The sequence below is a fragment of the Arthrobacter bambusae genome, from assembly GCF_030812595.1.
GTDB lineage: Bacteria > Actinomycetota > Actinomycetes > Actinomycetales > Micrococcaceae > Arthrobacter > Arthrobacter bambusae_B.
On the sequence record NZ_JAUSSZ010000002.1, the window covers coordinates 113,485 to 171,155 of the forward strand.

At 64.8% G+C, this 57,671-nt stretch carries 54 protein-coding genes and 4 riboswitches (2 of these 58 only partly in view); of the genes, 42 read left to right on the top strand and 12 right to left on the bottom strand.

The window, feature by feature from the left end; translation table 11 throughout:
• From J2S96_RS04000 to J2S96_RS04050, 11 genes are all read left to right on the top strand, one after another.
• On the top strand, window positions 1-90 hold the 3' portion of the coding sequence (locus J2S96_RS04000) for a VOC family protein (RefSeq protein WP_306860140.1). The gene continues 321 nt to the left of window position 1, outside the view; 90 of the gene's 411 nt are visible here — the last part of the coding sequence; its start codon lies beyond the left edge, outside the window; the stop codon is at window positions 88-90.
• A gap of 99 nt (window positions 91-189) precedes the next feature.
• Complete coding sequence (locus J2S96_RS04005; RefSeq protein WP_306860141.1) at window positions 190-1,086, top strand: flagellar motor switch protein FliM; 897 nt, start codon at window positions 190-192, stop codon at window positions 1,084-1,086.
• Window positions 1,083-1,859 carry a flagellar motor switch protein FliN gene (gene fliN / locus J2S96_RS04010; protein ID WP_306860143.1) on the top strand — a complete coding sequence of 259 codons (777 nt, stop codon included), beginning with the start codon at window positions 1,083-1,085 and terminating at the stop codon, window positions 1,857-1,859. Before J2S96_RS04005 ends, fliN begins: the two co-directional genes overlap by 4 nt.
• Window positions 1,860-2,363 (top strand): flagellar biosynthetic protein FliO, encoded by a 504-nt coding sequence (fliO, locus tag J2S96_RS04015; protein WP_306860144.1) that lies wholly within the window; start codon window positions 1,860-1,862, stop codon window positions 2,361-2,363.
• Window positions 2,364-2,365: 2 nt separating this feature from the next.
• A complete protein-coding gene (fliP, locus tag J2S96_RS04020) occupies window positions 2,366-3,235 on the top strand; it encodes a flagellar type III secretion system pore protein FliP (RefSeq protein WP_370872998.1) in 870 nt (289 codons plus the stop codon).
• Complete coding sequence (gene fliQ, locus J2S96_RS04025) at window positions 3,235-3,510, top strand: flagellar biosynthesis protein FliQ (RefSeq protein ID WP_306860145.1); 276 nt, start codon at window positions 3,235-3,237, stop codon at window positions 3,508-3,510. Before fliP ends, fliQ begins: the two co-directional genes overlap by 1 nt.
• A gap of 1 nt (window position 3,511) precedes the next feature.
• Complete coding sequence (locus J2S96_RS04030; protein ID WP_306860146.1) at window positions 3,512-4,270, top strand: flagellar biosynthetic protein FliR; 759 nt, start codon at window positions 3,512-3,514, stop codon at window positions 4,268-4,270.
• Window positions 4,271-5,374, top strand: a complete 1,104-nt coding sequence (locus J2S96_RS04035) for an EscU/YscU/HrcU family type III secretion system export apparatus switch protein (protein ID WP_306860147.1) — start codon at window positions 4,271-4,273, stop codon at window positions 5,372-5,374.
• Window positions 5,375-5,453: 79 nt separating this feature from the next.
• Window positions 5,454-7,502, top strand: coding sequence for a flagellar biosynthesis protein FlhA (locus J2S96_RS04040; RefSeq protein ID WP_306860148.1), 2,049 nt, complete (start codon window positions 5,454-5,456; stop codon window positions 7,500-7,502).
• A complete protein-coding gene (locus J2S96_RS04045; RefSeq protein ID WP_306860149.1) occupies window positions 7,480-8,406 on the top strand; it encodes a hypothetical protein in 927 nt (308 codons plus the stop codon). Before J2S96_RS04040 ends, J2S96_RS04045 begins: the two co-directional genes overlap by 23 nt.
• Window positions 8,407-8,410: 4 nt before the next feature.
• A complete protein-coding gene (locus tag J2S96_RS04050) occupies window positions 8,411-8,659 on the top strand; it encodes a carbon storage regulator (RefSeq protein WP_306860150.1) in 249 nt (82 codons plus the stop codon).
• A 9-nt stretch (window positions 8,660-8,668) separates the two neighbouring features.
• Here J2S96_RS04050 and J2S96_RS04055 read toward each other — a convergent pair whose 3' ends face one another.
• Complete coding sequence (locus tag J2S96_RS04055; RefSeq protein WP_306860154.1) at window positions 8,669-9,271, bottom strand: hypothetical protein; 603 nt, start codon at window positions 9,269-9,271, stop codon at window positions 8,669-8,671.
• Window positions 9,272-9,461: 190 nt separating this feature from the next.
• On the opposite strand from J2S96_RS04055, the gene J2S96_RS04060 reads away from it, so the two are divergent.
• The gene (locus J2S96_RS04060; RefSeq protein ID WP_306860156.1) at window positions 9,462-10,280 is read left to right on the top strand and encodes a sigma-70 family RNA polymerase sigma factor; all 819 of its coding nucleotides are present in this window, start codon (window positions 9,462-9,464) and stop codon (window positions 10,278-10,280) included.
• A gap of 36 nt (window positions 10,281-10,316) precedes the next feature.
• Here J2S96_RS04060 and J2S96_RS04065 read toward each other — a convergent pair whose 3' ends face one another.
• Window positions 10,317-11,858, bottom strand: a complete 1,542-nt coding sequence (locus tag J2S96_RS04065; protein WP_306860158.1) for an MFS transporter — start codon at window positions 11,856-11,858, stop codon at window positions 10,317-10,319.
• A gap of 80 nt (window positions 11,859-11,938) precedes the next feature.
• Between J2S96_RS04065 and J2S96_RS04070 the strand changes: the two genes are divergently transcribed.
• From J2S96_RS04070 to J2S96_RS04105, 8 genes are all read left to right on the top strand, one after another.
• On the top strand, window positions 11,939-12,487 hold the full coding sequence (locus J2S96_RS04070; RefSeq protein WP_306860160.1) for a TetR/AcrR family transcriptional regulator: 549 nt from the start codon (window positions 11,939-11,941) through the stop codon (window positions 12,485-12,487).
• Window positions 12,488-12,609: 122 nt separating this feature from the next.
• A riboswitch (glycine riboswitch) is annotated at window positions 12,610-12,707 on the top strand.
• 1 nt (window position 12,708) lies between these two features.
• Window positions 12,709-12,816, top strand: a riboswitch (glycine riboswitch).
• A gap of 52 nt (window positions 12,817-12,868) precedes the next feature.
• Window positions 12,869-15,736: an aminomethyl-transferring glycine dehydrogenase gene (gene gcvP / locus J2S96_RS04075; RefSeq protein WP_306860162.1), complete on the top strand. Its 2,868-nt coding sequence runs from the start codon at window positions 12,869-12,871 to the stop codon at window positions 15,734-15,736.
• 12 nt (window positions 15,737-15,748) lie between these two features.
• Window positions 15,749-16,882 (top strand): glycine cleavage system aminomethyltransferase GcvT, encoded by a 1,134-nt coding sequence (gene gcvT / locus J2S96_RS04080; RefSeq protein ID WP_306860164.1) that lies wholly within the window; start codon window positions 15,749-15,751, stop codon window positions 16,880-16,882.
• Window positions 16,883-17,318: 436 nt separating this feature from the next.
• The gene (gene gcvH, locus J2S96_RS04085) at window positions 17,319-17,702 is read left to right on the top strand and encodes a glycine cleavage system protein GcvH (RefSeq protein WP_059388212.1); all 384 of its coding nucleotides are present in this window, start codon (window positions 17,319-17,321) and stop codon (window positions 17,700-17,702) included.
• Window positions 17,699-19,036, top strand: a complete 1,338-nt coding sequence (gene glyA, locus J2S96_RS04090) for a serine hydroxymethyltransferase (RefSeq protein WP_306860167.1) — start codon at window positions 17,699-17,701, stop codon at window positions 19,034-19,036. The genes gcvH and glyA overlap by 4 nt, the downstream gene beginning before the upstream one ends.
• A 238-nt stretch (window positions 19,037-19,274) precedes the next feature.
• Window positions 19,275-20,705, top strand: a complete 1,431-nt coding sequence (locus J2S96_RS04095; protein ID WP_306860169.1) for an L-serine ammonia-lyase — start codon at window positions 19,275-19,277, stop codon at window positions 20,703-20,705.
• A 130-nt stretch (window positions 20,706-20,835) separates the two neighbouring features.
• Window positions 20,836-21,909 (top strand): lipid II:glycine glycyltransferase FemX, encoded by a 1,074-nt coding sequence (locus tag J2S96_RS04100; RefSeq protein ID WP_306860171.1) that lies wholly within the window; start codon window positions 20,836-20,838, stop codon window positions 21,907-21,909.
• 15 nt (window positions 21,910-21,924) lie between these two features.
• Entirely contained in the window at window positions 21,925-23,403 is a 1,479-nt protein-coding gene (locus tag J2S96_RS04105) for a threonine/serine ThrE exporter family protein (RefSeq protein WP_306860174.1), read from the top strand.
• A 41-nt stretch (window positions 23,404-23,444) separates the two neighbouring features.
• Here J2S96_RS04105 and J2S96_RS04110 read toward each other — a convergent pair whose 3' ends face one another.
• The gene (locus J2S96_RS04110; RefSeq protein WP_306860177.1) at window positions 23,445-24,284 is read right to left on the bottom strand and encodes a siderophore-interacting protein; all 840 of its coding nucleotides are present in this window, start codon (window positions 24,282-24,284) and stop codon (window positions 23,445-23,447) included.
• A gap of 15 nt (window positions 24,285-24,299) precedes the next feature.
• Entirely contained in the window at window positions 24,300-25,067 is a 768-nt protein-coding gene (locus J2S96_RS04115; protein ID WP_306860179.1) for a uracil-DNA glycosylase, read from the bottom strand.
• A 135-nt stretch (window positions 25,068-25,202) separates the two neighbouring features.
• Here J2S96_RS04115 and J2S96_RS04120 point away from each other — a divergent pair, with 135 nt between their 5' ends.
• The 6 genes from J2S96_RS04120 (at window position 25,203) to J2S96_RS04145 (ending at window position 31,181) form a co-directional block, all read left to right on the top strand.
• Window positions 25,203-25,538: a DUF3263 domain-containing protein gene (locus J2S96_RS04120; RefSeq protein WP_059388211.1), complete on the top strand. Its 336-nt coding sequence runs from the start codon at window positions 25,203-25,205 to the stop codon at window positions 25,536-25,538.
• Between the two features lie 50 nt (window positions 25,539-25,588).
• Window positions 25,589-26,209 (top strand): LytR C-terminal domain-containing protein, encoded by a 621-nt coding sequence (locus tag J2S96_RS04125; protein ID WP_306860183.1) that lies wholly within the window; start codon window positions 25,589-25,591, stop codon window positions 26,207-26,209.
• A gap of 139 nt (window positions 26,210-26,348) precedes the next feature.
• Entirely contained in the window at window positions 26,349-26,552 is a 204-nt protein-coding gene (locus J2S96_RS04130; protein WP_306860185.1) for a cold-shock protein, read from the top strand.
• A gap of 95 nt (window positions 26,553-26,647) precedes the next feature.
• A complete protein-coding gene (locus tag J2S96_RS04135; protein ID WP_306860187.1) occupies window positions 26,648-27,898 on the top strand; it encodes an ABC transporter substrate-binding protein in 1,251 nt (416 codons plus the stop codon).
• Between the two features lie 255 nt (window positions 27,899-28,153).
• Window positions 28,154-29,782, top strand: a complete 1,629-nt coding sequence (gene groL, locus J2S96_RS04140) for a chaperonin GroEL (protein WP_306860189.1) — start codon at window positions 28,154-28,156, stop codon at window positions 29,780-29,782.
• A 316-nt stretch (window positions 29,783-30,098) separates the two neighbouring features.
• Window positions 30,099-31,181 carry a ribonuclease HI family protein gene (locus tag J2S96_RS04145; RefSeq protein WP_306860191.1) on the top strand — a complete coding sequence of 361 codons (1,083 nt, stop codon included), beginning with the start codon at window positions 30,099-30,101 and terminating at the stop codon, window positions 31,179-31,181.
• 102 nt (window positions 31,182-31,283) lie between these two features.
• Here J2S96_RS04145 and J2S96_RS04150 read toward each other — a convergent pair whose 3' ends face one another.
• From J2S96_RS04150 to J2S96_RS04165, 4 genes are all read right to left on the bottom strand, one after another.
• Window positions 31,284-31,574, bottom strand: coding sequence for a WXG100 family type VII secretion target (locus tag J2S96_RS04150; protein WP_306860193.1), 291 nt, complete (start codon window positions 31,572-31,574; stop codon window positions 31,284-31,286).
• 151 nt (window positions 31,575-31,725) lie between these two features.
• Window positions 31,726-33,207 carry a sensor histidine kinase gene (locus tag J2S96_RS04155; RefSeq protein WP_306860195.1) on the bottom strand — a complete coding sequence of 494 codons (1,482 nt, stop codon included), beginning with the start codon at window positions 33,205-33,207 and terminating at the stop codon, window positions 31,726-31,728.
• Window positions 33,208-33,209: 2 nt separating this feature from the next.
• The gene (locus J2S96_RS04160) at window positions 33,210-33,920 is read right to left on the bottom strand and encodes a response regulator transcription factor (protein ID WP_059388206.1); all 711 of its coding nucleotides are present in this window, start codon (window positions 33,918-33,920) and stop codon (window positions 33,210-33,212) included.
• 84 nt (window positions 33,921-34,004) lie between these two features.
• Window positions 34,005-34,634 carry a LysE/ArgO family amino acid transporter gene (locus tag J2S96_RS04165; RefSeq protein WP_306860200.1) on the bottom strand — a complete coding sequence of 210 codons (630 nt, stop codon included), beginning with the start codon at window positions 34,632-34,634 and terminating at the stop codon, window positions 34,005-34,007.
• A gap of 69 nt (window positions 34,635-34,703) precedes the next feature.
• Between J2S96_RS04165 and J2S96_RS04170 the strand changes: the two genes are divergently transcribed.
• Entirely contained in the window at window positions 34,704-35,612 is a 909-nt protein-coding gene (locus J2S96_RS04170; RefSeq protein ID WP_306860202.1) for a LysR family transcriptional regulator ArgP, read from the top strand.
• Window positions 35,613-35,683: 71 nt separating this feature from the next.
• Entirely contained in the window at window positions 35,684-35,911 is a 228-nt protein-coding gene (locus J2S96_RS04175) for a hypothetical protein (protein ID WP_306860204.1), read from the top strand.
• Between the two features lie 35 nt (window positions 35,912-35,946).
• On the opposite strand, the gene J2S96_RS04180 is transcribed toward J2S96_RS04175, so the two are convergent.
• The 3 genes from J2S96_RS04180 to J2S96_RS04190 are packed head-to-tail and all read right to left on the bottom strand — an operon-like array spanning window position 35,947 to window position 40,328.
• On the bottom strand, window positions 35,947-37,590 hold the full coding sequence (locus J2S96_RS04180; protein WP_306860206.1) for a DNA repair helicase XPB: 1,644 nt from the start codon (window positions 37,588-37,590) through the stop codon (window positions 35,947-35,949).
• 10 nt (window positions 37,591-37,600) lie between these two features.
• Window positions 37,601-40,063, bottom strand: coding sequence for a helicase-associated domain-containing protein (locus J2S96_RS04185; protein ID WP_306860208.1), 2,463 nt, complete (start codon window positions 40,061-40,063; stop codon window positions 37,601-37,603).
• A 49-nt stretch (window positions 40,064-40,112) separates the two neighbouring features.
• Window positions 40,113-40,328 carry a hypothetical protein gene (locus J2S96_RS04190; RefSeq protein ID WP_306860210.1) on the bottom strand — a complete coding sequence of 72 codons (216 nt, stop codon included), beginning with the start codon at window positions 40,326-40,328 and terminating at the stop codon, window positions 40,113-40,115.
• 219 nt (window positions 40,329-40,547) lie between these two features.
• Here J2S96_RS04190 and J2S96_RS04195 point away from each other — a divergent pair, with 219 nt between their 5' ends.
• From J2S96_RS04195 to J2S96_RS04205, 3 genes are read left to right on the top strand one after another with little or no spacing between them, the layout of a single operon-like run.
• Complete coding sequence (locus J2S96_RS04195) at window positions 40,548-40,931, top strand: cold-shock protein (protein WP_059388199.1); 384 nt, start codon at window positions 40,548-40,550, stop codon at window positions 40,929-40,931.
• Window positions 40,932-40,938: 7 nt separating this feature from the next.
• Window positions 40,939-41,514 carry a DUF3027 domain-containing protein gene (locus J2S96_RS04200; protein ID WP_306860212.1) on the top strand — a complete coding sequence of 192 codons (576 nt, stop codon included), beginning with the start codon at window positions 40,939-40,941 and terminating at the stop codon, window positions 41,512-41,514.
• 44 nt (window positions 41,515-41,558) lie between these two features.
• On the top strand, window positions 41,559-42,917 hold the full coding sequence (locus J2S96_RS04205) for an MFS transporter (protein ID WP_306860214.1): 1,359 nt from the start codon (window positions 41,559-41,561) through the stop codon (window positions 42,915-42,917).
• 20 nt (window positions 42,918-42,937) lie between these two features.
• On the opposite strand, the gene serC is transcribed toward J2S96_RS04205, so the two are convergent.
• Window positions 42,938-44,068, bottom strand: coding sequence for a phosphoserine transaminase (gene serC, locus J2S96_RS04210; RefSeq protein WP_306860216.1), 1,131 nt, complete (start codon window positions 44,066-44,068; stop codon window positions 42,938-42,940).
• A 350-nt stretch (window positions 44,069-44,418) separates the two neighbouring features.
• On the opposite strand from serC, the gene J2S96_RS04215 reads away from it, so the two are divergent.
• From J2S96_RS04215 to J2S96_RS04265, 11 genes are all read left to right on the top strand, one after another.
• Window positions 44,419-45,114, top strand: a complete 696-nt coding sequence (locus J2S96_RS04215; RefSeq protein ID WP_306860218.1) for a metal-dependent transcriptional regulator — start codon at window positions 44,419-44,421, stop codon at window positions 45,112-45,114.
• A gap of 128 nt (window positions 45,115-45,242) precedes the next feature.
• Window positions 45,243-45,451, top strand: a riboswitch (cyclic di-AMP (ydaO/yuaA leader).
• A 3-nt stretch (window positions 45,452-45,454) separates the two neighbouring features.
• Window positions 45,455-46,273 carry a M23 family metallopeptidase gene (locus J2S96_RS04220; protein WP_306860220.1) on the top strand — a complete coding sequence of 273 codons (819 nt, stop codon included), beginning with the start codon at window positions 45,455-45,457 and terminating at the stop codon, window positions 46,271-46,273.
• A gap of 145 nt (window positions 46,274-46,418) precedes the next feature.
• Window positions 46,419-46,586: riboswitch (cyclic di-AMP (ydaO/yuaA leader) on the top strand.
• A 5-nt stretch (window positions 46,587-46,591) separates the two neighbouring features.
• Window positions 46,592-47,368 (top strand): NlpC/P60 family protein, encoded by a 777-nt coding sequence (locus J2S96_RS04225; RefSeq protein ID WP_306860222.1) that lies wholly within the window; start codon window positions 46,592-46,594, stop codon window positions 47,366-47,368.
• A 243-nt stretch (window positions 47,369-47,611) separates the two neighbouring features.
• Window positions 47,612-48,112: an HNH endonuclease gene (locus J2S96_RS04230; RefSeq protein WP_306860224.1), complete on the top strand. Its 501-nt coding sequence runs from the start codon at window positions 47,612-47,614 to the stop codon at window positions 48,110-48,112.
• A 37-nt stretch (window positions 48,113-48,149) separates the two neighbouring features.
• A complete protein-coding gene (mobA, locus tag J2S96_RS04235) occupies window positions 48,150-48,779 on the top strand; it encodes a molybdenum cofactor guanylyltransferase (protein ID WP_306860228.1) in 630 nt (209 codons plus the stop codon).
• Window positions 48,780-48,810: 31 nt separating this feature from the next.
• Window positions 48,811-49,098 (top strand): DUF6457 domain-containing protein, encoded by a 288-nt coding sequence (locus J2S96_RS04240; protein ID WP_306860230.1) that lies wholly within the window; start codon window positions 48,811-48,813, stop codon window positions 49,096-49,098.
• Window positions 49,095-50,420: a molybdopterin molybdotransferase MoeA gene (locus J2S96_RS04245; protein WP_306860233.1), complete on the top strand. Its 1,326-nt coding sequence runs from the start codon at window positions 49,095-49,097 to the stop codon at window positions 50,418-50,420. The genes J2S96_RS04240 and J2S96_RS04245 overlap by 4 nt, the downstream gene beginning before the upstream one ends.
• 61 nt (window positions 50,421-50,481) lie before the next feature.
• Window positions 50,482-52,836 (top strand): FdhF/YdeP family oxidoreductase, encoded by a 2,355-nt coding sequence (locus tag J2S96_RS04250; RefSeq protein ID WP_306860235.1) that lies wholly within the window; start codon window positions 50,482-50,484, stop codon window positions 52,834-52,836.
• A 1-nt stretch (window position 52,837) separates the two neighbouring features.
• Complete coding sequence (gene fdhD / locus J2S96_RS04255; protein ID WP_306860237.1) at window positions 52,838-53,704, top strand: formate dehydrogenase accessory sulfurtransferase FdhD; 867 nt, start codon at window positions 52,838-52,840, stop codon at window positions 53,702-53,704.
• Between the two features lie 178 nt (window positions 53,705-53,882).
• Window positions 53,883-56,906: an alpha-mannosidase gene (locus J2S96_RS04260; RefSeq protein WP_306860238.1), complete on the top strand. Its 3,024-nt coding sequence runs from the start codon at window positions 53,883-53,885 to the stop codon at window positions 56,904-56,906.
• Window positions 56,907-56,995: 89 nt separating this feature from the next.
• Window positions 56,996-57,671: the 5' portion of a bifunctional glycosyltransferase family 2/GtrA family protein gene (locus tag J2S96_RS04265; protein ID WP_306860240.1), read on the top strand. 593 nt of this gene lie beyond the right edge of the window; the window shows 676 of its 1,269 coding nt (coding positions 1-676); its start codon is at window positions 56,996-56,998; the stop codon falls past the right edge of the window.

Sequence of the window (57,671 nt, forward strand, 5' to 3'; positions counted from 1 at the left end):
CCGATCGACCAGCCATGGGGTCCCCGCGACTGCGCCTTCCGCGATCCTTCGGGAAACATGGTGAGGATCAACCAGGCGCCGGCCGCGTAGCTTGCGCCCGGGCCGGTGGGTGTGGCCCCGGGCCACACGCACCGGCCGCCCGGAAACTCGTCCCTTACGCCCGCACTTTCGTTGCCGATAGTGGCAACCGTGAGTGAACAGGAAGATCAATCGGCGGGACGGCAGCGGACCGTGGACGTCTACGACTTCCGCAGGCCTACGACCCTGCCGCGCCAGCACAGCCGCGTCCTGGAAGTGGCTTTCGAGACGTTCGCCCGCCAATGGGGAACGCAGCTCACAGCCAAGGTCCGCGTGAAATCCACCGCGACCCTTGAGCAGCTCATCATGCAGAGCTACGACGAATATGCCGCGTCACTCCCTTCGGTCACCTCGATGGTGCTGTGCCGCATTGAGGGCACCGAATCGCGGCTGGTCATGCAGTTTCCTGCCACGGCCGCATTGTCCTGGGTCACCCGCATGCTGGGCGGGGCCAGCGAGTCGGCCGTCCCGGATCGGAAGTTCACCCAGATCGAGCAGGCCCTCATCAGCCGCATGGTGGAAGACGGACTGGAGGACCTGAGCTATTCGCTTGGCGCCCTGCTGACCACCCCTGTGCGCATGGACGTCATCCAGTACAACTCCCAGTTCGCCCAGGCTGCGGCTCCGGCGGAACTCATGATCGTGGCCTCATTCACCGTGAAGGTGGGCGAAAGCCTTGCGACGGCCAGTCTCGCGATTCCCGCGGACATCCTCCTTTCCGGGCTCGGCGACGTGAATCCCACTGTTCACAGCGGCGACGCCGAGGCGCTGGTCCGCGCCCAGGTCACCCAGGTGCCGGTAGACATAGCCATCCAGTTGAGCCCCACTCCGGTCACGCCGGCGCAGATCCTGGGCCTCGCCGTCGGGGACGTCATTCCGCTGCCACACCTGGAGAACAGGCCCTTCGACGTCGCCATCAACGGCACGCGCCTGGCCACCGCAGCACCGGCCCGCAACGGCTCCCGTGCAGCCGCCGTCATCGTCACAATCGAGGAGAACCAGCGATGAGCATCACCCTGACCCTGCACGAGTCCGCGGCGGAACGTCTCGCAATGCAACTGCCGACTCCTGCCACGCTGCAGGTCTCCGGGATTGTCCCGCCCCAGGCCGCCGCGTCGTACGCGCCGCTCGCGGTCACGGCCACTTTCGTGGGTGCCGTGACCGCGGACTTCGCACTCATCCTCACGGACCGTTCATTCCTGGCCGCCGCCGGTGGCGGGTTGACCGGCGCCGCATCCCAAGGCGGCCTGCCCGCCGGAGTGGGGTCCGGCAGCGTCGTGTCGGGCGTCGACATCTTGCGTCCGGCGATGGAACACGCAGCTGAGGCGTTCGATGCCGGCGTGCTGGGGGAGTTGCGCGAGGAAGACGGCTCCGGGCTGCTGTCCGATCCGGAAACCGCGGTTTTTGAACTGCGCCAGCCGCACGCGATGGACGGCGGGCAGGCGTTCGGCTGGTTCGCCGTCCGGGTCCGCGAACACGGGACCGTGCAGGACACCACTGCCCCGCGGCGGCCCCAGCCCGAGGCGGCTTCGTCCCGCCTTGGACTGATCAGCAACGTCGAAATGGCCCTCACCGTGGAAATCGGCCGCACCCGCATGTCCGTGCGCGACGCCCTCGCCCTGGAACCGGGCAAAGTGATCGAACTGGACCGTTCGGCCGGTGCGCCCGCGGATGTCCTCCTCAACGGCCGCCTGATCGCGCACGGCGAAGTCGTCGTCGTGGACCAGGACTACGCGGTGCGCATCACCCGCATCCTGGACGTCGCCGAGGGAATTTACTAGATGGATTCGCTCATCCTCGGGCTGCGCGTGCTGGTGGCCCTGGGTGCGGTGCTGGGACTCATTTGGGTACTGCAGCGCCGTCTTCTCAAAGGCAAAGCCAAAGGCCGACGCCGGGCCAACACGACCCTGACGGTGGTCAGCCGGCAGGCTGTCGGCCAAAAGGCCTCTGTGGTGGTGGTCGACGCCGGTGACAAGCGCTTCCTGCTGGGCGTCACCGAGCACGCCATCAACGTCCTGCACAGCGGGGACGTGCCGATGGAACTTCCGGAAAGCACGACGGCGGAGGCACCTGAGAGCTTCGCGGACATCTTCCGCGACGCCGGTGGCACGCCGCTTCCCGACAACATGCCCCCAGCCGCCGCACTCCAAGGCAGCGGACTCACCCGCCGCAGCGAGATCCACCGACGCAGCGGGCTGGACAAAGCCCAGCCCATGCACGGTTCCATCCTTGCCGGTTCCACTTGGCGGCAGGCTGCCGAGGCCATCAGGGGACGCCGGAATTGATCCTGACTCTTGGGCCTGCCGATGCCCTCCGCACCGGCAGGAGATCGCTCGCCGTGCGCAGGACGCTTCCAGCGGTGCTCTGCGTCGTGTTGCTGACGGCCCTGTTCCTGTGGCTGGGCGCATCCGCAGGGCATGCGGCACCGGTCAGCCCGACGCCACCTACCGCGCCCGCGGTCCCCACCGCGCCGGCCCAACCCTCCAGCGGCAACGTCAGCATCAACATCAACGGGCTGGACGGAAAGCCGTCCACCGCGGTGGTGACTTTGATCGGGATCACGCTGCTCTCCGTCGCTCCTGCCCTGCTGCTCATGATGACCTCGTTCACCAAGATCTTCGTGGTGCTGGCCATGACCCGCAACGCCTTGTCCCTACCGTCCATCCCGCCCAACCAAGTGCTGGCCGGGCTGGCGCTCTTCCTGTCCCTGTTCGTGATGTGGCCCGTGATTTCGGAGATCAACAACGTCGGCATCCAGCCCTACCTGAACGGGACGCTGGACTTCAATGGAGCCGTTTCCGCCGGATCCGCGCCACTCCAGCACTTCATGGTGGCGCACACCCGCCAAGAAGACATTGCCCTCATGACCAGGGCTGCCAAGCTCGATAACCCGGCAAACCCGCAATCGGTCCCGTTACAGACCCTCATCCCGGCGTTCATGATCTCCGAACTCCGGGCGGCGTTCATCATCGGTTTCGTCATTTTCATCCCGTTCCTGGTGATCGACCTCGTTGTCTCGGCCGCGCTCATGTCCATGGGCATGATGATGCTTCCGCCCGTGATGATCTCCCTGCCCTTCAAGATCCTGCTGTTCATCCTGGTGGACGGCTGGGGACTGGTGATCACCGCCTTGATCCAGAGTTATTCGAGCGGCTGATGGATACGAACGCAGTCCTGGACATTTGCCTCCAGGCCCTGATTCTTGCGGCCAAGCTTGCCGCGCCTGCCTTGATCACCGCGCTGGTGGTGGGCCTCGCTATTTCCCTGCTGCAGTCCATCACCCAGCTGCAGGAAGCCACCCTCTCCTTCGTGCCCAAGGCAGTTGCCGTGGCTGTGGCCCTGGTGGTGTGCGGGCATTGGATGATCACCGAGGCGGTCTCCTTCACCAGCGAGCTCTTTGCCCGGATACCCGGCCTGATCGGCGGAGCGTGAAGTGGAGCTTCCCTTCAACCAGTCCTGGCTTGAAGTCCTGTTGTTGGCTTCCGTCCGGATGACGGCCTTCTTGGTGGTGGCCCCGCCGTTCGCGCACCAAGCAATCCCGCTGCGCGTCAAAGCGATGCTTGGGATCGGTTTGGGGCTGGCAGTCTCCCAACGGCTCTCCGTGGGCTACACCTCCAAGGACACCGCAGGGTTCATCACGGCCGTGGTCCTTGAGCTCGTGACAGGCGTGGTCCTCGGCTTCCTCGTTCTCCTCGTCTTCGCGGCCGTCCAATCCGCCGGCAGCCTGATAGACCTCTTCAGCGGATTCCAGATGGCCCAGGGCTTCGATCCCCAGATGATGATCAACGGCGCCCAATTCACCCGTCTGATGCAGATGGCCGCCATGGCGCTGCTTTTCGCGTCGGACGGCTACCAGCTGGTGATCGGCGGCCTGACCGGGAGTTTCACCGCCTTGCCACTGGCCGGAGGGCTGGACATGGCACAGCCCGTGCACGCCATGATTTCGGCTGTCACGGGGATGTTCCTATCCGCGGTGCAAATCGCCGGGCCTTTGCTGGTGGTGCTGGTACTCGCCGACATCGGGCTGGGGCTCCTCACCCGCGTGGCGCCGGCCCTGAACGCCTTCGCCATGGGCTTTCCCCTTAAGGTCTTCATCACCCTCGCGCTCGCGGGGTTCCTGTTCCTCGCACTGCCCCGTCTCGTTGCCATGTTCGCCGAGCAGGCGGCGAACACCCTGATGGGGGTGGGCTGAGTGTCGGATTCACAGGAGAAAACCGAGCAAGCCACCGACAAACGGATGCGGGAAGTCAGGTCCAAAGGGCAGCTTTCCCGCTCGCAGGACCTCACCGCCTGGCTCGCTGTCGGATCCGCGGCGGCCATGATCCCGTCCACCATCGAGCGTGCCTCGAACGCGGCAGCGGACCAGCTGTTCACCGTCCGCGGCGTGATCGCGGACCCCGAACCCGCCAAGGCCGTGGCAGCACTTGAAGCCGGGTTCGGTTCTTTGGCCCAGGTACTGGGACCTCTGTTCGTGGTGGTCATGGTGGTGGTGCTGGCCGGATCCGCGGTGCAAGGCGGTATCCACTTCAAGAAGTTCCGCGCCGAGTTCGAACACTTCAACCTTGTCAGCGGACTCAAACGCGTCTTCGGCGGCCAAGCACTGTGGGGTGGGCTGAAGGCTCTACTGAAGACCGCCGTCGTCGGGCTGGTCCTCTACGCGGTAGTGCAGGGCCTCATCCCGGTGCTCCTCACTGCCGGGGGACTGCCCGTGTCAGGCATCCTCGCGGCAGCGGCAGGGGGCATCGGCTCGTTGATCCAGTTCGCCGTGCTCGCGGGCCTGGTCCTGGCTTCCGCGGACATCTTCGTGGTCATGCGCCGCAACCGCAAGAAGACGCGCATGTCCAAAAAGGAAATCAAGGACGAAAGCAAGAACAGCGACGGCGATCCCCTCATCAAGTCCCAGCGCCGCTCGCGCCAATTGAGCATGAGCCGGAACCGCATGATCGGCGCGATCGCGGACGCCGACGTCGTGATCGTCAACCCGACGCATGTCGCCGTTGCACTGAAGTACGACGCCGGCAAAGCGGCACCGCGCGTGGTGGCCAAGGGAGCCGGGGTGATCGCTGCCCGTATCAGGGAGGAGGCGGAGGCGAGATCCGTCCCGATGGTCCAGGACATCCCGCTGGCCAGGGCACTGCACTCGGCCTGCGATCTGGGCCAGGAGATCCCCGTGGAGCTGTACCGGGCCGTGGCCGGAGTCCTGGCGTTCGTGATGTCGCTCAAGGCCAGGGGAGCGGCACGCGGAATGCGCCGCCTGCCTGGCCTGGCCGGAACCGTCGCCGGAGCGCCCGCATGAGCCGGCTCCCTGGCCTCCGCACGAACGGCACCCCTCAAACTGCACCCCCCAACCACGCCACCCCGGACAGGACATCGCTATGAACAACAGATCCGCCAGGCTCACCGTGCCGGTGGGAATCGTGGGCATCGTGCTGCTGCTGGTGGTTCCCGTTCCGGCGCCGCTGCTGGACTTCCTGATCGTCTGCAACATCCTGCTCGCCCTGTTGGTCCTGCTCACCAGCATGTTCGTCAAGAAGCCCCTGGATTTCTCCGTCTTCCCGTCCTTGCTCCTCGTGGCTACGCTGTTCCGCCTGGGGCTCAACGTCGCATCCACCCGACTGGTGCTGGGGCAAGGATTCGCCGGCCAAGTGATCGACGCGTTCGGCAAGGTCACTGTGGGCGGCTCCATGATCATCGGGGCCGTGGTGTTCCTGATCCTGGTGGTCATCCAGTTCGTCGTGGTCACCAAAGGCGCCGAACGCGTGGCCGAGGTGGGGGCACGGTTCACCCTGGATGCCATGCCCGGCAAGCAAATGGCCATCGACGCAGACCTCAACGCCGGCCTCATCACGGACGCCCAGGCCCGCAAGCGCCGCGCGGAAGTGTCCGCCGAGGCGGACTTTTACGGCGCCATGGACGGTGCCTCGAAGTTCGTCAAGGGCGATGCGATCGCGGGCATCATCATTATCATCATCAACTTCGTTGGCGGCATTGCCATCGGCGTGCTGCAGCGCGGCATGAATGTTGGCGATGCCCTGAACTCCTTTGGCCTGCTGACGATGGGCGATGGGCTCGTCACCCAGATCCCGGCCCTCCTCATGGCCGTGTCCACGGGTATGATCGTCACCCGGTCCAACGCCGAGGAAGACATGGGCCGCACGGCCTCGTCGCAGCTCATGCAGTCGCCCAATGCCTTGCTGATTGCGGGAGTAGCCGCGGCGGCCATGGCCCTCATCCCCGGCATGCCCATCCTGCCGTTCCTGCTGGTAGGCGCCCTTTTGCTGATCGCTTCCAGGCGACTCGCGGCGCAGCAGAAGAAGCAGCTCGAGATTGAGGACGCCGAGGAAGCTGCCACCCAACGGTCCGAAGAAGACCCCAACGAGCGGCTCATGCAGGACATGCGCGTCCACCCCGTCGAGATCCTGTTGGCGCCGGACCTGGTGGACATGGTCTCCGGCGCCTCGGACGACCTGCTGGCCCGTGTCCGTTCCCTGCGCCACAAGATCGCCATGGAGCTGGGGATCGTGATTCCGCCCGTCCGCACCCGCGACAACGTCGAGCTGCCCCCGGCCACCTATGCCATCCGGATTGCCGGTGTGGAAGCGGGACGCGGCACGGCGCCGTCGGGCAGGCTGCTTGCCCTCGGTGATTACCTCGACGCGCTGCCCGGTACGTCCACGGTGGAACCGGTCTTCGGGCTTGCCGGAAAATGGATTCCAGCCGAGATGCGCCACAGTGCGGAAATGACCGGGGCAACCGTGATCGACCGGGTTTCGGTGCTGGTGACCCACTTGTCGTCGATTGTCACCGCCAACGCCGCAAGGCTCCTCACCCGCGAGGACGTCAGGGTTCTGACGGAAGGCTTGCGCAAGCAGAGCCCTGCCGCCGTCGAGGAACTCATCCCCGGGCTGATGTCCCTTGCCGAGGTGCAGCGCGTGCTACAGGGCCTCCTTGAAGAACAGGTCCCCATCAACGATCTTCCGCGCATTTACGAAGCACTCGCCCTGAGGGCCAAGGTTTCCACCGAGCCCGAGGGCCTGATCGAAACCGCCCGGCAGTCCCTGGGACCAGCGCTCGCAGCCAAGTTCCTGGACGGCACGGTGCTCAACGTGGTCATGATCGATCCGCTCCTGGAACAGTCCATGCTCGAGGACATGCGACCGGCCGAAGGGGGTACCCAGATCGTCATGAACCAAGCTCGCTTGGACGCCGTCCTGGCCTCCGTACAGACGTCGGTGGAGGCCGCAGCCAATGCAGGACGGCAAGCCGTCCTGGTCTGCGCTCCGGCGCTCCGGCCGGCGGTCCGGCGTCTCGTGGCAGCTGCCGACGGCGGTGTTCCCGTGTTGTCCTACCGCGAAGTGACGTCCGCAAACATCCAGATCGAAACCGTGGGGGTGGTCCGCCATGCCGAAGCAATACAGTCCTAGATACCAGCTCAAAGGCGCATCCCTGGAGGCCATCCGGGTGAAGGCCGAGCAGCAGTACGGTCCCGGGGCGCGCATCGTCTCGGCCGAGAAAGTCACCAATCCGGGGATCGCCGGGCTCTTCGCGGCAAACCGCTACGAGGCCACCATCGAGGTCCCGGCAGGTGGCACAAGCCTCATCCCAGGCGGCCCTGCGCACGCTTTGCAGGGACCCGCCATCGCCGCGCTCCTGGAGCAAGCCGACGCGGCCGAGATGGACCTGCACCGGCCCTCCGAAGGTGTGTCCGCCGCAGTTGTTTCAACTGCCTCCCCGGATTTCGCCGGGATGTTGGAGCAGCTAGGAAAGGAGTTCGAAGCGCCGGGCTCCGCCGTCGGGCACGCTGTTCCAGTGCCGGTACCTGTTCCGCTAGCCGGCAGCGGCAACCTCATCATCGTGGTTGGCCTGGGCGACGCCGCTTTGGGACCGGCACTGGACATGTCCATCGCTGAGGGCGGTTCCGACGTGCGGACAGCCGGAGCGTTGACCGCTTTCGGGCACCTTCACGTGGCGGGGCGCCAGGGCGCGACTGCGGCGCGAGCCCAAGCCGTGCTCACCGGCCAAACCGTGCTGGTGGCCTATGGGCTCGGCAGGCCGGGCGAAGCCGCGACGCATGCGGCGGCCATCGCGGCCCTGGCCCCGGACCAGTTGTGGCTCGCTGCTGACGCCGGACGGAAGGCCGAAGACACTGCGGCATGGGTACGGGCGCTGACTACCGCGCTGGCCGCCGAGCGTGTCCTCGTTGATGCCCTTGCTGTTTTCGGCGCGTCGGAGACCGGAAGTCCCGAGACGGTCAACGGACTCGGCCTCCCCATCGGGTGGGTGGACGGCAAGCCAGCCCGCGTTGCAGTGCTCGGAAAGGTAGATTGAGGGGATGCTGGTACTGACACGCAAGCCGGGCGAACAGATCATGATTGGTGAGGACATAGTCATCACCGTCATGGAAGGCCGCGGCGACGGCGTGCGGATCGGGATCGAGGCGCCCCGCGGCGTGTCCATCCAGCGTCGCGAAGTCGTTGAGGCGATCGCCGCGGCCAACCTCGCTGCTGCCCAGGCCGGCCCCGATGCCGAGGAGCTCGTTGCCGGGCTGCGCCCGCCTGTCCGGCAGCCACGCAAGGAGTAGGCCCGGCTTCTAAGCCAGGCCCAGGAACTCCGCGAGGAGAGGCAGGGAGCAATCCCTCGTCACGGCCAGGGCCCGCTCAATATTGGCGTTTTCCGTCAGGAACGCAACGTCATCCACCGCGCCGGCACGCGCGAGCGTTCCCGGTGACGCCGTGGCGATATTGTCGCTCGGCTGCACTGGGCCGGGCTCCGGGTTCCCGGCGTCTTGAGGCGCCAGCTGGAGAGCGTTGACGTTGGCGGCCGCTGCCGTTTCGACCTGCTTGAACAACAGGACGAGTTCACGGTGGTGTTCCTGGAGCAATTCCGGCCAGACTCCGGGAGGGGCCACTGAGGCGATCTTCGGCAAGGTGGCGTTCGCGGACAGGCACCATTCGATGGCCAAGGCCGAGGACTCGATGTTCCGGGCGAGCGTGTCGAACCGCAGGTTCTCCAGTGCCTTTTCCACGTCGGCGGCGGTGAATTTGAGCCAATGCCAATTGCCTGCCCGAACGTGCAGCAGCTGTGTTTCGAGCCGGTACAACAGCAGTTCCAGCTGTCTCCGCTCGCGCCACAGCGTCGCCGATAGCTCGTCCGCCCCCACGGTTCCCCATTCCCCGCGTGGCCTGCGGAACATGGTTCCGAGGCCTGTTTTGGATCTTTTTCATGAGCGTACACGCATTGTTATTTTTCAGGTGGTATGTTCACTGAATACATGTCTGTTCCGTGTAATCTTCGGCACGTTGCATCGTCTCAGCAGCTCGCCCATGAAGCCCTAGGAATCAGGCTTTTGTAACTCAATAAACGGGTCTCATGGGGGGACTAACTTGAATCGCGAAGAACGCAACGAGCTTGTGCTGCAGCACCTGCCGCTCGTTGGCTATTTGGTATCGGAGCTCTGCGCGAGAGCTTCTCATTTGTCACGCGACGATTTCGCATCGGTAGGGTCCTTGGCGTTGATAACGTCCGCAGACTCCTTCGATCCGGCCCTCGGAGTCCCCTTTGGCGCATTTGCGCGTCGGCGGATCGTCGGAGCCTTTGCGGACGAGATGCGGGCCAGCGACTGGGCCACACGATCTGCCCGCAAACGCATCAAAGAAACCATGTCGGTCCAGGAAACGCTCTCCGGTGTCCTTGGCCGTACTCCTTCGGTCGCCGAAACCGCGTCAGCCTTGGGCGTCGAACGCAGTGTGGTGGAAGCCGCCCTGGCCGATGCGGCACGGACGCTCTCACCGCTGGACGACGTCGTCGTGGACACCGTCGCCGCCGATACGATCTCTCCGGAGCACTCAGTCCTGGCTGATGAGCGGCTCAAGTACCTCCGCGCCGCGGTCGAGGCCCTGCCCGAGAAGATGCGTTACGTCGTCGAGGAGGTCTATTTCGCGGGGCGGACCGTCAAGGAGCTCGCCGAGGAACTCGGTTCCACGCACGCGGCGGTCTCCCAGCAGCGTGCCGAGGGCATCCGCCTCATGCGGGACGGACTGTCCGCCCATTACGCGGACGATCCCGAGCAATCCTTCGAGCCCCAGTCGCGCATTACTGCCCGACGCCGGCACGACTACCTTTCGACGCTTGCCACAGCGACTTTGGGCGGAATCACCCGTACTTTCAGCTCCCCGGATGCTGCCTTGAACCGCGCTGTCTAGGCTCCACGCCTAGAAGCGCGGTGGTGCAGCTTTTGCCTACTTTGCGGTCGGCACGCGGCGGAGCACGACGGCGGCAAGGACTGCCGCTCCGGCCATCAGTACCAGCCCGATCGCTGCCGTGACGTGGACGCCCGATTCAAAGGCGGCACGTGCTGCGGCGGTCAGGGCGTCCCCCAATGGCTGGGGCAGTGTGGCCGCGGCCTCCATGGCTCCGGCGAGCGTCTCCCGCGAGCGTTCGGCCGCGTGGCCGGCCAGTTCGCCCGGAAGCAACAAGTGGTGTTGGTAGGACGATGTCAGGATGGAGCCAAGCACGGCTGTGCCCAGCAACGATCCCAGTTCGTAACCCGTTTCGGAGACAGCCGAGGCCGCGCCCGCCTTGTCCGCAGGAACCGCCCCGAGGATCAGGTCGTTGGAGATGGTCTCCGCTGAGCCAACCCCGATGGCGAGTAGTAGGAGCGCCGTCAAAAGGTATCCCGGACCCTGGCTGTGGTTGCCCAGGGCGGCCACGAGGTATCCCGCCGCGCTCAAGGCCAGCCCCGATGCCACCACCAGGCCAGGGCGGATCCGCTTGACCAGTGGAACCACCACGAGGCCCGCCACGATGGTGGCCAGCAGTGCCGGAACCATCGTGATCCCCGCCTGCATGGGGGATTGGCCTTCGACGAGTTGCACATGCTGCGCGAAGAAGTAGATGAAGCCCGTCATGGAGAACAGGGACAGGACGTTGGCGGTGATAGCCGTGCTGAAGACCTTGTTCCCGAAAAGTTTCACGTCCAACATGGGTGACGCCAGTGAGCGCTGCCGGCGGACGAAGACGATTCCCATGGCGAGGCCGAACGCCACGCAGGCCGCGGGTCCAGGACCCAAGCCGTGCACGGCCGTCTCCTTGATCCCGTAGACGACGGGCGCCATGGTCAAGATGGACAGCGCAACGCTGGGTACGTCCGGCCTGCCCGGGTTGCGGTCCTTGGACTCGGGGATGAGGAACGGACCGAAAGCAAGGAGGGGGAGCAGGAGCGGCACTACGACCAGGAACACGGCTCCCCACCAGAAGTGCTCCACGAGCCAGCCGCCGAAGATCGGCCCGAGCGCGGCACCGCCGGAGAATCCCGCGGCCCATACGGCCACGGCGAGCCGGCGGCGGTTCGGATCCGGGAAGATGTTGCGGATCAGGGACAGGGTGGACGGCATGATCATGGCTCCGAAGATGCCCATGCCGGCACGCCCTCCAATGATCCACTCAGGGGACGGCGCAAAAGCGGTCACCGCGGAAACCGCGGCGAAGCCCGTGCTGCCGATCAACAGCAAGCGGCGGCGGCCGATCCTGTCTCCCAGGTTTCCCATGGACACCAGCAGGGCCGCGAGAACCAGCGCATAGGCATCAACGATCCACAGCAGCTGCACGCCCCCGACATCCAGCGACCTGGCGATTTCCGGCAACGCGAACGTCAGCGCCGTATTGTCCACAGCGACCAGCAGCACGGGGAACATCAGGAGTGCCAAGGCGGCCCAATCACGCCACGGGGCGGATTGGATCGACGGGGTGCGGGGGTGCTGGGTTGTGGACGGGCTGAACATGTCGATAACTGTACCGTCTGGACGGTATAGTTTCAACTCGAGAATCGGACTGCGCATCGAACTAAGGAATGATGGACACCATGCCGCGAAAACCTGTTGCCCGGGACGCTGTCCTGGATGCCTTTGAAGCCCTGCTGATCGAGGTGGGGGAGCGGGCTGCCACTTTGGACGCTGTCGCAAAGCGTGCGGGGGTCTCCAAGGGGGGATTGCTCTACCATTTTCCAAACAAGGAAGCCATGATCAGCTCGTTGCTCGAACGCATGGACCGCCTCGCCGCGCTGGACATCGAGGCAATGAAGGCGGCCCCTGAAGGCGCGGCCGCGTTCTTCATCAAGACCTCACTGTGGGCGGACAGCCCCTTGGACAGGGTGTTCGTGGCGGCCACGCGGCTGGCGGAAGTAGCCCACGAGGAAACCCGCAGGCGTTTTGCGGGGATCCAGGAACAATGGCTTGACGTGCTCGCCAAGGAAGTGGGACCCGAGATGGCCAAGGCGGTCCGGTACATGGGCGATGGGCTTTACTTCAACGCAATGCTTGAAGGCGGCGTCGGGGAGACGGAAGTCAAGGCCAGTGCGAGGAGCGCCGACGTCGATGCGCTGCTGGCCGCCGTCGAACGCCTCCGTAGCTGAGTGCCAGGAAAGCCGAGCGGCTCGCGGACGTATTTGCGGACCCGGGCGGTCCATAGGACAATTAACAGTTGTGGTGACCGTCACCGGCACCGCACACCGATTCACACAACTAAATACGCCTCTGATCTGCGGCGGGAGAGTCCTGCAGTCATGTGATGCAGGCGCCGTAGGAGCAAATCCTCCCCAGGAATCTCTCAGGCCCATGCACCGCCGCGGCAAGGCAACTCTGGAAAGCAGCATGCTGACGCGTGCTCACCGACGGTGCAAGCGGAGCAGTGCCACAAGCACGGTTCCGCGGAAACTCTCAGGTCCAATACAGAGCGGGGAGGGACCCGATTAGCTGTGGCGCACCATGCGCCGCCTTATTTATGGAGTTCCCTCGTGACGGTTAGTTCAACCTCCACTACGTTCGTTGACCGGCATATCGGCGCCCGCCGCCAGGCAGACATTGACGTCATGCTCAAGTCTGTTGGCTATGACAGTGTCGATTCGCTCGTGGACACCGCGGTACCCAAAGACATCCGCCAGGACGTCGCGCTGACGCTCCAAAACGCCCTCAGCGAGGTGGAGGTTCTGGCCGAGCTGCGCAAGCTCGCGGCAAAGAACAAGACGGCCGTGCAGATGATCGGCCAAGGCTATTACGACACCGTCACTCCGCCGGTGATCCGCCGCAACATCCTCGAATCCCCGGCCTGGTACACGGCCTACACCCCGTACCAGCCTGAAATTTCCCAAGGCCGCCTCGAGGCACTGCTGAACTTCCAGACCATGGTCCAGGACCTCGTGGGCCTCCCCATCGCCAACGCCTCCCTGCTGGACGAAGCCACCGCCGTCGCCGAAGCAGTGCTGATGATGCGCCGTGCGAACAAGAACAAGACCGCGCATGATGGCAAGACCGTCCTCGACGCCGACTGCCTGCCGCAGACCATCGCCATCGTGAAGGGCCGCGCCGAGGCGCTGGGCTTTGAGGTGGAGATCGCGGACCTGTCCCAAGGCCTGCCCGACGGCGAGATCAACGGGATTGTGCTGCAGCAGCCCGGCGTTTCCGGCCGGGTGTTCGACCACTCCGCCGTGATCACCGCCGCCAAGGAGCGCGGAGCGCTCGTCACGGTTGCTGCGGACCTTCTCGCCCTTACCCTGATCACGCCTCCGGGCGAGCAAGGTGCCGACATCGCCGTCGGCTCGACCCAGCGCTTCGGCGTCCCGCTGTTCTTCGGCGGCCCGCACGCGGCCTACATGGCCGTACAGAAGGGCCTCGAGCGTTCGATGCCGGGCCGCCTCGTGGGAGTTTCCAAGGACGACGCCGGAACCCCCGCCTACCGCCTCGCCCTCCAGACCCGCGAGCAGCACATCCGCCGTGAGAAGGCGACATCCAACATCTGCACGGCGCAGGCATTGCTGGCCATCGTGTCCTCGATGTACGCCGTCTACCACGGCCCCGATGGCCTGAAGGCGATCGCCGAAACCGCCCACAACCATGCCCGCACCCTGGCGGCGTCCTTGAAGGCCGCCGGCCTTGAGGTCCTGCACGGCAGCTTCTTCGACACCGTGACCGTCCGCGTGCCCGGCAAGGCTGCCGGGATCGTCGCCGCCGCCGAAGCCAAGGGCATCAACCTGCGCGGCATCGACGCTGACACCGTAGGCATCTCCGTTGACGAGACCACCACAACGGCAGTTGTCGCAGACGTCGCCGCCGCGTTTGGTGCCACTGTTTCCGGTGACGCCGAGGGCTTCGCCCTGGAGGCCGCCGTCGAGCGTTCGTCCGACTATCTCCAGCACCCGGTGTTCAACACCCACCGTTCCGAAACCCAGCTGCTTCGTTACATCCGCAAGCTTTCGGACCGCGACCTGGCGCTGGACCGCACCATGATCCCGCTGGGATCGTGCACCATGAAGCTGAACGCCACCGCCGAGATGGAAGCCATCTCCTGGCCGGAATTCGCCTCGATCCACCCGTTCGCCCCGGATTCCCAGACCGAGGGCTGGCGTGAACTGATTACCGACCTGGAATCCCAGCTGACCGAGATCACCGGTTACGACCAGGTCTCCATCCAGCCCAACGCCGGTTCCCAGGGCGAGCTCGCGGGCCTTCTGGCCATCCGCGGCTACCACCGCTCCCGCGGTGACCTCCAGCGCAACGTCTGCCTTATCCCGGCTTCGGCCCACGGCACCAACGCTGCCTCCGCAGTGCTGGCCGGCATGAAGGTGGTTGTCGTCGCGACCGCTGCCGACGGCACGATCGACCACGCGGACCTGCAGGCCAAGATCGAGGCCAACAAGGACGTCCTCTCGGCCATCATGATCACGTATCCATCCACGCACGGCGTATACGACGCCGACGTACGCGAGGTCTGCGACTCCGTGCACGCGGCCGGCGGCCAGGTGTACATCGACGGCGCCAACCTGAACGCCCTGGTCGGGCTGGCGCAGCCGGGCAAGTTCGGTGGCGACGTGTCCCACCTGAACCTGCACAAGACCTTCTGCATCCCGCACGGCGGCGGTGGCCCGGGCGTCGGCCCGGTTGCAGCCAAGGCGCACCTGGCCCCGTTCATGCCCGGCAATGCCGCGGCCTGGGCAGAAGGCGACGACGTGCCCATCTCGGCTTCGCGCTTCGGTTCGGCCGGCGTCCTGCCGATTTCCTGGGCCTACGTGAAGCTCATGGGCGGCGAAGGCCTCACCGAGGCGACGAAGTCCGCCCTGCTTGCCGCGAACTACATCGCCTCGCGCCTCAACGAGTACTTCCCCGTCCTCTACACCGGTGAAGGCGGACTCGTAGCCCACGAGTGCATCCTTGACCTGCGCGAACTGACGGCCAAGACCGGGGTCACCGCCGAGGACGTGGCCAAGCGCCTCATCGACTACGGTTTCCACGCCCCCACCCTGGCGTTCCCGGTCGCGGGCACGCTCATGGTGGAGCCCACCGAATCAGAGGACCTCGGGGAGATCGACCGGTTCATCGAAGCCATGATCACCATCCGCAAGGAAATCGACCAGGTTGCCCACGGTGACTTCACGGTGGAGAACAGCCCGCTGCGCCGCGCACCGCACACCGCGGCGGCCGTCGTCTCCTCGGACTGGAACCGCGAGTACTCCCGCGAGCAGGCCGTCTTCCCGGTCCACCACCTCAAGCAGGACAAGTACTTCCCACCCGTGGGCCGCATCGACGGCGCCGCAGGCGACCGTAATCTGGTCTGCTCCTGCCCGCCTCTCGAAGCGTTCGAGGACCACACAGAAGCCTTCGAGAACTAAAGGACTCCCACGATGACTGAGAACTACACTGCGCTCTACGAAGAGCACAAGAAGCTCGGCGCTTCCTTCACCGATTTCGGTGGCTGGCAGATGCCCCTGAAGTACTCTTCCGAACTGGCCGAACACCACGCCGTCCGCCAGTCGGCAGGCCTGTTCGACCTTTCCCATATGGGCGAAGTCTGGGTCACGGGCCCGGAAGCCGCGGCATTCCTTGACTACGCCTTGGTGGGCAAGATTTCCGCCATGTCGGTCGGCAAGGCCAAGTACTCCCTGATCTGCCAGGAAGACGGCGGCATCATCGACGACCTCATCACGTACCGTCGTGGCGAGGCCAAGTTCCTGGTGGTTCCGAACGCCGGCAACGCCAAGGTTGTTGCCGAGGCGCTGGCTCAACGGGCAGCCAACTTTGACGTCGTCGTCGAGGATGCCTCGGCGGCAACCTCGCTGATCGCCGTCCAGGGCCCGAGAGCGGAAGAAATCCTCCTCCGTTTGGTCCCGGCCGAGCAGCACTCCCTCGTCACCGGACTCAAGTACTACGCCGCCGTCGACGTGCCTTTCACGTTTGCCGGGACCACTACGGAACTGCTGCTCGCCCGCACCGGCTACACAGGCGAGGACGGCTTCGAAATCTTCGTGGACAACGACGCTGCTGCCGCCCTGTGGCAAGCAATCGCAGCAGTGGCCGAGGACGGCGAGCTGGTCCCCGCCGGCCTGGCCTCGCGCGACTCCCTGCGCCTGGAAGCCGGCATGCCGCTCTACGGCAACGAGCTCTCCCGCGAAGGCAACCCCTTCTCGGCAGGCCTGGGTCCCGTTGTCTCGCTCGCCAAGGAAAGCGACTTCGTGGGCCGCGCCGCCCTGGAAGCCCTGAAGGCCGAGGGCGCCGGTTCCACCGGCGGCCGCAAGCTCGTAGGCCTCAAGGGCCTCGGCCGCCGCGCCGGACGCAGCCACTACCCGGTCCTCAAGGACGGCGTAGTTGTCGGCGAAGTAACCTCCGGCCAGCCGAGCCCGACCCTCGGCTACCCTGTTGCGCTGGCATACGTCGACGTCGAACACGCCGAAGTAGGGACTGGCTTGGACGTGGACCTGCGTGGAAAGTCCGAGCCGTTCGAAGTCGTGGCACTGCCTTTCTACAAGCGGGCCAAGTAAGCGCTCGGGCTCGAGCCGGCTCCCGTTGGGTGGTTGGGAGCCGCGGGCCGGAAGAATCCTCCGCGTGCTCGGTCGCGAAAACGCCCGCTGCGCGGAGGTGACGCTCCCTTAGACGCACGCTTCCGGATCCTCCCGACCGGCGGCGGCTCTCAGCTCACCTGGGTTCGGCTTCAGTCCGGTGCCTTTGGCTCGCTTTCGAAAGCCAAAGGTGCTGGATGATGGGCCACCTGCCCCAGCTTGGCCCATAACTAAACCCGAGAGGGCCAGCGTTCTTTTCCGGAACACGGGCGGCCCCGAAAACTGAACATGCGGACGGCGGGTGGCGGGGTTCCGGCAGCGTGCGTCTAAGCGAGGAACGAGCGAGCACGCCGAGGAATTCTGCCACCCGCCACCCAACCGACCACAATTAGATTTAGACCAACGCAAAGGAAAAAACATGGCAAAAGTTGCACCTGAACTGCAGTACTCCGACGAGCACGAGTGGGTTGCCCGGGAGGCCGGCAACCTTGTTTCTGTCGGCATCTCCGCCGTGGCCACCGATGCCCTCGGCGACATCGTCTACGTTGACCTGCCCGAGGTCGGTGCTGCTGTGACCGCGGGGGAGACCTGCGGCGAGGTTGAGTCCACCAAGTCCGTTTCGGACCTGTACTCCCCGGTGACCGGCGAGGTCACGGAAGTGAACTCCGCCGTCGTCGACGATCCTGCGCTGATCAACAACGATCCGTACGGTGCGGGCTGGCTCTTCAAGGTGGCCGCCGAGTCCGACGGTCCGCTGCTTTCCGCGGAGGAATACGCTTCCAAGAACGGTGGCGAGCTGTGAGCGCGGCAACCGGGACCGCAGGCACCGGAACCGCAGCGTTCGAGCAGGTCGTTTCGCCGTCGCTGGACGCGGTGCTGTCCGAACTGGATCCGGAAATCGCGGCGAAGATCGACGACGAGCTGAACCGCCAGCGTTCGGGCCTGGAAATGATCGCCTCTGAGAACCACACCGCCGTGGCTGTCATGCAGGCGCAGGGCTCGGTGCTGACCAACAAGTACGCCGAGGGCTACCCGGGCAAGCGCTACTACGGTGGTTGCGAGCACGTGGACGTGATCGAGCAACTCGCAATCGACCGGGTCAAGACTCTGTTTGGTGCCGAGTACGCGAACGTCCAGTCGCACTCCGGCGCCCAGGCCAACGCTTCGGTGATGCACGCGCTGATCAAGCCGGGCGACACCATCATGGGCCTGAACCTGGCCCACGGCGGCCACTTGACCCACGGCATGCGGATCAACTTCTCCGGCCGCCTGTACAACGTCATTCCGTACCAGGTCCGCGAAGAGGACCACCGGATCGACATGGCCGAGGTTGAGCGACTGGCGCTGGAGCACAAGCCGGCACTGATCGTGGCCGGCTGGTCCGCATATGCGCGCCAGCTGGACTTTGCCGAGTTCCGCCGGATCGCGGACTTGGTGGGCGCATACCTCATGGTGGACATGGCGCACTTCGCCGGGCTCGTGGCCGCTGGGCTGCACCCGTCCCCGGTCCCGCACGCCCACGTGACGACGTCGACGACGCACAAGACGCTTGCCGGTCCCCGCGGCGGCATCATCCTCTCCAACGACGCCGACATCGCCAAGAAGATCAACTCCGCGGTTTTCCCGGGGCAGCAGGGCGGCCCGTTGGAGCACGTGATCGCAGGCAAGGCCGTGGCCTTCAAGATCGCGGGTTCGGAAGAGTTCAAGGAGCGCCAGGAGCGTGTCCTGGCCGGCGCCCGGATCCTGGCCGAACGCCTGGTCCAGGAGGATGTCACTGCCAAGGGGATCTCGGTGATTTCCGGCGGCACGGACGTGCACCTGGTGCTCGTGGACCTGCGCAATTGCGAACTCGACGGCCAGCAGGCCGAGGACCGCCTCGCTGCGATCGACATCACCGTCAACCGCAACGCGGTTCCGTTCGACCCGCGCCCGCCCATGGTGACCTCCGGTCTGCGGATCGGAACCCCGGCGCTGGCCACCCGCGGTTTCAGTGAGGCTGCGTTCCGTGAGGTTGCGGACATCATCGCCGAGGCACTGATCGCCGACGCCGGCGCCGACCTCTCCGGACTGCGTCACCGCGTGGAGGCACTCGCCGCCGCGCACCCGCTGTACCCGGGCGTGGCGAACCTGGGGTAATTTCCGCTCCGCACCTTGGCCCGTCGGGCCGGGTCCGACGGGCTTTTGGTCGCCTCGGCCCGTCGGACCCGGCATCCTCTGCGGGCTCGGTCGCGAAGACGCCCGCTGGGCGGACGTGACGCTCCCTTAGACGCCCGCTGCCGGATGTCGGTCCCGAAGGGGCGTGCTGCTCACCTTTCGCGGGACTCACTCACCCACCCCCCAACCCGACCATCCACTTACGTACTAAGGAACCGACATGGCTGTTGGCGTTTTCGATCTTTTCTCTATTGGGATTGGTCCGTCGAGCTCGCATACCGTGGGGCCGATGCGGGCTGCTGCGGTGTTCGCGGGCGAGTTGCGGGAGTCCGGTGCCCTGGAGCGGGTCGCGTCCCTGCGTGTGGACCTTTACGGGTCCTTGGCAGCAACTGGACGGGGGCACGGGACCATGACGGCGGTGTTGCTGGGCTTGGAGGGCTACCACCCGGAGCTCATCCTGCCCGAGGAGGTGGAGGAACGGCTCGCGTCGATCGCCGAATCCGGGACCTTGAACCTGGGCGGCGCGGTCGATCCCGAGACCGGGGCATCCCTGGCGTACGGCGAATCGGACATGATCCTGCACCCGCTCACTGTCTTGCCAAGGCACACCAACGGGATGAAGTTCTCCGTTTCAGACGCCGACGGCGAGGTTCTGCACGAGGCCACGTTCTTCTCAGTGGGCGGCGGATTCATCGTCCGCGAGGGCGAAGAGGACGCGGCCCAGAAGGAACTGGAGGAGTCCAAGAAGGAACTCCCGCTGCCCTTCCGCACCGCCGCGGAACTCATGGGCCGTTGCGCGTCCAAGGGGCTGGGCATTTCGGACATCATGTTCATCAACGAGCGCGCCTCCCGGACCGAGGAGGAAATCCGCGAAGGGCTGCTGCACATCTACGCCGTCATGGAGGCCTGTGTAGAAAAGTCCCTCAAGCGCGAAGGCGTGCTGCCTGGCGGACTGAAGGTCCGCCGTCGGGCCCCCGACTGGCACGAGCGGCTCCTGAAGGAAGCCAAAGACCAGGACCCCGATTACCGGGACCCGAAGTATTGGCAGGAATGGGTGAACCTCATCGCCCTGGCGGTGAACGAGGAAAACGCCTCGGGCGGCCGCGTGGTCACCGCGCCCACGAACGGTGCCGCCGGGATCATCCCCGCCGTGCTGTACTACGCCCTGCATTTCGCCCCCGGTATGGACAAAGCCACGCAGCAGGACCGCGACGACGTCGTGGTGAAGTTCCTGCTCGCCGCGGGCGCGATCGGGGTGCTCTACAAGGAACAGGCCTCGATCTCCGGCGCCGAAGTGGGCTGCCAAGGCGAGGTCGGATCCGCCTCCTCGATGGCCGCCGCGGGCTTGGCCGAAGTCATGGGCGGCTCGCCGGGACAGGTGGAGAACGCGGCCGAGATTGCGATGGAACACAACCTGGGCCTGACCTGCGACCCCATCGGCGGCCTCGTGCAGATCCCCTGCATCGAGCGCAACGCGATCGCCGCGGCCAAGGCCATCAATGCCGCGAAGATGGCGCTTTGGGGCGACGGCACCCACCGGGTCTCCTTGGACGAGGTCATCGTGACCATGCGCGAAACCGGCAAGGACATGTCCTCCAAATACAAGGAAACGGCCATGGGCGGCCTCGCCGTCAACGTCGTGGAGTGCTGACGCCCGTCCGGAGTCTTCGGCGTGAACAGGTCCGGCGGTGGCCCGGGGGCCGATAGACTTGGGGATGAACGCCTGCGCCGCACACCGGCGCCGGCTGCCCCAAGCACGCAACTGATTGGACACGGCCCCCTTGCGAGAATTTACCGCACGCTTTGCCACCGCCGAGGAAATCGAACACTGGGACAAACACGTCACTGCCAATCCCAACGGCGGCAACCTTCTCCAATCCGAAGCTTTTGCGGACGTGAAGCAGCACTTCGGCTGGAAGCCCTTGCACCTCGTCTACGAGACCGAGGAGTACAGCAGCTACAACCTGGTCCTGGAGAAGTCGTTTCCACTGCTCGGCAAGCTCTGGTACCTCATCAAGGGCCCCGACGTTGCCGGCGTCGAGGACATTCCGGGGATCGTCAACGCGAACCGGGAATTCGTCAAGCGGGACAAACTCGGGGTCTTCGCAGTGAAGATCGAGCCGGACATCGTGCTCAGCGACGAAGCCCGGGACGCGATTGAGGCCACCGGCCTGGTCAAGACCCCCAACCTGCAGCCGAACGACTCCACTGCCTTGCTGGACATCTCTCCCGAGGAGAACCAGCTGTTGCGCAACCTTCATTCCCGCGGGCGCAACGCCGTTCGCCGGGCCATCCGCGAAGGCGTCGAAGTCCAGACCATGGAACCGACGGAGGAGAACTTCCGTTCCATGTATGCGCTGATGACCAACACCGTCGAGGCGAAGTCCCAGGTGCGCGTCCGTGAATTCGCGTACTATCGCCAGTTTTGGACCAACTTCATCGAGCGGGGCCAGGGCAGGCTGTTGTTTGTCTTTGAAAACGGTGTCCCTTCCGTTGGAGCTTTCGTCATCAACTACGGCCGGAAGGGCACGTACAAGGACGGCGGATCGCTCCAGAAGCGCGCGCAGTACGGCGATTCGCACTTGGTGCAGTGGACGGCCATCAACCAGGTCAAGGAGCTGGGTTGCACCGAGTACGATTTCTGCGGCACTCCGCCCGCAGACCGGCTCAAAGACACCTCGCACCCCTTCCACGGACTTGGCTTGTTCAAGACCAGCTTCAGCAAGACCGTCACCGACTTTGTCGGCTGCTACGACCAAGTCATCAGCCCGCTGAAGTACAAGCTCTGGACAGCTGCCGGGGAACGCATCGCGCGGCAGGTCTACACCCGCCGAACCGGCCAGCAGTTCTACTAGGATCGCCGCTCTACTGTGACTGACCGCCCCGACAACAGGCCCAACACCGACGGCTTGCCCAAGACGCAGCCGCTGAAGCCATCCCAGGTGCGCCAGAATGTCAACGCCAAGCGCATGCTTCGCAGGCTCGTCCAGGGCGAGAATCCTCCCACCGCCCCGTTGAGCATCGTCGATCGCTTGGCGGGCAGTCCCTACGCCAACCCCATCATCCACGTGGGCGGCGTTGATGCTTCGGCCCGCAAGACCATCGACTTCGCGTTGCACATGGCCGAATCGATGTTTCGCTACGGTGCCGGCGCCTTGGAGGTCGAGACCAGCATCATCGCTGTCACGGCCGCACTCGGGCTGAAGAACATCGAAGTGGACATCACCAACCAGTCAGTCCAGATAAACTACGCGCCCAAGGACCAGACCCCGCTGACGCTGCTCCGGGTAGTCCGTTCGTGGACCAACAACTACGCAGGCTTGGCCCAAGTGCACCAGCTCGTCACGGACATCGTGGCTGGAGGGGTCGGCAGGGCCGAGGCCGTGCGCCGGCTGGATGACATCATCCGGAGGAGCAAGCCCTTCCCACGGTGGATGGTCACGATGGCGTATGGCGTGTTCTCCGCTGTTTTTGTCGGAGTCCTGGGCGGCGGGGTCGGAGCGTCCGCCCTCGCTTTCGTCTCCAACATGCTTGTCAACCTCGTGGCCCGTCAATTGGGCAAGTGGCGCACGCCTGACTTCTTCGTGACAGCGGCCTGTTCCTTCCTGGTCACGTTCATCGCCCTCACGCTCCACTGGGCTGGGGCCGATATCCCGCCGTCCATCGTCGTGGCGGGCGGAATCCTCCTGCTGTTGCCAACCGGTCGACTCGTGTCTTCGGTGCAGGATGCCATCAACGGGTTCCCCGTGACCGCGGCCGGACGCTTCCTGTCCACCATCCTGACCTTCGGCGCGATCGTTGCGGGCATCGCAGTCGCGGTGGTTGTGGGTGACCTCATCGGCAGCGTCGCGATTGACGTCACCCAAACATTCCCCGAAGCGTATCCATTGTGGGGCCAGGCGATCCTGATCGCCATCGGGGTGATTGCCATCGGCATCACCGAGCAAACCCTCCTCAAACTTCTGCTCCCGACGGCGGCAGTGGGCCTGGTGGGTTACTTCGTCTTGTGGGGGGCTTCCAACGTTGGTTTCGGGGACCGGCTCTCTCCGGCGATTTCCGCCGTCGTCATCGGCCTGCTCGCCCGGATGGTGGCACTCAGGCTCGGGGCCCCACAGTTGGTGGTGGCCGTCCCGGCGGCCCTCATCCTGCTTCCCGGCTTGAAGATATTCCGTTCCATGTATGTGTTGACCGTGCAGGAAGCGGATGTCCTCCTGGGCTCGGGCGGCATGCTCAATGCCGGGGCGATCGTGCTCGGTGTGGCGGCGGGAATCGTACTGGGTGACAACCTCGCCCGGCCGCTGACCAAGGGGTTGGCCAGCAACGAGCGACGCCGCGTGCGCCGGCGCTAGATCTGTCCGGCCTAAATCTGTCCGGCCTAGATCTGTCCGGCCTAGATCTGTCCGATGGGCAGTTTCTTCTCCGCTTGGAAGTCATCCTCAACACGCCCTTGGGCCCAGTATCCGGAGAGCGACACCTGGGAACGCTCCAGCCCGCGCTGTTTGAAGAAGATATCGCGCAGGCCCTTCATGTAGCCGCGTTCACCATGCGCAAAAACATCGACGCGGCCCGGCAGCCATTCTGCTTCGCCCAAGGCATCAAGCAGGATCGAGCTTGACCCTGCCGGCACGCCGGAGCGCAGAAGCCAACGCAACTCCAGTCCGTCCGGCGCCGCGATATCGAGGATGTCGGCGTCGCTATCGACTTCGAGGAAAGCCAGCCCCTTGGCGTGGGCGGGCAGGGATTCGATCGAGGCGGCAATTGCCGGGAGCGCGGCGTCGTCGCCCGCGAAAAGGTACCAGTCGGCGTCGGGCGCCGGGTTGTAGGCGCCGCCCGGGCCGGTGAAAACAAGCGGGTCCCCGGGTTGGGCCCGCAACGCCCAAGGACCCGCAAGGCCCTCGTCGCCATGGACCACAAAGTCGATTGCCAGTTCCTGCGCAGCTTCGTCCACCCAGCGGACGGTGTAAGTCCGCGTGTAAGGCCACTGTTCGCGCGGCATGGTCTCGCGGATGGACCAAAGATCCAGCGGCAACTCATAGTCGACGCCCGGCTGTGGGAACACGATCTTCACATACCGGTCCACGAAGTCGTTGTTCGCGTAGCCGGCAAAGCCGGGTCCGCCCGCGATGATGCGCACCATGTGGGGCGAAAGCTGTTCCGTGCGCAGCACAGTCAGGTTCACTTGGGGGCGGGTATTGCGGGATGCAGACGACGTTGCGGGCAAAGATGTCATGTAGGCAAGCCTAAGCTAGGGCAGTGCCGGAAGCTCCCAGATGACAGGATCTGCGCCCTGCATACGGAGCAGCGCGTTGGCCCGGCTGAAAGGGCGCGAGCCGAAGAATCCCCGCGAGGCCGATAACGGACTGGGGTGCGCGGAGGAGATCACAGGGGCGCCTTCTAGCAGCGGCTGTACGGCTTCTGCGTCCTTGCCCCACAGGATCGCGACCAGGGGACTCTGTTGGCCGCGGGCATTGCGGCGACGCGCGACGGCGGTAACCGCCGCCGTCGTGATGGCCTCCCAGCCTTTGCCCCGGTGCGAGCCGGCCGCACCGGCCGCGACGCTGAGCACCCTGTTCAGGAGGAGCACTCCTTGGTCCGTCCAGGCCGAAAGGTCGCCGTGCACCCGCGGTGGCAGCCCCAGGTCGGACTCCATCTCCCGGTAAATGTTCGAGAGGCTGCGGGGGATGGGCCGGGTTGGCCCGGAAACCGCGAAAGAGAGCCCGACGGCGTGTCCCGGCGTCGGGTAGGGGTCCTGGCCCAGGATCAGCACCTTGACGTCGGCCAGCGGCTGCCGGAAGGCGCGAAGGATGTTGGAAGCCGCAGGCAGCACCTGGATTCCGCGGCTTGCCTCGCCCGCCACGAAGGCCAGCACCGAGCGCAATTCATCCTCGACGCCGGAAAGCGCGTCGGCCCAGTCCGGCGCCATCAGATCGTCCAAAGCCATCGCCGGGAGTGCCGCGAACCCGGCGGAGTGATCCTCGGATTCAAGCTCAAATAACGCTTCTTCGCCTGCCACCCAGCCATTGTCCCTGTCCAGCGGCTCTCGGGGAAACGGGTGCCCGCACCGCGGCGGGGCAAATGACATCGGTGTTATTCGCCCGTTACCATGGGCGGGGGACATTTTTCAGTCAATGCGTCGAAGGAGTGTGTCGTGGCAGAGCCCGCACGGGAACCCATGGCGTCCGAAGCAACTGGATTGGTGCTCGAAGACCTCTCCGCCGGACTCCGCAGCGATTCGCCGCTGGGCGAGCGTGAACAACAGATGCTTGCCTTGGAACGGCAATGGTGGAAGTACGCCGGGGCCAAGGAACAGGCGGTCCGGGAACTCTTCGATCTTTCCGCAACCCACTACTACCAGCTCCTCAATGCTCTCATCGACACCGAGGAAGCACTGGCCCACGATCCTATGCTGGTCAAGAGATTGCGTAGACTACGTATGTCGCGTCAGAGGGCCCGCACAGCGCGCCGTCTCGGTTCCGACGCATAAAGCATCCGCTGATCCCCCCAGCAAGCAAGCAGCAAGGACAAGGCTTCACCATGACCAAATTTGCCCGGGATGAATTCGACCGTGTCCCGCTGAGTTCAACGCGGCAAGGTGTCCACAGGCTCGTAGCGTCCGCTCCCAGGCCCACGCTGTGGCCGGTGCTGCTCATGGGCGGTATCGCGCTGGCTGTCGGCCTTGTAGCGTTCCTCGTCCTTCCAAAGCTTGGCTCCCCTGCTGCAATCACGCCGCAAGCCGTCGCCACCGTGGGCTCCCCGACGCCAAGTGCGGCGGCGTCCCCTTCGGCAAGCAGCCCGGCGCAGGCATCCGTGCAGCCGAGCCCAAGCGACACTCCCTCCAGCACCCCGACGCCCACCACAGAGAGCACCAGCACGGCGCCATTGGACAAGACCGCGGTAGTGGCGGTCTACAACGGCACCACCACCGGTGGCCTGGCTGCCCGTGTGGCCGGCATGGTGCAAGGCGGGGGATGGCCGTTGTCCACGGTCGCAAACTGGGGCGGCATGCCCCAGCAGACGTCGTCAGTCTTCTACAAAGGCGCGGCACAGAAGGGCAATGCGGAAGCACTCGGCAAGTTGCTGGGCATTTCCAACCTTGTGGACAGTGCCGAATTCCAGCAGCCCGTGGTTGTCGTTCTCGGCCCCGGTTACAGGTAGCGGCTCGGTTACGCCTCAATAACATTGCGGCCACCCACGCCCGGGGTTGCGCTACGGGAACGTGACTGTGGTTACAGTAGTTGTGGGCTGGCCCGGAGATCCCGGAAGCCGGCCACTGCTAGTTGAAAGTGTGGGGATCATGGCTTTGGGAACCGTCAAATGGTTCAATGCCGAAAAGGGCTACGGGTTCATCACTGTGGATGGGTCCGGCGACGACATTTTTGTGCACTGGTCTGCAATCCAGATGGATGGTTTCCGTGCGCTCGAAGAAGGGCAACGGGTCGACTTCGAATTGGGCGAGGGCCAGAAGGGCCCGCAGGCGGAAAGCGTGCGGCTTATCTAGTGGGTGTTGCGGAAACACGGCTGTCCTGGCCTCTTGAAAGACGCCGGTCCCGAACATCTTCGTTGGGAGTGCCTCTTCTTGCAGGTTTTGCGTCTTTGGCCCTTGCGCTAGCCGGATGTTCCGCCTCCGTCGGCAACGCCAGGCTTGCTTCGGTTACCCCGAGCGGCGACGGTGTCCTGCGCATCGGCGTGATTCTGGACAGTACAGGCACTTCCGCCTTCCTCAACGAGTCCGAGTTGACGGCCGCCAAGTTGGCTGTCAAACAAATCAATGACGCAGGTGGATACAAGGGCCAGCCCGTCGAGTTGCTCCCGGCATCGGCGGCCACCCAAGGCAGCAGCGCGCCGGCCTTCACCGCCGATGCAGCGACGCAAGCGAAGGCTTTGTTGGCGGCCCACGCCGACGTCGTTGTGGGGCCGACGGATTCCAGCCATGCGCCCGCCGCCATCGATGTGCTGGCTCCCGCCCGGATTCCGCTCATCTCGCCGGCCAACACGGCATCTGGACTCAGCAGCTACAAGAACGGCGGCTTCTACTTCCGCACCTCGGCCGCTGAAGTCGCACAGGGCAGCGTCTTGGCGAAGCTTGCCCACGACGCCGGCGCCAAGAGGATTTCCGTCCTGCATGAAGCCGGGGACTACGGGACGCGCGTCTCCGGAGCAGTCATGGACGCTGCCCGCAGCCTGGGAATGGACGCCGTGTCCAACACGGAATTCGCGGCCGGAAAGGCAGCTCCCGCAGCGGCGAGCATCAAGTCCGGCACGCCGGACGCCGTCGTCGTGGTTGCCCGTGACGGTGCCCAAGGCGCTTTGGCGGAGTTGCTGAACGTGGGGCTGAGCGGCAAGAGCCTGATCTTGAGCGACGGTGCCATCCGCCAATACGGAACCGCGCTCGGAGCCGGTGGCCTGGACGGTGCGCGGGGAATCCTTCCCGGCGTCTTCCCGAGTGCGGAGTTCCAAGCGGATCTGACGGGCATCGACCCTAAACTCAAGGACACGACATACGCCGCCGAGACGTATGACGCCGTCACGCTCGCCGCGCTTGCGGCCGCAGCGGCGGGCGACGACGCCGGTGGCTCGATCGCGGCGTGGCTCACCACTGTGTCCGGAGGGACGCGTCCGACGTCAGGCGATGCGGCAACGAAAGATCGTACGTCTTGTACGTCCTATAAAGATTGCGCCGAGGTGCTGAAGGGGGCCAAGCTTCCGGATTACGACGGCGAGTCCGGAACCATCGGATTCGACGCCAACGGTGACGTTACATCGTCCAATTACATGGTCTTCACCTACGGAGCCGACAACACCGCGAGGCTGAGCGGCAAGGAGACCGCGTCCCGGACTCCGTGATTCTTGCGCCTGCTGCTTGCACTCTCCTCGGGCGAGTGCTAATTATTGATTAGCACTCTCAAGCGCTGACTGCTAATTCTTCGCGCGGCTCCGGCCGTATGGAAATAGTGGTGGTGCCTGGGGGAACAAAGAAACCTTGCTGGGGTGAGATCCGGAGCACGCGGCGTACAGAGGCCGAATGTGAAGGATCGTCCGTCGCGGGCACCACAGTGAAGGCACCTTCTTAACGACTGTCCCGAAAGGACTACCGCCGTTATGGCCAAGATCATTGCATTTGATGAAGAGGCACGCCGCGGTCTCGAGCGGGGTCTGAACACCCTCGCCGACGCCGTCAAGGTCACCCTCGGCCCGCGTGGACGTAACGTCGTCCTCGAAAAGAAGTGGGGCGCCCCCACGATCACCAACGATGGTGTTTCCATCGCCAAGGAGATCGAGCTGGACGACCCTTACGAGAAGATCGGCGCCGAGCTGGTCAAGGAAGTTGCCAAGAAGACGGACGACGTCGCAGGCGACGGCACCACCACTGCCACCGTCCTGGCCCAGGCCCTCGTCAAGGAAGGCCTGCGCAACGTAGCTGCCGGCGCCGACCCGCTGTCCCTCAAGCGCGGCATCGAGAGGGCTGTTGAAGCCGTCATCACCGAGCTGCTCGCCTCCGCCAAGGAGATCGAGACCAAGGAAGAGATCGCAGCCACCGCTTCCATCTCCGCCGGCGACACCGAAATCGGTAGCCTCATTGCTGAAGCCCTGGACAAGGTCGGCAAGGAAGGCGTCATCACCGTCGAGGAGTCCAACACCTTCGGCCTGGAGCTTGAGCTCACCGAGGGCATGCGCTTCGACAAGGGTTACATCTCCGCGTACTTCGTCACCGACGCAGAGCGCCAGGAAACGGTCCTCGAGGACCCGTACATCCTGATCGTGAACTCCAAGATCTCCAACGTGAAGGAACTCGTTGCGGTCCTGGAGAAGGTCATGCAGTCGAACAAGCCGCTGCTGATCATCGCTGAAGACATCGAGGGCGAGGCCCTGGCCACCCTGATCGTCAACAAGATCCGTGGCACCTTCAAGTCCGTCGCCGTCAAGGCTCCGGGCTTCGGTGACCGCCGCAAGGCACAGCTCGCCGACATCGCCATCCTCACCGGTGGCCAGGTCATCTCCTCGGAGGTGGGCCTCAGCCTCGAGAACGCAACCCTCGAACTGCTTGGCAACGCCCGCAAGGTTGTTGTCACCAAGGACGAGACCACCATCGTCGAAGGTGCCGGCGACGCCGACGCCATCGCCGGACGCGTGGCGCAGATCCGTGCCGAGATCGAGAACTCCGATTCCGACTACGACCGCGAGAAGCTGCAGGAGCGCCTGGCCAAGCTGGCCGGCGGCGTTGCAGTCATCAAGGCCGGTGCCGCAACCGAAGTTGAGCTCAAGGAGCGCAAGCACCGCATTGAGGACGCCGTCCGCAACGCGAAGGCTGCCGTTGAGGAAGGCATCGTCGCCGGTGGTGGCGTTGCCCTCATCCAGGCCGGTGCCAAGGCATTCGCCAACCTGCAGCTCGAAGGCGACGAAGCAACGGGCGCCAACATTGTCCGCGTCGCCATCGACGCTCCGCTCAAGCAGATCGCTCACAACGCTGGCCTCGAGCCGGGCGTTGTCATCGACAAGGTCCGCGGCCTGCCGTCGGGCCACGGCCTGAACGCTGCAAGCGGCGTTTACGAGGACCTGCTGGCTGCCGGCGTCAACGACCCCGTAAAGGTCACCCGCTCGGCTCTCCAGAACGCTGCCTCCATCGCTGGCCTGTTCCTGACCACCGAGGCCGTTGTTGCCGACAAGCCGGAGAAGAACGCTCCGGCCATGGGCGGCGGCGACGAGATGGGCGGCATGGGCGGCTTCTAAGCCTCCGCGCCGGCTCACCAGCCACACGCACGACGACGGTTCCCGCCTTGGGCGGGGGCCGTCGTCGCCGTTTAACGACGCCCGGTCACTTGTCGCGGGTTTCTTCCCGACGCCCGGTCACTTGTCGCGGGTTTCTTCCCGACGCCCGGTCACTTGTCGCGGGTTTCTTCCCGACGCTCGGTCACGTACGTCGGGTGTTGGGCCGTCGCTCGCTCACCATTGGTGCAGGAGGGTTTGCGATTTTGGCCCTAGATGTGAGCGAGCGTCGGTCTGGGAACGGCGGGGAGTGTCGGGGTGGTCTGGCAGGATGGAAACCATGACGATTATTGCTGCCGCCGATGGTTCTGCCCTCGGCAATCCCGGGCCTGCCGGTTGGGCCTGGTACGTGAACGACTCTTGCTGGAGGGCCGGGGGGTGGCCGCACGGAACCAACAACCAGGGTGAGCTCATGGCGGTGCTGGACCTGTTCCGGTCCACCGCACATGTTCCCGATGAAGAGCTGAAAATCCTCTGCGACAGCCAGTACGTCATCAATTGCATCACCAAGTGGATGCCGGGATGGAAGCGCAAGGGCTGGCGCAAAGCAGATGGAAAGCCCGTGTTGAACGTCGACCTCCTTAAGGACATCGATCAGGCCATTGTCGGCCGCAAGTACACCTTCGAGTGGGTCAAAGGCCACGCCGGCCACGACCTCAACGAGGCCGCCGATGTTCGCGCCCGCGCGGTCGCCCTGGCATACCAGCAAGGCATAGCCGCAGCTGGCGGACCGGGTTACCCGGGAGCCGATGAAGCTGCACGGTCCTTGTCCCGCACGATCCCAGCCCCCAACGCGACCGCGCCTGAGGAGGCGCCCTCGCTTTTCGACGGCGAGCACGACGACGACGACCACGATGCCGATGCCCAGGATGAAGACCTCACGCTGTTCGGCGGTCAGGACCTCTTGAGCGGGTCATCCTTGACTAACGCGCCGGCGGGGTTCATGGAGCAGGAGACCTTCGTCGAGCCCACTTTGTTCGCCGGTGGGGACGAAGAAGCGGTGCTTGGCCAGGTTGGTGTGCGCTCAGACGAGGAAACGGTAATTCTTCTTGAGAAGGAACTCCTGAGACCGGACGTCAGGGGAGACCTTGGGCGTACGGGGATCCTGCTCCACCCGGACTTTACCGAGATTGGCAGCTCCGGACGTGTTTGGTCCCGCGATGAACTCATGATGGCGTTGGAGGGCAATCCCGGCGAGTCCGCTGAGATAGAGGTCATTTCCGCAGAGCGGCTCTCCACCAACACCATGCTGCTCAGCTACAGAAGTCTTGGGCGCACCGGCTCGGCATTGCGGAGTTCCATCTGGTTGCTGGACGACGGCCGTTGGCGGTTGCGCTTCCACCAGTCGACGCCGGAGAAGTAACGGCTGCAGCGGGTCCTGGACCTGGAAACACTGGACCCTGGAAACAACTGGATCCCGGCGGGAACGCGGACAAGCCGGTCCGCCGGGATCCCTTGGCGCCTCCTAGTAGCTGAACCGCTGGGTGTTGCCTTGCTCGGTCTGGAGGTAACTTGCCGCGGCGGAGGCCAGTGCCAGGTTGATGGATGCCAGCGAGGCCTCCACTTTGTTCTGGGTCAACGTCCACTCAGAGATGAGGGCTTGGAAATTGTTGGCCGCTGATCCCTTCCACGTGCCTTGGAGCTCGTCCAGCCCGCGTTTCATGGCTTGGACGTCGGCGCTGATCCGATCCACGGTGGCTTTGACGTTGGCGGACTTGAGCTGGAGCTGTTCGGTATCGACGGAGATAACGCTCATAGGGCGTGGCCTTTCAACTAAAACGGGTCCGCGGCTGCGGCTGGCTTGTGATCTACACCCTGAGCCTAGAAGCCCTCACCTGGACCCGACAGGGCCGAATCTCCCTATGTGGACAACTGTGGGCAGCCCGCTGAGCCAACCCGCGCAAGCGCTAGTCGGAGATCTCTGCCTCGGCGATACCCGCATCTTCAGGCACCTCGGACATGTCGTCCTGGAAGGGCAGGCTGACAACCAGGGTGGCCCCGCCGCCGTCGGTCTCGTCAACCCTGACGGTACCGCCGTGCGACCCGACAATTGCCGCGACAATTGCGAGGCCGAGCCCGCTTCCGCCGGTCTCACGCGTGCGTGAAGTGTCAGCCCTGTAGAACCGCTCGAAAATCCGGGGCAATTCCTCGGCCGGAATACCACTGCCGTGGTCCCGCACCTCAAGGACGGAGAATGGGCCGTCCGGAGTGTTCCGGACCCCGACGGCGAGCTCAATCGGCGTTCCTTCGGGCGTGTAGCGCAGGGCGTTGCCCACCAGGTTTCCCAGGACCTGACGAAGCTTGGCCTCGTCACCCTGGACCGGGGCACTAACGGCGGGGCCGCCGTCGAGCCCTGTCAGCGAAATCTTCCGCTCGCCCGAAGTCGCGAGGGAGTCCACCACGGCGTCGTTCGCCAGGAGCTGCAAATCGACCGGTTTGAGCTGCAGCGGCCTTTGTTCATCCAGGCGGGCAAGCAAGAGCAGGTCTTCCACCATGGATCCCATGCGCTTGGCTTCGCTCTCGATCCTGCCCATGGCGGTGCCCACGTCTTCCGGTGTGGCAAGGGCTCCGTGGCGGTAAAGCTCGGAGAAACCACGGATGGTGACCAAGGGGGTACGCAACTCGTGTGAGGCATCGGCTGCGAACCGCCGCATCCTTGCCTCGGAGGCCGCACGCGCCGCGAAGGACGATTCGATGTGCGCGAGCATGGCGTTGAGGGAGGCGCCCAGGCGGCCGACTTCAGTGACCGGATTCTCGATCTCCACGCGGCGTGACAGATCACCGGCGGCGATGGCGGCCGCGGTCTTTTCAACGCGCGAGAGGGGGCGGAAGGAACGCGCAACAGTCCAGGTGGCAATGAAGAACGCGAGCACCAGGGTCAGGAGTCCGACGCCGACCACCACGAGGGTTGCGTGTTCCATGACTTTGTCCACGGGGGACAAGGGCAGCCCGACGATGACCACCGCGTTTTGCCCTGTCCGGTTGTCAACGACGTTGACCGCAACCACGCGCCAATTCCCGCCCGCGGTTCCACCCACCTGGAAGGGTGCGTAGTTGCGCTCCTTGGCTTCAGCGGGACTGATGCTGGCGATGTTCGGCCGATCAGTCTTGCTGCCGCCGAACGGATAGGGCGGCTGGCCCTGGATGTAGAGCGTCAGGGAATAGTCCGTGGGCACGGCGGGGCTCGCCTCGGACAGGTTGGCAAACGATTGCTGCTGCTGGGCGATCTGGACAGCAGCCTTGAGCTTGTCATCGACTTGCCCTTGGAGATAGCTCTTGACTAGCGTCAGCGTCCCGGCGCCTGTGGCGGCCAAGGCCAGCAGCAGCAGCCCCATGATGATGGCAACCAGCTGCGACCTGAGGGAGGCCGACTTCCAACGGTTAAACAAGGTCAGCGCTTCTCGGCCGTCCGCAGTACGTAACCGACGCCACGCTTGGTCTGGATCAAGGCAGTGGCGTCCGGATCAATATCGACCTTGCGCCGGAGATAGGAGATATACGACTCCACGATTGAGGCATCGCCGTTGAAGTCGTACTCCCAAACGTGGTCCAGGATCTGCGCCTTGGAAAGCACCCGGTTCGGGTTCAGCATGAGGTAGCGCAGCAGCTTGAACTCGGTGGGTGAGAGCTCGATGATGGTGCCGCCGCGGCGGACCTCATGCGCGTCGTCGTCGAGTTCCAGGTCGTCCACGCGGATCACGGCGTCGTCGTCTTCCATTGGCTGCGTGCGGCGCAGCACGGCGCGTATCCGGGCCACCACTTCATCCAGGCTGAAGGGCTTGGTGACGTAATCGTCGCCACCGACGGTCAGGCCCGTGACCTTGTCTTCCGTGTCGTCCTTGGCAGTCAGGAACAGGACAGGGAAGTGCTTTCCGGCGGCCCGAAGGCGGCGGGTGACGGTGAACCCGTCCATGTCGGGGAGCATGACGTCCAGGACCGCGAGGTCCGGGGCGTGAAGATCGGCGGCAGCGAGCGCTTCGCGGCCGTTCGACGCCGCAACGACCTCAAAGCCAGCAAAACGCAGCGAGGTGGAGAGCAGCTCACGGATGTTGGGTTCGTCGTCGACGACGAGCAGCTTGGCTTCGGGGCCGTTCTTTTTCATACCATTCATGATGCTCCCAGTTTCTGGGAGTTGACTGGATGCTTGGTGTGAGAATTGTTGGTGTGCCATGGTTGTGGCACCGGGCTAGCTGCCGAGAGCCAGTCCGACTCCGAGCCCAGTCATAGTGAGCGCAATCCCGCCGTCGAGGATCCGCCAGGATGCCGGGCGTGCAAAGAAACCGCGCAGCAGTTTCGCGCCGAACCCGAGTGAACAAAACCACAAAATACTGCCCAGCATGGCTCCGGCCGCGAACCACCACTGCAGCCCGGGACCCTGCGCGTTTGCCACTGATCCCAGGAGCAGCACGGTGTCCAGGTAGACATGGGGGTTGAGCCACGTCAGGGCCATGACGGTGGCCAGCGCGGCCGCGAGCCCGCTTCGATCGGAACCCGACAGCTCGGCGGATTCGAGCGCTTGCGGCTTGAGGATTCGCCGCGCAGCCATCGCGCCGTACGTGACCAGGAATGCCGCGCCGACATAGCGGAGAACGACGACGGCGGCAGGCGCCGCAGTGAGCAGGGCCCCTGTGCCAAGTACCCCGGCCGCGATGAGCACGGCATCCGAGATGGCGCACACGGCAACGATCGCCCCGATGTGTTCGCCCCGGATTCCTTGCCGGAGGACGTAGGCATTTTGGGCGCCGATGGCAACAATGAGGGCCAGGCCTGTGCCGAGGCCCAAGCCGGCAGCGTGGAAGACGTTGGGGAAGTTCATGCTTCGAGGCTAAGTTTCACCTTCGACATTAGTCCAGCTAAATAAACTTAGGCATCGTAAGATCCTCTTATGGCTAGATTCTCTTCCGAACAGTTGCACACCTTCGCCGCGGTGCTCACGGAAGGTACGCTCGACGCCGCCGCCCGATCACTGAACATCACGCCGTCGGCCGTCTCACAACGCCTCAAGGCGCTTGAGCAAGCGGCCGGCAGGGTGTTGCTGCAGCGGAGCAATCCCGCGCAGGCCACGGAGTCTGGACAAGTGGTGCTCAGGCTGGCCCGGCAGCTCGCCCAGTTGGAGGCAGACGCCGAACTCGAACTGGGCCTTCCGGGCGAATCGCCCATGGTCTCGGTTCCGATCGTGGTCAACGCGGATTCCTTGTCCGTCTGGTTCCTCAAGGCCCTCACCAGGGTGCCTGCGGAGCTTAACGCTGTCTTCGATCTCCACCGGGACGACGAACAGTATTCGACGTCCATGCTCCGTGCCGGAACGGTGATGGCCGCCGTGACCGCCACTCCCGAGCCGGTGCAAGGCTGCCGGGTGGAGCCGCTGGGGAGCATGAGATACCGCGCCGTCACCACCCCGGGATTCAGGGCCAGGTGGCTTCCCGACGGCGTGGACGTTGCCTCGTTGCGCGCAGCTCCGGCCGTGGACTTCGACCGCAAGGATGAATACCAGCACCGTTTCCTGGAGCTCCTGGGCGGCGCGGCACGGGGGACGGATCCTGCAGGGCCGCGCCACTATGTTCCGTCCAGCCAGGAGTTTGCCGAGGCTGTGCGCCTGGGACTTGGGTGGGGGCTGCTGCCTGAATCGCAATGTGGCCGGGACATAGCCCGTGGATACTTGGTGGAACTCGCGCACGAGCGTCCGTTGGACGTGCCTTTGTACTGGCAAAGGTGGCGGACACCATCGCGGATATTGGACGCGGTGACCGAGGCGGTCCGCAGCACCGCAGCGGAAGTCCTGCGGAAGGCCTGACAAACTGCCCAAAAGCCAACACGCCGGGGGCACAGTCCTAAATTGTCGGAGGGCCGTCCCACACTGGAGCCATGGAAAACAAACAAGAATCACGCGTTGAAATTCAAAACGTCGAATTCCATGTCAGCTACCTGGACACGCTCTCCGGACGCATCGGGCACGAGGAGTTCAGCGACCGTTCCGCCGCTGAACGATTCGCCGCTGCGCAGCTCAAAGACGAGGACTCCTGGGCCGTCGTCGACATCGTCGCGCTGCAACCGGCCCGGCAACAGGAGCGCGCACGGCAGCTGGTGGCCTAGCCCTTAACGTGGACAGCCCTTAAGCCGGACAGCCCCTACCCGGCGGGCACGTCCTTGGCGTCCATGATCCGGTAGGCGTAGCCCTGCTCGGCGAGGAAGCGCTGCCGTTTGGCGGCAAAGTCCTGGTCCAGGGTGTCCCGGGCCACCAGCGAGTAGAAGCGTGCCGCTCGGCCATCCTGCTTGGGACGAAGCAATCGTCCCAAGCGTTGAGCCTCTTCCTGGCGGGAACCGAAAGACCCGGAAACCTGGATCGCCACGGATGCCTCGGGCAGGTCGATCGAGAAGTTGGCCACTTTGGACACCACGAGGGTCTTGATCTCCCCGGCCCGGAAGGCATCAAACAGCTTCTGCCGCACTTTCACAGTGGTATCGCCCTTGATCACGGGAGCGTCCAGGCGCTCACCGATCTCGTCCAACTGATCGATGTACTGGCCGATCACCAGCAGCTGCTCGCCTTGGTGCAACGCTACGAGCTGCTCCACCAAATGGGTCTTGGTCTCCGATGTCGCGCACAATCGGTATTTGTCGGCATCCTCCGCCATCGCGTAAGCCACGCGTTCGTCCCGGGGCAGGTCCACCCGGACCTCCACGCAGTCTGCCGGGGCAATGTAGCCCTGGGCCTCGATGTCCTTCCAGGGTGCGTCGTAGCGCTTGGGGCCGATCAGGCTGAAGACCTCACCCTCGCGGCCGTCCTCGCGCACAAGCGTCGCGGTCAGCCCCAGACGCCGACGCGCCTGGAGGTCAGCGGTCATCCGGAAGATCGGAGCCGGCAGCAGATGGACTTCGTCGTAGATGATGAGTCCCCAGTCGTGGCCGTCCACGAGTTCCAGGTGCGGGTAGAGTCCTCCGCGTTTGGTGGTCAGGACCTGGTAGGTGGCGATCGTGACGGGCCGGACTTCCTTGACCGCGCCCGAATACTCGCCGATCTCATCCTCCGTCAAAGAGGTCCGCTTGAGGAGTTCGTCCTTCCATTGCCGGGCAGCGACCGTGTTGGTGACCAGGATCAGGGTGGTGGTGGAGCTCGTAGCCATGGCTGCTGCTCCCACCAAGGTCTTGCCCGCACCACAGGGCAGGACGACGACGCCGCTGCCGCCCGCCCAGAAGTTCTCCGTGGCGAGCTTCTGGTATGGACGCAGGTGCCAACCGTCCTCGTTCAGGGCAATCAGGTGCGGAGTGCCGTCCACATAGCCGGCGAGATCCTCGGCCGGCCAGCCGAGCTTGAGCAACAGCTGCTTAAGCTGTCCCCGCTGCGAGGAATGCACCACCACGGTTTCGCCGTCGATCCTCGGACCCAGCAACGGTGCGATTTTCTTGGCCCGGATGACCTCTTCGAGTACGGGGTAGTCGTTGGTGCGCATGACCAAGCCGTGCTGCGGGTCCTTTTCCAGGCGCAAGCGGCCGTAGCGGGACATCGTCTCTTCGATGTCGATCAACAAGGAGTGCGGGACCGGGAAACGGGAGTAGCGCAGGAGCGTGTCGAGGACTCTTTCGGCGTCCAGCCCCGCGGCGCGCGCATTCCACAGGCCCAAAGGGGTGAGCCGGTAGCTGTGGACGTGTTCAGGGGCGCGCTCGAGCTCGGCGAACGCCGCGATCGCATGCCGTGCCTCGGTGGCGAGCTCGTGGTCCACTTCCAGCAGGATGGTTTTGTCGCTCTGTACGATCAGCGGACCGTCGCTCACTATTGCTTCCTCACTTGCTCGGATCGCCCGCAGGTTCAACATCGATGATGCGATGGATGGACAAGACTCTTTCGGTGTCCCTGGCAGCGTCGAATACCCTGACCCGGCCACCGGAAACCGATACTGGAACAACGGTTTCGGTGTTGGAATTCCCCAAGCCGTCAACCACGTTCATGGTGACCGCCTGCTTCAGCCGGATGGCTCTCTGCAGCGTTTCGAGTCCCAGTTGGGTTGCCGCCTCGCCGGTCACTTCGCCGTGGACAGTGCGATGGTGCCTCAGCAGCGCAAGCTGCGCGTCGACGTCCTCGTCCGGAGGCGCGGTCCGGGGCGCCGTGTACACGGGGCGGACGCCAGCGGCCATCGCCGTCGTCCTCTTATAGCGCACGACGGCGGTCTCCGCCTCCTGTACGGCCGGCGAGAGTCCCAGCTCGCGCAGCACCCTTGCGGTCTCCCGGGGACTTGCCGCGGAGGTCAGTACTGTGGGGGCGATCCGGACAAGTCCCAGGCTTGCGGCCCCCGGATCCCGGACCAGTTCGGAGATGGCGGACTCGTCGTCGCTTTGGATGAAACTGGGGCTGCTCGCGACGCGCAGCCGCCCGTGCCTCGAGGCGATGTCCTTGATGAGGTACCGAAGTGGCTGGGGAACGTCCGTAGCCGAATGGGCCCGCAGGAACGCGAGGATGCTTTCCGCGTCCTGGCCGGCGTCCAACGCGCGCCGGATCGAATCTCCGGAGAAGCGGAAGATCGTGGCTGGCCCCTGCCCTTCGGCGTCGGCAAGCAGGAGCAGTTTTTCGCTCAGTTCAGGTGCGAGGTATCCGGGAGCGACGGCGGTCAGGTCTGCTTGGAGCAGGACATGGTTAACGGCTGCAGGCAGGTGCTCGCCGAGGATGCTCAGGGCCAGATCGGGCTGTTCGGTGGCGATCGCCGAACCAAGCTGGGTCAGGGCGCCGGAGCCCATGAGCCCCAGGAGTTCCGCTTCGTGCAGGATGCCGCGGACGAGGGAACTGAACCGCCGCGACATCCGGGGCTGGGACCATTCGGCGCGCTCCATGACGGTTTCGGCGTTGAGGACGGGTGCCTTGCCGTCCGGTGCTTCTGCCTCAACGGTGAGTTCTTCGAGGATCTCCAGGATCCGCTTGCGGACCAGCGGGGCGTCGGGGCGTTGGGCCTCGGCGGACAGGGCATTGATGGAACTTGCCGCAGAGCCGGATCGCGGTGCCGCCGTGGCAGGCCCGGGGAGGGTTTGGCCCACGAGAGAGGGAGCGCGCTCGCTCGCGAGCCAAGCGTTGACCAGCCAGAGCCACTGCTCCTGGCGCGGGAGGGTGAGCCATTCCAACGATGGTGGCTGAACCCAGGTGGAACTGTCGACATCGAGGCGCAATAACCCGGACAAGGCACTGATTTCGAGTATCAATGCGGTCTCCGACAACCCCAAGCGGAGGCTGTCGGCCAGGCGTTTGAGCTCACGCACGCCCACTCCTCCGCTGCGCAGGGTGGCCAGCGGCTGCTCGCGGACCGCGTGCAGGAGCTCACCCACCAGCCGGAGAACTTCGGCAATGGCACCCATGGCGGCATTGCGGCGCAAGGCGGCACTCGTGTGGCCTAGTTCCGGCACCGGGGGCTTCAAGGTGAAGTGGTCCACGATCGCGCCCCCGCGCAGGGACAGGCCGACGCTGTGCGGTAGTTCGACGTGGCCGGCGTCCAAGGGGACAAGCAAACCGCGGGCCAGGAGCCAGTCCACGGGCCCGACGTCGCGGCCTTCGTGCAGCACGGAGGCCTTGCGCTGGGCCTGCGGAACGGCGCCCATGGCCCAGCTTCCGAACTTGTTCAAAAGGGGACGCGTCCGTGCGGGTGCCTCGGAGAGGATGTGCTGAAGGCTCTCCGGAGTCGAGGTCCAACGCTGCAGCGCCAGCGCCGCGTCCATGGGCGTCGTGGCGGCCAGGATGTTGGCGCCGCTTTGGTGGAGTTCGGCAACAAGGTTCACCACCCGCTGGGCGAACGCCGGCTGCAGCCGCACCAACTCGGTGTAGCTGCGGCCCAGTCCGGCCGGGTAGATGCCGATGACGTCCTTGAGGCTGCCCACCGGCAAGTAGAAACGCTGCCGGCCTGGATTGTGCACCGTGCCCGGCGGATCGGCCCGGTGGATGAGGGCGAGTTCTTGGAGCCGGTTCAGGATGGGCTCAAGCGCGGCAAGGGTGGCGCCGTTGATGCACTTCTTCAGACCCGCCGCGGAGACGCTGTGGCCGGTGTCCGTGTTGGTGCACAGGTGGAGTGTCTCCAGCACCTGCATTTCCGGTTTATTGAGCCTTTCAAGGGCGCGCTGTACGCTGACCCGGGCACTTGCCCGCGCCGCGAGTGCAGCGAAATCGGGGACCACGGGGGAGATGAGGTCCGGCCGCGCGGCGAACAGGGCCCGCAGCGAATCATCGCTGCGCGCTTCCAGTTCCTTGCTGAGCGCGCGAATGAGGGACATCAGTTCAACGTTACCGCCAGCCGGGTCCGCCGCAGGTTTTTCCGGCCGCTCATTGACGACGCCGTGCCCGCACGGAGTCAATCACCAATGCGGCCATCAAGATAAAGGCGACAGGTAGTCCGTAGAGAGCGGTGGACGTGACCCAGACCGGTGCCACGCCGTTGCCAAAAGCGATGGCCATGACGGTGGCCACGGCCGCAAGGGACAGGACTGCGACGACCGCGGCAAGGATCGTGAGCGGGCGGCGGAAGTCATGGGGAATCATGCGAGCAACGCTAACAGGCCCGGGTGCCGTCTGGTTGCGAAGAAAAGCCGGCGGGACCTGCCTGTGGACGCCTCAAAGCGCGAATCCACGGCCGGGCAGGATAACCTTGAAGCAATAGACCAACATGGTCCAGGCAGTCACCCCTGTTCCCGCAGTATGCTGCGGATGCGGTGGCGTGCCGGCTGTGTCTCGCAAGTCAGAACGAAGAAGGTTGATTACGTGCCCACCGGCAAGGTCAAGTGGTATGACAAGGAAAAAGGCTTCGGATTCCTCGCAGCAGAGGACGGCCAGGAAGTGTTTCTGCCCAAATCCGCGCTGCCCGAAGGCGTAGCGGATCTCAAGGCGGGCACCCGGGTTGAGTTCGGCGTCGCCGACGGCCGCCGGGGAGCCCAGGCACTGGGCCTTCGCGTGCTGGACAAGTTGCCATCCATCGCCAAAGCCAAGCGCATGAACGCGCGTGAGCTCGCTCCGGTAGTCCAGGACCTCGTCTCTGTCCTGGACAATCTCTCTGGCACGCTGTCCGCCGGCAAGTACCCTGAAGGCGCCAAGGGCAAGGCCATCGCCGCAGCCCTGCGCAAGGTTGCCGACGAGCTGGAAGCCTAAAGCTGCCATGACAATGGAATCCGCTGAAGCCGGTCCTCAAGTGGCCGGAGGTGATGCCGCTGCTGGAACCGCTGGCCCCGGTGCTGAGCGGAAGCCGGCAACGGCGAAACCCCGCACCGGCATCCCTGTGTGGCGCGTCGGCAAGCCGGACGCTTTTCTGGCGACCGCCGTCGACGTTGCCCGCAATGCGGTGGAGACCATTGCCAAGCCGGGTGAGATCGGACCGCACATCGCAGCGCGCTCCGAAGGTGAACGCGTGGTCACGCACTTGTTCGAATCACGGCTGGCCGGCTACGGCGGTTGGCAGTGGTACGCGGTAGTGACCCGTAACTCGCGCTCCAAGGTGGTCACGGTCAGCGAGCTTGGCCTCCTGCCGTCGGAGGACTCCATTCTCGCTCCCGAGTGGGTGCCCTGGGCAAAGCGCGTCCGCCCGGAGGACGAGGCTGCCGCGGCCGAAGAGGTGGCGGATGAGGCCGGCGCCCCCGTTGACGCGGACGACGACGGCGAACCCTCCGGTGAGGACGTCGACGGCTCCGGTGATGAACAAGAGAACGACGACGCCGAGCACATCGAGGCTGATTAACCCTTGGCGGACCCGGCGAGTGAATTACGTGAAGGTGGAAGCTGATGTCCACCTTCAAATCGCTGGGTGTCCTCAACTACCGCATTTGGTTCATCGGTGCCCTCATTTCCAACATCGGCACCTGGATGCAGCGGACCGCCCAGGACTGGCTGGTCTTCGCCCATCTGAGCAACCACGATGCCGGCGCCATGGGCGTGACCTTGGCCCTCCAACTGGGCCCGCAGCTTTTCCTGGCCCCGTGGGCCGGGCTGCTCGCCGACCGTTTCAACCGGCGCACGCTCCTGGTCATGACCCAATCCGCCATGGCGCTCCTGAGCGCTGGCTTGGGACTCCTGGTCCTGAGCGGCGCCGCGCAGTTGTGGCATGTCTATGTGTTCGCTTTGCTGCTTGGCGTCGTCTCGGCGCTTGATGCCCCGGTTCGCCAGACCTTCGTGTCGGAGCTGGTCAAGGACGACTATCTTTCCAACGCCGTGGCATTGAACAGCGCGTCCTTCAACGTTGCCCGCATGATCGGTCCGGCCGTGGCCGGCGTGCTGACGGTCGCGGTGGGGCCGGGCTGGGTCTTCATGATCAACACCCTGACCTTCGTCGCGATGCTCGGCGCGATCCGGGCCATTCCCACCGCTTCCTTGCGCGTCCAGCCGCGGGCGGCCGCGGGCAAAGGCCGCATTCGCGAAGGGCTTCGCTATGTCCGCAACCGCCCCGACATTGTGGTTGTCCTCGTCGCGATATTCATCATGGGCACGTTCGGCCTGAACTTCGTGCTCTTCATTGCGTCAATGGTCGGCACGGAGTTCGGCATGGACGCGGGAGCATTCGGGCTGCTCAACTCAGTCATGGCGATCGGCTCCGTTGCTGGAGCGTTGCTGTCCGCCCGGCGCGGCCGGCCGCGGATGCGGCTCATCTTCGCGGCAGCTGGCGGGTTCGGCTTGGCGAGCGGGCTGGCAGCCTTGGCGCCGAATTACACCGTGTTTGCCTTGGCCCTGATTCCCTGCGGCCTGTTTGCCCTGACCATGATCACGAGTGCCAACGGTTACGTGCAATCCACTACGGAACCTGTCATGCGCGGCAGGGTCATGGCCCTTTACATGGCCATCTTCATGGGTGGAACGCCCATCGGTGCGCCATTCGTGGGCTGGGTGTCCAACGTGGCCGGACCCCGGTGGTCGGTGGGCGTGGCTGCGGCCGCGGGCGTCAGCACCGCCGTCGTCGGCATTGTGTGGATCATCCGCGCGCGCCATCTGCGTCTGCGCTTCGATCGCAGCGCTCACGGGATGCGGTTCTTCCGCATCGAGTCCCGTAGCGCCGGCAGTGTGAATAGGAACCTTGTCAAAGGGGACAGCGTCATTAAAGAGGCCGGCGCCGACCGGGATCCCCACCCGGACGACGCCGACCAGTCCTGACCGCTGGACGCGGCCGGCCCTTACTTCTTCAGTTCGCCCACGACGAAGTCGATGCTGGCGAGCAATGCAGAGACGTCGTCCGGCTCGATGGCAACGAAGGTTGCGATGCGCAGCTGGTTGCGGCCCAGCTTGCGGTACGGTTCCGTGTCCACGATCCCGTTGGCGCGCAGAACCTTCGCTATGGCCGCGGCGTCGATCGAGTCATCGAAATCGATCGTGGCGATGACATTGGAGCGGTCCTCTGCCTTCGCCACGAACGGCGTGGCGTACTCGGAGGCCTCGGCCCAGGCGTAAATGCGGCTTGCGGAGTCCGCGGTGCGTCCTGAAGCGAAGTCCAGGCCGCCATTCTTGTTGAGCCACTGGACCTGGGCATCCAACGTCACCAAGGTGGACAGCGACGGCGTGTTGTAGGTCTGGTTGAGCTTCGAGTTGTCGATAGCGGTCTGCAGGTTCAGGAAATCGGGGATCCAGCGGCCGCTTGCGTTGACCCGGGAGGCGCGCTCGAGGGCTGCGGGGGAGAAGAGTCCGAGCCACAGGCCGCCGTCGGAGGCAAAGTTCTTTTGCGGTGCGAAGTAGTAGACGTCGGCCTCGGCAACATCGACGTCAAGGCCACCGGCTGCGGACGTCGCGTCAACCAGGACCAGGGCGCCATCGTCGCTGCCTTGGACGCGCTTGACCGGAGCGGCCACGCCCGTCGAGGTTTCGTTCTGCGGCCAGGCGTACACGTCCACGCCTTCTTCGGCCTGGGAAACCGGCCGGGTGCCCGGCTCCGACTTGATGATGGAGGATGCTTCCAGGAAGGGTGCCTTGTTGGTTGCCGAAGCGAATTTGGAACCGAATTCACCGAAGGAGAGGTGCTGGGCCTTCTTCTCGACCAGGCCGAAGCTGGCGACATCCCAGAACGCGGTGGAGCCTCCGACGCCGAGGATCACCTCGTAGCCCTCGGGCGCACGGAAGAACCGGCTAAGTCCCTCGCGGACGGAGCCCACCAGGTTTTTGACCGGCGCCTGGCGGTGGGACGTGCCGAGGATCGTTGTCGAGGCGGCGGAGAGGGCCTCGATCTGCTCGGGGCGGACTTTGGAGGGTCCGGCGCCGAAACGGCCGTCCTTGGGCAGCAAGTCGGCGGGGATAGTGATGCTGTTGTCGCTCACGGGGATGCTCCAATGGTGAAGTAGCGGCCTAGTTGGGTCGTGGCAGGCGGCAAGCTGCCCCCTTCGACTCCCCAATTCTGCCTGACGCCGCAGGCGGGGGCAGAACCGAAGGTGTCATAGTCCGCCACGTGGAAGCGTTCGTTCCGCCGGTCCAGTACAAGCGCCGGGCGGGGCGGCGGTGCAGGACCGGGGATTATCCGGAGTAATTCCAAATAAGCTAAGCTTGGAGCTGGCGCCCGGCCCGGGACGACCGGCGGTTCGACCACTTGTTAGAGCACCTGTTCGACCACTGCGGCGGCTGCGGTGCGGTGAAAAATACGCAAGATACTGCGCTCGAGGAGCTGAGCTGGATGACGGATCTGATCGATACCACTGAGATGTATCTTCGGACCATTTTGGAGCTTGAAGAAGAGAACATCGTGGCTCTTCGCGCACGCATCGCCGAGCGCTTGCGGCACTCCGGCCCAACCGTGTCCCAGACGATCGGACGGATGGAACGTGACGGCCTGGTGATTGTGTCCAATGACCGGCACCTTGAGCTGACCGAAATGGGCCGGAAACGCGCTACCGAGGTCATGCGCAAGCACCGGCTCGCGGAACGCCTCCTGGCCGACGTCATCGGCCTGGACTGGGCTTACGTCCACGATGAAGCGTGCCGCTGGGAGCATGTCATGAGTGAGCGCGTCGAACGGCGGCTCTACGAGCTCCTGGACCACCCCACGGAATCGCCCTACGGCAACCCCATTCCCGGACTCGAAGCACTCGGCGGAGCCGCGTCCCACGCCTTTACGGACGGCGTGGTCAACCTCCTCGACGCGATGAACGAATACTCACCTGAAAACCGGGTCACCGTCAGCCGGCTGGCTGAACCGATCCAGGTGGAACCTGAACTTCTGGTGCAACTGGACGAGGGGGGAATCCGCCCCGGCGCCCGGATTTCGCTGGAACGCGTAGGGGAGTACATCTCCGTTCGCGTGCCCAATATCGACGGCGCGCTCGAGCTCCCGCCTGAGGTCGCCACGCACGTGTTTGTCACGGTCGCCTAACCGATCCCGGCAGGCCACCGGGACAAAGATAACGAAATTATTACTGCGGGGGCTTAACCCCCTATAGTTAATTACTGGCGCCGATACCAAAGCGTTACCTGATCCGAAGCCGAGTTCTGCCAGCGGATCAGGTGAATTAGTCCATTCACTGGCAGAAGCGGGGGAACCACCATCGGCTGTCGAAAGACGGCCTTGGGGTGAAGTCCGCAGCGGAAGTGCACATCGCGCAGGGTCCTCCGGGGTAGCCCTGCGCTTCGCGTCCTTCGCGCGGACCGGGTCCACGATCTCTCTGGCCCGAATCCGACAGCTAACTTCGCAGGCTTGCCAGAGAGGAAAGACCTTGACCACGCAGAACACCAGGGGCCGCAGGCGCGCGTCCGGTCCTACTGCTGAGCTGCGGGGCGCAAACGCCGTCGAGCCCGCCCGGCCCCGGGATCCCCATCGCGAACTCCGCCGCCGCAGGGGCCCCTTGCGGCAGATGGCCGAGTTCGCCGCCGCGAGCGGAGCGGGGCAGAAGGCGGGGGTGGCCCTTGCTGCTGCAGGCCTCATCCTGACGGTCGCGGTGCCGGGCAACGGAGCCATGACGGCCACGGCCGACTCAAACCGCGCCGCGTCGGCAGTGGGCACGCAGCCTGAGATTCCCGCCGCGGCAAGTGCAACGATCGACTTTAGCCGCGCTGCGGTTTCCACCACGGCAGATCCGGACAGCAAGCTCAAGCAGCTCCTGAGCGCGCAGTCTGTCGGAACCATCAAGACTTCGTCGTCCAAGGGCACCTTGGGGGCGCCGCTGGACAGCCTGATCACCGCCTCGCCGTTCGGCTACCGCGTGAATCCGATCACGGGCGGTTTGGGAGAGTTCCACCGCGGCCAGGACTTCGTGGCCCAGTGCGGCACCCAGGTCCACGCGGCTGCGGCCGGGAAGGTGACCTTCGCTGGCTGGCATCCGTATGGCGGCGGAAACCGCATTGTGGTGGACCACGGCAACGGCCTGGAAACCACGTACAACCATTTGTCTTCGTTCAACGTCCAGGTAGGCCAGACGGTCAGCCGCGGCGATGTCATCGCGTTGAGCGGCACTACCGGCGCCTCTACCGGCTGCCACCTCCATTTTGAAGTCATGGTCAACGGCGATGTCGTTGATCCCCTGGGCTGGCTGTAGCCAATCCGATGGAGGTCTCTCGCATGCTTGTCACGCTCCGTGACCTGAATGTGACATTCAGCCAAAACTCATGTACCGTCTTACACGCATCAACTTTTAGAGAGTTGATGCACTCGGGTGGATTGCCTAGCTCTGCCACTGCCCGAGGTTCCGTTCGCAAAAAATCGTCTGGCAGAGGCGGGGGACCCACTTATTGGTCATCTTCACCGATGGCCTTGGGGTTAAGTCGCACAGCTTCCGAAAGGGAGGGGTGTGGCCGGATGACTCCCATCCGAATCCGACAGCTTACCTCGCGGGCATAGGGAGAGGCCTCTTAACGTGTCTTCACGCACTACTGTCGCGCGCCACCGTGCCGCGGTCACCAAGACCAACTCGCTTGCCGTTATCGCTAAGACTGTCGGCAGCAACGCCGGCGGCGTAGGCCGCCAGGCAGCAGTTATCGCAGCTGCTTCCGGACTGGTGCTTACCAGCGGTATCGCAGCCAACGCTGCGGAAACCAACGTTCCCCGCGAATCCACTGCCACGTCCGCACTGGAAGTCCAGTCGGTCGCCCAAGCCAGCATTTCGGCCGACTCCTCGGTTGCCATCAAGTACGAGCGCCCGGCGGTCTCCACCGAAGCCGCTCCGGTTGCCGCAGCTCCGGTTGCCACCCAGGAAGCCACTCCTGCTCCTGCTCAGCAGGCCGCAGCTGATAACGGTGCAGCTACCGGCGTGTCAACGCTTTCTGTGACCGCTGCTGTATCGCCCGCTACGAAGGTTGCCAGCGGCAGGGGCGCGGCTATTGCCGCCGCAGCCTACGCGCAGCTTGGCGTTGCCCAGGACTGCACCGCACTGGCTTCGAACTCCCTGGCCGCTGTTGGCATCAACTTCCACGGCTGGCCGGCAGACTACCTCTCCCTCGGCCGCACGGTCAGCGCTGCTGAAGCGCAGCCGGGCGACCTGGTCTACTACCAGAACGGTGGCATGGGCATGGCCCACATCGCCGTTTACGTCGGCAACGGCATGGCAGTCCACGGCGGCTGGAACGGTGGCACCACCGCCCTGTACAGCGTCAACGTCGGCTCCGGCCCGGTCTTCATCCGCGTTGGTGGCTAATTAGCTCCATAGCTTCACTGGAACGTCCCCGCTGGTCCGCCGGCGGGGACGTTCCGTTTTAACCAGCATGCGCCAAGGTGTCCGGCACGTGAACTTTGACCGACACCGTCCTGGAATTCCTGCCAGGATTCGCTGATCCGGCCTCCGGGTGTTTACTCTTAGGTTGTCGATCCACAGCCCGTACATGCAGAGGGCAGCCGGCCCTCGCGCCCCTGACGGGTGCGGCCGTGAAGAGGTACGTGCATGCGCACACTCGTTCTGAATGCTGGATATGAACCGCTGGCGGTAGTAACCTTCCGCCGGGCGCTGGTCCTTGTGCTCACCGGAAAAGCGAGCGTAGTGGCCGAAGGCGACGAGCCTGTCGTCGGGCCACAGGAGATTCTCGGACGTCCCTCCGTGATTCTGCTCAATCGCTACATCCGGCCAAGGTACAACACCATGACGGCGGTTACACGCCGCGGCGTCCTGCGCCGCGACGGTCACCGTTGCGCCTATTGCGGGAAAGCAGCCCACACCATTGACCACGTCCACCCCAAATCCAGGGGCGGCGCGGATTCCTGGGAAAACCTGGTGGCGGCGTGCCTGCGCTGCAACAACGCCAAGAGTGACCACACTCCAGCCGAAATGGGCTGGAAGCTGAAGTTCACTCCTGCGGCGCCTACCGGCACTATCTGGCAGATCAAGGAGCTTGAGAAACCTGCGCCCGCATGGGATCCCTTCCTCCTGCCTGAAACGGCGGCCTGAACCGGAATTGAGCCTGCTTCCCGGGTAATCTGGGCGGGTGGACTTTGATGCGGTGGTACTCGCGGGTGGCAAGTCCTCCCGCCTCGGCGGCGTGCCCAAAGCCCAGCTAAGGTACGACGGCGCCACGCTTCTGCAGCGCGCCCTGACAGCTGCGCGCGGGGCCGGGCGGGTCGTCGTCGTCGGGCCGGATCCCGGAAGTTTGCCGGACAGTACGCTCATCGCACGGGAGGACCCTCCCTTCGGCGGACCGGCCGCCGCAATCGCGGCCGGACTGGCTGCGCTCGAAGAGGGAAGCGGCGAAGGTGCGGACGGCCGGAATCCGTTTCCGCAGGCGCCTTGGGTACTCGTCATGGCCTGCGATATGCCTTTCGCCGCCGCCGCTGTCCCGGTGCTGTTTGAGGTGCTTTCCGGCCACCCTGAAGCGGAAGGAGCCATGTCCTTATCCTCCGATGGCCGGAAGCAGCCGCTTCTTGGGATCTACCGGGCATCCGCTTTGCGACGGGAAGTGCAGGCTGCGGCAGAACAAGATGGCCTGGCCAACTCCGCGGCCTTCCGACTGCTTGCTAGGCTTGATCTGCTGGCCGTGGCTGTCCCTGCAGGTTCCACCGATGACGTGGATACCTGGGACGATGCCGCGGCGCTTGGAGTGGACGGCGACCTGCCGTGACAACAGCTGTACCGGACGGTGGAGGCGTATCGTGAAGAGCCAGGAAGAAACGCTCGAGGAATGGTGCAGGAGCCTCCTGCAAGCGTATGAGCTGGAAAACGTCGAGATCGACGTCAATGAGATCTTGTCCTTGGCGGGTGTCGCGGCGCATTCGGTGGTCCGGCCGGCGGCGCCCTTGACCACTTTCATCGCTGGCTTCGCGGCCGGACTCGCGGCGGGCTCAGGACGAGCCACCGAATCCGCGTCGATGGATGCGGCGCTGGGCCTGGCGCGCACGCTCGCGAAGGACTACACGGACTCTGGAACCGACGCCGGATGACGGAAGCCCCCGAGCATGTCCAGCACGCCGACCACTTGTGGGCGGAAGCACGGCAACTTGCCTTCGATAGCGCCACGCCCATTCCCGCTGCGCCCGTTGTCCTGAAGGACGCGATCGGCAGGACCTTGGCCTCGGATGTCCACGCGTTGCAGGACTTGCCGCACTATGCGTCGTCGGCGATGGATGGCTGGGCCGTCAACGGCAGCGGCCCGTGGATCCTGGCAGAGCCCGGACATCGGTTGGCTCCGCATCAAGCGAGCCCGATCGTCACCGGCGGCTTGATCCCGCCGGGCGCCAAGGCGGTGCTCCGGAGCGAGAGCGGGGTCCTGACCACGGACGAGGACGGCTTGCCGGTCCTCGCGCTTGGCGGGAACGCGAAACCCGGCGAACCGCGCAACGGGCAGCATATCCGCAAGGCGGGCGAAGAAGCTGTGGCGGGCGAGCTGCTGATCAAATCCGGTGTGGTCTTGAATCCCGCCCACCTCGCCCTCGCGGCCCTGGCCGGACGGGATGAACTGGACGTCCTGGGCAAGCCACTCGTGAAACTGCTCCTGACCGGCTCCGAAGTGGTGACCGCGGGGATCCCGGCCCCCGGCCGTGTGCGGGATACCTTCGGTCCCCAGCTCGGCGCCGTCGTCGAACTCCTTGGCGGGATCCGCGGCGGGCAAACCAAGGTGGGCGACTCCTATGACGAATGGCTCTCGGCCCTTGAAGAAGGAGAGCCGTCGCCGGACACGCCACCCGCCGACGTCGTCATCACCACCGGGGGAACCGGCCGTTCGGGGACGGACCACTTCCGCCGGGCCGTTGCCGAGCTCGGCGGCCGCTTGCTGATTGATGGTATTGCGATGCGTCCGGGACATCCGGCGGTCCTGGCCGAGTTGCCGGACGGACGGTTTGTGCTGGGCCTGCCTGGCAATCCGCTCGCGGCCATGATGGTTCTCCTCACGATCGGCGCACCCCTTCTCGCGGGGCTCGGTCACGGCTCGCTGTCCGAGGTCGGGGAAGTACCAAGCGGCGCAATGCTCGACGCCGACCCCGGGCGAACGCGCTTGCTTCCCTTCAGGTTCGTTTACGGCTTGGCGTCGCCGGCCCAGCATGCCGGGCCGGGCATGATGCGCGGCCTCGCGAGTGCGGACGGGGTCATGGTGGTGCCGCCCCACGGCGTGCAACTGGGCGAGGCAGTGCCCGCTTTTCCGTTGCCCTGGGGGCCTCCGCTTCCCCAGCCCAAGTCTCCGGAGGGCAAAGCCAAGAAGCCGCCTGCCAAGCCGGCGCGCAAAGTTTCCTCAGGGCCGGTGGACTGGAGCGCCCTGACCGGTTGAGAATTCCTGTCCCGAATGGACGCGGGTGGAATCGTGCACCACGCCTTGCAATGATGGGGACATGAACAGGCATGCTCCCGAGCAGGACATCAATGAAGATGACCTTCAGATCCACCCGCCGAAGCGCTCTGCCGCCGGCGTCAAAGCAGTCACTGTGGCATTGGAAAGGGGTTGGGCCCAAGCGGGTGTGAGCCGGACCGTCAAGTCGATGCTCCGCGTCAATCAACGGGACGGTTTCGACTGTCCCGGCTGCGCGTGGCCGGAGTCCATCACGGGCAAGCGCAGTCCAGCCGAGTTCTGCGAAAACGGAGCCAAGGCGATCGCCGAGGAGAGCACCACACGCGTGGTCGATGCGGCGTTCTGGGCCCGGCACTCCCTCGCCGAACTTGAGGAGAAGACCGAATACTGGCTGGGGAGCCAAGGGCGCATTGCCGAGCCGGTCGTCATCCGCCCCGGTGATACCCACTATTCGCCGATCAGCTGGACCGATGCTTTCTCCCTGATCGGCGAGCACGTGAACGCCACCACGGCGGACCGTTGCGTTTTCTACACCTCGGGACGCACGGCCAACGAGACCGCGTTCATGTACCAGCTCTTCGCAAGGAGCCTGGGCACCAACAACCTGCCCGATTGCTCGAACATGTGCCACGAGTCTTCCGGTAGCGCGCTCAACCCGACCATCGGCATCGGCAAGGGGACCGTCTCCTTGGAAGACATCCACGAAGCGCAGCTCGTGTTTGTTGTAGGCCAGAACCCGGGCACGAACCACCCGCGCATGCTCTCCGCCCTGCGTGACTGCAAGAAGAACGGGGGCAAGGTTGTAGCCGTCAATCCAATGCCGGAGGCAGGGCTCCTGAACTTCAAGGATCCGCAGTCGCTCAACGGAGTGGTAGGCGGCGGCACGGACATTGCGGATGAATTCCTGCAGATCAAGGTAGGTGGCGACCTTGCCTTGTTCCAGGCACTGGGTCACCTGCTGCTGGAGGAGGAGAAGCGGCAGCCCGGAACAGTGGTGGATCGAGCCTTCATCGAGTCGCGGACCGACGGTTTCAAGGCGTACGCCGAAGCCAGGTCCACGCTGGACTGGGCCGAGACGGAACGCGCCACGGGCCTAAGCCGCATCGAAATCACCAAAGTGGCCGGAATGCTGGCCGCGTCGAAGGGCACCATCATTTGCTGGGCGCTCGGCCTGACCCAGCAACCCCACTCCGTGGACACGTTGCGGGAAATCATCAACCTGCTTCTCTTGCAGGGAAACTTCGGCAAGCGCGGCGCCGGCGCCTGCCCGGTCCGGGGCCACTCCAACGTGCAGGGCGACCGCACCATGGGCATTTGGGAGAAGCCCTCCGAAGCCTTCCTGGCAGCGTTGGAGAAAGAGTTTGGATTCACCATGCCGCGGGCCCACGGATACGACTCCGTGGAAACCCAACACGCCCTGGAGAAGGGCGAGGTGGACGTGTTCGTTTCGATGGGCGGCAACTTTGCGGCCGCGGGCTCGGACACCGTCGCGCTGGAAGAAGGCCTCAAGAGGACAGGGCTGACGGTGCACATTTCCACCAAGCCCAACCGCGCCCACGTGGTGCACGGCAAGACCTCCTTGATCCTGCCCACCTTGGGCAGAACGGACTCGGACGACAAACACCCGGGTGGGCGGCAGATCCTCTCCGTGGAAGATTCCATGTCCGTCATACACTCCACGCAAGGCCGGCTGGCCCCGGTCTCGGAGCACTTGCTCAGCGAACCCGTCATCGTCGCCCGCATGGCGCAGGCGGTCCTCGGTGACGGGCACCCCGTAGATTGGCGTGCCATGGCCGAGGACTACGACGTCATCCGGGACCATATCTCCCGGGTGATCCCGGGGTTCGAGGATTTCAACGCAAGGGTGCGGAGCAAGAATGGATTTGTGCTGCCTAATCCTCCACGGGACACCCGCACATTCGCCACGGACATCGGCAAAGCACGATTCACCGTGAGCCCGCTGGAATACCTTGAAGCCCCGCCCGGCCACTTGATTCTGCAGACGGTCCGCAGCCACGACCAGTACAACACCACGTTCTACGGGCTCGACGACCGCTACCGCGGCATTTCCGACGGCCGCCGGGTCATCCTGGTCCACGCGGACGATCTCAGCGGGCTCGGATTCGAGGACAGGGACATGGTGGACGTCATCTCCACTTTCGGCGGAACGGAACGCCGGGCAGACAAGTTCCGGCTGGTTGCCTATCCCACGGCCAAGGGGTGCGCGGCCGCGTACTTCCCGGAGGCCAACGCCCTGGTCCACCGCGAGCTCGTCGCCCGGATATCCAACACACCGGGCTACAAGGCCATGACGGTGCGGTTCGTCAGGCATGGGGAAGCTGCCGAACCCAAGGAAGCCATGCAGACCAGGGAAGCGGCCGGGACGGTGGGTATCTGAGATGGGACGGGTGACCCAGCGCCGCAAGGTGCACAAGTTTGTCCTGGATGGCTCCGCCCAGGCGCTGGAGCACCCGGTCCGCTACCGCGAGGACTTCCTGGCAGTCGAGGAACCGCTCGAAGTGCGCCTGGGACACATGTCCTTCTCGGTGACCATGCGGACCCCTGGCGACGACTTTGACCTTGTGGCAGGATTCCTCGTCTCCGAAGGCGTCATTTGGGACCCGTCCCAACTCATTTCCTTGCGATTCTGCGCGGGCGAGGACGAGAACGGAGTACAGACGTTCAATGTGGTGGAAGCGCAGTTGCGGCCCGACGTCGTGCTCCCGGAGACCGGCCGCAACGTCTACACCTCCAGCTCGTGCGGGATCTGCGGTACCGACTCCATCGAGGCAGTGCGTAAGTCCTCACACTTCAGTCCCGCCGGAGACCCACTGAGCGTTCCGGCGGAGGTTCTGGCATCGCTGCCTGACCGTCTCCGTGAAGCACAGGCGGTCTTCGAGAAGACCGGGGGAGTGCATGCCGCCGGCCTTTTCAGGATCCACGACGACGGTAGCGCGGAACTCTTGTGCCTGCGGGAAGACGTGGGCAGGCACAATGCGGTGGACAAGGTGGTGGGCTGGGCGCTGCGCGAAGGGCTATTGCCCTTGCGCGGCACAGTCCTGCAGGTCTCCGGGAGGGCATCCTTTGAGCTGGTGCAGAAGGCGGCGCTCGCAGGTATCCCGGTTCTGACCGCCGTCAGTGCGCCCTCAAGCCTCGCCGTGGAGCTTGCACAGGAGAGCGGGCTGACCTTGGTGGGATTCAGCCGCGGGACCAGCCTGAACGTCTACGCGGGCAGTGACCGGGTGGGTGTTCCAGCAAATATCTAGGGACGTGATCTAGGGACGTGGAGGCATAGCCGCCAACCACTTGGCTATTGTTCAGGAACAACGTAGATTTTTTCCATCGAATGGAATCCAATCCTACGAAGAGTGACCTTACCGGTTCAGGCTGCCCGTCACGGTGAGGAAGCCTCTCAACCCAGCCCACCGCTAAAGGGGACTTCAATTGCACGACGACCGCCGGATCACTGAGCAGCGGCTCGAACGTTTTGTCCGGGAGCGGATAGCACCTGCCATCTATGGCCGCGCATTGCCCCTTGAGCTGAGCAGCTGGGATGCCCCGGGAGAGCCGGTCCCGGTCTCCGAAGCGGTCCGTCATGTCTTTGAACCCCAGGAACACGGTGCTGCGTGGGGCAAGGCCTGGAGCACCAAATGGCTTCGGCTTAGGGGTGAAGTCCCGGAAGGTTGGGGAGTGGCCGATGGCACCGCCGTGGAAATCGTGGTCGATCTCGGGTTCAACAATGACGTCCCCGGATTCCAGTGCGAAGGGATCGCCTGGCGGCCGGACGGCACCATCATCAAAGCCATTTCTCCGCGCAACCAGCACGTCCCCTTGAAGCTCCTGGGTGGCGGCCTCTCGGTGGACTTCTACGTGGAAGCAGCCGCCAACCCGGATCTCAGCCAGGGGTGGACCTTCGCGGCGACCCCCCTGGGGGATAAGGCCACCTCCGGAGACGAGCCCCGCTACAGGCTCGGACGGATAGCCATCGCCGAACTCAACGAGGTCGTCTGGGAGCTCCACCAGGATGTCTGGACCCTCAGCGGACTGATGCACGAGCTACCCTTCGACCTACCTCGGCGGCATGAAATCCTCCGCGCCTTCGAGCGCATGCTCGACGTCATGGACCCGGACGATGTTGCCGGTACCGCAGCCGCCGGCAGGGATGCGCTCGCCGAGGTTTTGAGCCGCCCGGCTTACGCCTCGGCCCACCAATTGCTGGCCACCGGCCACGCCCACATTGACTCGGCCTGGCTATGGCCGGTCCGTGAAACCATCCGCAAATGCGCCCGCACGTTCTCCAACGTTGTCGCCCTCATGGATGAGAACCCGGATTTTGTCTTCTCCTGCTCCTCGGCGCAGCAATTGGCTTGGATGAAGGAGTACTACCCTGAATTGTTCATCCGGATCCGGGAGAAGGTGAAGGCCGGGCAATTCGTGCCGGTGGGCGGCATGTGGGTGGAATCGGACACCAACATGCCCGGCGGCGAGGCAATGGCGCGCCAATTCGTGGAAGGCAAGAGCTTCTTCCTGGAGGAATTCGGCGTCGACTGCCAGGAAGCCTGGCTGCCTGACTCCTTCGGATACTCCGGGGCCCTCCCGCAGATCGTCAAGTCTGCAGGTTCCAGGTGGTTCCTGACCCAGAAGATCTCGTGGAACCAAGTCAACAAAATGCCGCACCACACGTTCACCTGGGAGGGCATCGACGGCACTCGTCTTTTTACCCACTTCCCGCCCGTGGACACTTACAACGCCGAGCTTCACGGCCGCGAACTCGCCCACGCCCAGCGCAACTACCGGGAGCATGGCCGCGGCACCGTTTCGCTTGTCCCCTTCGGCTACGGCGACGGCGGTGGCGGACCCACGCGCGAAATGATTGCCGCGGCCCACCGGACTGCGGACCTGGAAGGGTCGCCGAAGGTGCGGATGGGAACCGCCGAGGAGTTCTTCAAGCAGGCCGAGGCTGAGTACCGTAACCTCCCGGTCTGGGTGGGCGAGATGTACCTCGAACTGCACAGGGGGACATACACAAGCCAGGCCAACACCAAACAGGGGAACCGCCGCTCGGAGCACCTGTTGCGGGAGGCCGAGCTTTGGTGCTCGACGGCTGCAGTACGGGCTGCCGGTTCGTTCACCTATCCCGCGGCGGACCTCAAGCGCTTGTGGAGACTCGTGCTGTTGCAGCAGTTCCACGACATCCTGCCGGGCAGCGCCATCGCGTGGGTCCACCAGGACGCGGAACGGAACTATGCCGCGATCGCCCGGGAGCTGGAAGGCATTATCGCCGGTGCCGCGTCTGCACTGTTGGGCGAGGGAGAGACCATGTTCCTGCTCAATGCGGCCCCGCACGAGCGCAATGGCGTTCCCGCGTTCGCCGCTGCCGAGGCGGTGCGCCCGGATGGTCCGGTCAACGTCACAGAACTCGCCGGCGGGTATGTCCTGGACAACGGCATCATCCGCGCGGTGCTGGACGCCAACGGATTGCTCACCTCGCTCACGGACTATGCAACAGACCGTGAGGCGATCGCGCCGGGGCAGTTCGGCAACCACCTTGAACTCCACCGGGACACGCCCAACGAATGGGATGCCTGGGACATCGACGAGTTCTACCGCCGGAACGTCGTCTCCGTGGTCGAGGCGCGATCGGTGACGCTGGAAAGCGCGGGCTGGGACGCCGTCGTCGTCGTTGAGCGGACGGTGGGCTCCTCCACCATCACCCAGCGCATTTCCCTCGAAGCGGGCGCGGAATCCCTCCGTCTTTCCACTACGGTGAACTGGCAGGAACACGAGAAACTCCTGAAGATCGGATTCCCGCTGGATGTCCGTGCCGACCGTTCGGCTTCGGAGACGCAGTTCGGGCACGTATTCCGGGCTACGCACACCAACACCTCCTGGGAAGCCGCCAAGTTCGAATTCTGCGCGCACCGTTGGATCCACGTTGCGGAGCCGGGTTACGGCGTCGCCATCTCCAATGCGTCAAGCTACGGGCATGACGTCACGCGGTCCATCCGCGACGACGGCGGAACCACCACCAACGTCCGCGTATCACTGCTGCGGGCGCCCAAGTTCCCGGACCCCCAGGCCGACCTCGGTGTGCACGTCCTGGACCTGAGCATCCGGCCCGGCGCCAGCATCGGCGGTGCCGTGGAAGAGGGTTACCGGACCAACCTCAAACCGAGGCTGCTGGCGGGTGCGAATCCCGTCGAGCCGCTCTTCACAGTGTTCAACCAAGCGCTGGTCATCGAGGCCGTCAAGCTTGCCGAAGACGGCTCCGGAGATGTGATCGTGCGGCTTTACGAATCGCTGGGAGAGCGCTCCACGGGCCTCATCACGGCGAACTTCGAATCCCGGACGGTGCAATCCGTGGATCTCCTCGAGCGCCCCGTTGAGGCTCCCGGCGTGACGCTTGGAGCGGGAGCCGCCGAACTCACCTTGCGCCCCTTCCAGCTGGTGACCTTGCGTTTCAGTTAGTGGCGGCGGAGCCGGCTGATCGGTCCGGTTTCGGCGGACGCACAGGGTTCATTGGGGAAGCGCCAATCTTCGCTGTTTACCTTTGGACCATGTCCAATGCGATGACGACCCACTCCGGGCGGCTCACAACCGCTCCGGGCCGCATCCTTGCGATCCGTCCCGAACGGGCTCCTATCAGCACGTCCGACGGCAGCCTGATCCTTGACGTCGCGATACCGGTTTACAACGAAGAGGCGGCCCTGGAACCGGCGGTCCGTCGCCTTCACTCCTACCTCAAGGACAGCTTCCCGCACCTGTTCACCATCACCATTGCGGACAATGCCAGCACGGACTCGACCCTGGAGATCGCGCGCAACCTCAGCAAGGAATTCAGCGAAGTGCGCGTTGAGCACCTTGACCAGAAGGGGCGGGGACGAGCGCTTCGCACGGTATGGCTCGCGTCCGAGGCGGCCGTAGTTGCGTATATGGACGTCGATTTGTCCACGGATCTGGCTGCCCTCGGACCGCTCATTGCGCCCCTCTTGTCAGGGCACTCGGATTTGGCGGTCGGAACCCGCCTGAACCGCAACTCACGAGTGATCCGGGGGGCCAAGCGGGAATTCATCTCCCGAAGTTACAACCTCATCCTCCGCGGCTCACTTGGTGCCCGTTTCTCGGATGCCCAGTGCGGCTTCAAAGCCATCCGCTCCGACATTGCGCGCGCCCTCCTGCCATGCACGGTCGACGACGCGTGGTTTTTCGATACCGAACTGCTGGTCATCGCCG

Excerpts from the sequence above, each read along its gene's own strand:
- J2S96_RS04150 (WP_306860193.1), bottom strand. The coding sequence starts at position 31,574 with ATGAGCGTTATCTCCGTCGATACCGAACAGCTCCAGCTCAAGTCCGCC.
- J2S96_RS04040 (WP_306860148.1), top strand. The coding sequence starts at position 5,454 with ATGAACAACAGATCCGCCAGGCTCACCGTGCCGGTGGGAATCGTGGGC.
- J2S96_RS04175 (WP_306860204.1), top strand. The coding sequence starts at position 35,684 with ATGGAAAACAAACAAGAATCACGCGTTGAAATTCAAAACGTCGAATTC.
- J2S96_RS04055 (WP_306860154.1), bottom strand. The coding sequence starts at position 9,271 with ATGTTCCGCAGGCCACGCGGGGAATGGGGAACCGTGGGGGCGGACGAG.
- J2S96_RS04145 (WP_306860191.1), top strand. The coding sequence starts at position 30,099 with ATGACGATTATTGCTGCCGCCGATGGTTCTGCCCTCGGCAATCCCGGG.
- fliQ (WP_306860145.1), top strand. The coding sequence starts at position 3,235 with ATGGATACGAACGCAGTCCTGGACATTTGCCTCCAGGCCCTGATTCTT.
- J2S96_RS04125 (WP_306860183.1), top strand. The coding sequence starts at position 25,589 with ATGACCAAATTTGCCCGGGATGAATTCGACCGTGTCCCGCTGAGTTCA.
- J2S96_RS04205 (WP_306860214.1), top strand. The coding sequence starts at position 41,559 with ATGTCCACCTTCAAATCGCTGGGTGTCCTCAACTACCGCATTTGGTTC.
- J2S96_RS04110 (WP_306860177.1), bottom strand. The coding sequence starts at position 24,284 with ATGACATCTTTGCCCGCAACGTCGTCTGCATCCCGCAATACCCGCCCC.
- J2S96_RS04185 (WP_306860208.1), bottom strand. The coding sequence starts at position 40,063 with ATGTCCCTCATTCGCGCGCTCAGCAAGGAACTGGAAGCGCGCAGCGAT.
- fdhD (WP_306860237.1), top strand. The coding sequence starts at position 52,838 with ATGGGACGGGTGACCCAGCGCCGCAAGGTGCACAAGTTTGTCCTGGAT.
- J2S96_RS04050 (WP_306860150.1), top strand. The coding sequence starts at position 8,411 with ATGCTGGTACTGACACGCAAGCCGGGCGAACAGATCATGATTGGTGAG.
- J2S96_RS04230 (WP_306860224.1), top strand. The coding sequence starts at position 47,612 with ATGCGCACACTCGTTCTGAATGCTGGATATGAACCGCTGGCGGTAGTA.
- J2S96_RS04215 (WP_306860218.1), top strand. The coding sequence starts at position 44,419 with ATGACGGATCTGATCGATACCACTGAGATGTATCTTCGGACCATTTTG.
- J2S96_RS04190 (WP_306860210.1), bottom strand. The coding sequence starts at position 40,328 with ATGATTCCCCATGACTTCCGCCGCCCGCTCACGATCCTTGCCGCGGTC.
- J2S96_RS04065 (WP_306860158.1), bottom strand. The coding sequence starts at position 11,858 with ATGTTCAGCCCGTCCACAACCCAGCACCCCCGCACCCCGTCGATCCAA.
- gcvH (WP_059388212.1), top strand. The coding sequence starts at position 17,319 with ATGGCAAAAGTTGCACCTGAACTGCAGTACTCCGACGAGCACGAGTGG.
- gcvT (WP_306860164.1), top strand. The coding sequence starts at position 15,749 with ATGACTGAGAACTACACTGCGCTCTACGAAGAGCACAAGAAGCTCGGC.
- J2S96_RS04245 (WP_306860233.1), top strand. The coding sequence starts at position 49,095 with ATGACGGAAGCCCCCGAGCATGTCCAGCACGCCGACCACTTGTGGGCG.
- J2S96_RS04130 (WP_306860185.1), top strand. The coding sequence starts at position 26,349 with ATGGCTTTGGGAACCGTCAAATGGTTCAATGCCGAAAAGGGCTACGGG.
- J2S96_RS04095 (WP_306860169.1), top strand. The coding sequence starts at position 19,275 with ATGGCTGTTGGCGTTTTCGATCTTTTCTCTATTGGGATTGGTCCGTCG.
- J2S96_RS04165 (WP_306860200.1), bottom strand. The coding sequence starts at position 34,634 with ATGAACTTCCCCAACGTCTTCCACGCTGCCGGCTTGGGCCTCGGCACA.
- J2S96_RS04160 (WP_059388206.1), bottom strand. The coding sequence starts at position 33,920 with ATGAAAAAGAACGGCCCCGAAGCCAAGCTGCTCGTCGTCGACGACGAA.
- J2S96_RS04200 (WP_306860212.1), top strand. The coding sequence starts at position 40,939 with ATGACAATGGAATCCGCTGAAGCCGGTCCTCAAGTGGCCGGAGGTGAT.
- fliN (WP_306860143.1), top strand. The coding sequence starts at position 1,083 with ATGAGCATCACCCTGACCCTGCACGAGTCCGCGGCGGAACGTCTCGCA.
- groL (WP_306860189.1), top strand. The coding sequence starts at position 28,154 with ATGGCCAAGATCATTGCATTTGATGAAGAGGCACGCCGCGGTCTCGAG.
- J2S96_RS04170 (WP_306860202.1), top strand. The coding sequence starts at position 34,704 with ATGGCTAGATTCTCTTCCGAACAGTTGCACACCTTCGCCGCGGTGCTC.
- J2S96_RS04250 (WP_306860235.1), top strand. The coding sequence starts at position 50,482 with ATGAACAGGCATGCTCCCGAGCAGGACATCAATGAAGATGACCTTCAG.
- J2S96_RS04045 (WP_306860149.1), top strand. The coding sequence starts at position 7,480 with ATGCCGAAGCAATACAGTCCTAGATACCAGCTCAAAGGCGCATCCCTG.
- J2S96_RS04070 (WP_306860160.1), top strand. The coding sequence starts at position 11,939 with ATGCCGCGAAAACCTGTTGCCCGGGACGCTGTCCTGGATGCCTTTGAA.
- fliO (WP_306860144.1), top strand. The coding sequence starts at position 1,860 with ATGGATTCGCTCATCCTCGGGCTGCGCGTGCTGGTGGCCCTGGGTGCG.